The sequence below is a fragment of the Aquabacterium sp. CECT 9606 genome (genome assembly GCF_918741295.1).
Lineage (GTDB): Bacteria > Pseudomonadota > Gammaproteobacteria > Burkholderiales > Burkholderiaceae_C > Aquabacterium.
In genome coordinates this window covers 1-57,671 of the sequence record NZ_CAKKNB010000001.1, presented here as the reverse complement: position 1 = coordinate 57,671, position 57,671 = coordinate 1, and the positions used below count along the sequence as shown (strand labels likewise).

Genomic DNA, 57,671 nt, shown 5'->3' with positions numbered 1-57,671 from the left:
GGGAACAACAAGCCCAGCGGCCACATCCAGATCAAAGCCAGGCCAAACCCGGCCTGGGGGATGAACCAACGCTCGCGCAAGCGGTGCCACACGTCCACCAGGCCCAGGGCATTGAGGGTGACGGCGGCCAGCGCGCCCCACGCCATGCCCAGGGTGTTGAGCGCCCAGTCAGAGATGGACGGCACCCGGTTGGGCACGGTGAACTGGGCCAATTCCAGCACGTATGACAAAGCCGAGCCCGACAGCAAAGCCAGCACCGCCGACACGAAAGCGCCCCGCCCGCTGCGCAGGTGGGCCACCGTCAGGATCAGACCCAAGGGCAGGTAGCCCAGCAGGTTGGCCACCAGGTCGGAGGGCACCTCGTGGGACTGCTTGGGCAGCTCCCAGGTGAAGACGTGCCGGTCGGGCCAATGCCAACCTGTCAAGGGGAACAAGGTGGCATAGGCGATCAGGGCCACCGCCACCCAGGTGAGGGGCCAGGCAGTGCTGCGGTGCAAAGACATCAGCAGGCCTTGTCGAGGCACGGACTCAGAAGGGCTTGACCACCACGAGGATGACGATGAGCGCGAAGACGAGCACCGACACCTCGTTGAACACCCGCAACCACTTGTGCGAACGGCGATTGCTGAGTTGCTCAAACTCGCGCAGGATTTTGCGGCAGACGTGGTGGTAGCCGATGGCGCCGATCACGAGCAGCAGCTTGGCGTGCAGCCAGCCATTGCCGGGGCCTTTGCCAATGCCGTAATACAACCAAAGCACCAGGCCCAAGACCACCGCCGGGATCATCAGCAAGGACATGAAGCGGTAAAGCTTGCGCGCCATGAGCAACAGGCGCTCGCGCTCGGCGTGGCTGTCGCCGGGCACCATGGCCAGGTTGACGAACAAGCGTGGCAGGTAGAACAGGCCTGCAAACCAGCTGGCGACGAAAACGATGTGGAAGGCTTTGATCCAGAGCATGGTCGATTATGGCCAGCACAGTGATCGATTGCGGCGGCGCAACATGGCCGGCACAAAAAAAAGAGCCCCGGCATGGCCGGGGCTGTGGAAGCCTTAACGCTGTCATCACGGTAAGGCACCTGCTCAGGGAGGAAAAGCAGGGAATGAAGGCCTTGCGGCGTATCATTCAGGATCGATTATAGAGGGCTTGCGCAGCCATGTCTCTAGCCCATGTCCGCAAACCCGGGATTGCTACCGGTTTTTTTGTTCTCTTTGCATTCCTTCACACTGTTTTCACACTCTGTCTTGCATGAGCTTTTTGCACCATTTCCCGCAACACCGCCCTCGCCGTCTTCGCCGTGATGAGTTCACACGCAACCTGGTCAGAGAGCATGCACTCACTTCCGCCCACCTGATCTACCCTGTCTTCGTGTTGGATCAAGACGACGGCGTGCAGGAGATTGCCTCCATGCCGGGCGTGCAACGCCTGAGCCGCGGCGCCTTGTGGGCCCAGGCCGAGCAGTGCGTGAAACTGGGCATCCCGGTGATGGCCTTGTTCCCGGTGATTGACCTGGCGCTCAAGACACCCGATGGCCAGGAGGCCTTGAATCCCGAAGGCCTGGTGCCGCGCACTGTGCGCGAGTTGAAGCGGCGCTTTCCCGAACTGGGCGTGATGACCGACGTGGCCCTGGACCCCTTCACCACCCATGGCCAGGATGGCCTGCTGGACGAGACCGGCTACATCCTGAACGACGACACCGTGGCCGTGCTGACCCGCCAAGCGCTGGTCCAGGCCGAAGCCGGCGTGGACATCGTGGCGCCCAGCGACATGATGGATGGGCGCATCGGCGCCATCCGCCAGGCGCTGGAGGCGCAAGGCCTGATCCACACCCGGATCATGGCTTACAGCGCCAAATATGCCAGCGCCTTTTACGGCCCCTTCCGCGATGCCGTGGGCTCCAAGGCCAACCTGGGCAAGAGCAACAAGAAGGTCTACCAGATGGACCCGGGCAACAGCGACGAGGCCCTGCGCGAAGTGGCCATGGACATCGCCGAAGGCGCCGACATGGTCATGGTCAAGCCCGGCATGCCTTACCTGGACATCGTGCGCCGGGTAAAGGACGAGTTCCGCGTGCCCACCTTCGCCTACCAGGTCAGCGGCGAGTACGCCATGATCAAGGCGGCCGCCCAGAATGGCTGGCTGGACCACGATGCCGCCATGATGGAAGCCCTGCTCGCCTTCAAGCGCGCGGGCGCCGATGGCGTGCTGACCTACTTCGCGCTGCAGGCCGCCGAACTGTTACGCGACTGAACGCTGGAGTCTGAGTGCGTTTTTTCCTGATCAACGAGAGCTTCCAGGAACTGCCGGACTGGCCGGACACCCCCCCCACCCAAGGCTTCCTGTGGGTGACCACCGCCCGGCGTGAGTTTGAAGTGGGCCTGGGCAAGGTGCAGGCGCAGTTGCAGCACCTGGCCGGCGGCAACCTGGTGGACTTGCACGTCATGGACCTGCTGAACGCCCAATTGCCTTCGCAATACGACTACACGTCCTGGTACGACCTGCTGGTGTTCCGACGCCTGGCCGCCGCCCAGGGCACCGAAAACATGTTCCTGGACGAGTCGCACGGCACGGCCAGCAGCGCGCGCCAAGCCCTGGCCAGCATCGACACCAGCCCCGTGGGCTTCGTGGTGTTCGACCGCGTGCTCTTGACCGTGCACCCGGCCGATTGCTCGGTGCGCGATTTCTTCGAGGCGAGGCTCAACCACATGGTCAACGCCGATCAGCGCCATGAAAACCGCACGGAAGGACGCGGTTCGGTCAGCCGCCTGCCTCCCAGCTCCGCCGACCTGATGGTGCGCATCGTCAACCACATGGTCGACAGCTACCTGGACCTGCGCCGCCTGCTGACCAAGCAATCGGCCTATCTTCAGCAAGAGCTGCTGAGTGACCGCAAGCAGTTCAACCACTGGCAATCGCTGCTGGAGGCACGCAACACCCTGCATCAACTGGAAGACACCTGCGAGGACCAGCGCAGCGCCGTTCAGGAATGGATCGACGCGCTGGACGACTGGCCGATGCCGAGCGAACCGGCGGCCGCGCGCGAGCGTGAAGTGCTGCGCGTGCGTTCGCGCGACGTGCTGGAACACATCGAGCGGGTGCTGGGCCATGTGCGGCGCCTGGAGTCGTCGTCGGAAGGCGCGGTGCAGATGCATTTCTCGCTGCAAGGCAACCGCACCAACGACATCATGCGCACGCTCACGGTGATGACGGCGGTGTTCCTGCCGCTGAACCTGATCACCGGTGTGTTTGGCATGAATTTCGACTTCCTGCCGCTGATCCATACGCGGCTGGGATTCTGGGTGGCGTGTGGGTTGATGGCCGGCATCGTGCTGGCCTTGGTGATGCTGTTCAGGCGCAAACGCTACTTGGATCGGTGAGGCGCTGGGCTTCGGCAGCTCAAGCCGGCCGCTGCATCCAGCAGCTCGCGCACCCGGCACAGGTCATCCCACACCAGGCCCTTGTCGACCGGGTTGCGCAGCAGATACGCCGGGTGGTACGTGACAACCACCGGCGTGCCTTGCACCTCGTGCAGGCGCCCGCGCAGGCGGCCGATGGGCTCGCCGGTCTTGAGCAATGATTGCGCCGCGAAACGCCCCATGGCGATGATGACGCGGGGTTGGACCAGCGCGATCTGACGCATCAGGTAAGGCTCGCACTGCGCGACTTCTGCCGGCAGCGGGTTGCGGTTGCCCGGCGGGCGGCACTTGAGCACATTGGCAATGAAGACCTGGCTGGTGCCCTCGGCCTCGGCTCGGGTCAGGCGGATGGGGCTGAGCATGCGGTCGAGCAGCTGGCCGGCGCGGCCGACGAAGGGCTCGCCCTGCCGGTCTTCCTGCTCACCGGGCGCTTCGCCGATGATCATCACGGTGGCCTGTTCGTGACCCACGCCAAACACGGTCTGCTGGCGACCTTCGCACAGGCCGCAGGCAGTGCAGCCGGCCACGGTCTGGCGCAGGGTGGCCCAGTCCATCTGGTCGATGCCCTCGGGGCGCTCGCGCAGGACGGCTTCCAGGCCAGCGCTTGCCGCTGCGGCGATGGACACCGGGGGCTTGGCTTGGGGGCGGGCCGGCCTGGCCGAGGGTGCGGCTGCGGTGGGCGGAGCATCGGGCGGCCGTGCCAGCACCGGGGCGTGCTCGACCAGCATGGCCGGTCGCACGGCAGGTGCCTGCTCATGGGCGGACACCACCACCGGTGTGTCTTCCACCGGCGCATCAGGCGGTACCGGCCAGAACGCCGGGATGCCCATTTCGCGCAGCATGGCGCGCTGGCGCTCGGACCAGCTCATGCTTGGGCCGCCTTCAAATCCAGGCGCATCACCAGAGCGTCTTCACGGCCGCCGGGCGCGGGGTAATAGCCCTTGCGCACGCCCACCTCGACAAAGCCTTGGCGCCGGTACACCGCCAGCGCGCGTTCGTTGGAGGGTCGTACCTCCAGCCACAACAAGGGCACGCCCGCCTGCCGGCACGACGCGTACAAGGCGCCCAGCAGACCACGCGCCAGACCCGTGCCGTGCCAATCCTTGTCGACCGCGATGTTGAGCAAATGCATTTCGTCGACGCCGTCCATGGCCACGCACACACCGATGATCTGGCCTGTGCCGAGGTGGGTGCGCACCCGCGTCCAATAGCCACTGCGCAAGGAGGATCGGTAGTTGTCTTCAGACCAGGCATGCGCCGGATGCGGACAGGCCAGACGCTCCATGTCGAGCACGGCGGGGATGTCGTCCTCGGTCATGGCCCGGTCGACAAAGGCGGGCGCCTCAGCGGAAAAGACGAGTGGCGAAGATGAGCTTGGATGCGCGGACATGGTGGGATTGTCGCGCTCAGGTGCGCTTGGCCGCCAGGCGCTCGGCGGTGGTTTGCGCCACTTTGTCGCGCACGTACAAAGGCAAGGCCAAAGCGGCGTCCAACAGTTCACCACGCACCCAGGCTTGCTGGGCCAGGGCGGCCAGGGCCGCGCCTCGGGGAGCGGCCTGTGGCCAGGTGGCCTGGGTCAGCCCGTCGAAAGCCGCCGGGTGCGCCAACAGGGCATTGCCGGCCACGCGGTGCAGGCCGGGGGTAACGGCCCAACGGTCACGGGGCACGCCCAGGGCCCACAGGCTCGGCTCGGTCTCGGCTTGCCAACAGGCACCTTGCCAGCGGTAGGCGGCCACGTACAGCTCGCCCATGCGCGCATCCTGGGCCACCCACAGGGTGTCACCCTCTGCCCAAGCGGCGGGATCGGATTGGCGGGCGTCCTCCGCCACGGCCATCAAGGTGTCCAGCGAGATGACCGGGCAAGCGGCGGCCAACGCCAGGCCTTGCGCCAGGGAGCAAGCCGTGCGCAATCCCGTGAAAGCGCCCGGGCCACGGCCAAAAGCGATGGCATCCAGTTGCGACCAGGCCAGGCCCGCGTCAGCCACCAGCTTTTGCAGCGCCGGCAAGGTGGTACTGGAGGCCTGGGCACCGCCGCCCACAGCCAGAGCCTGCACCTGGTCGCCCTGCACCAGGGCCAGGTGCACCACCTCGGTCGCCGTGTCCAGCACCAACATGCGCGGGGTGGCCAGGGCAGAGGCAGCGGCAGGCAAAGGAGAAATCGGATCAACAGGCGACATGGCCGGGAGTGTAGCCAACGCCGCCCTTCTATGATGCAACCATGACGGTCACCTGCCCCCATCCCCCCTCCCCGCCCTGGTTTGGCACCCTTGTCCTGGCGCTGCTTCTGGCGCCCTTGGGCGCGGCCTGCCAGCCCATTTCGAAGCCTGCCTTGGTGGCGAACGAGGCCCCACCTTGGCCGCCGGCCCTGCAGCAGGCCTTGCAAAGCGCCCAATTGCCCGCCGACGCCGTGTCGATGCTGGTGCTGCCGGTCGATGGCGGGCCGGCCCGGCTCAGTGTGGATGCCGCCTCGGCGCGCAACATGGCCTCGGTGATGAAACTCTTCACCACGGGTGTGGCGTTGCAAACCCTGGGACCCGCCTTCACCTGGCACACCCAACTGGCGCTGGGCGGCCGCTTGCGGCCCGATGGCGTGCTGGAAGGGCCGCTGCTGATGCGTGGCGATGGCGATCCCAGCCTGGTGATCGAGCGGGTGGCCCTGATGATGACGCGCCTGCGCGCTGCCGGGCTTCGCGACATCCACGGCGACTGGCTGCTGGACCGGTCCGCCTTTGCGGCCGTGCCCGTGCACGATGCCAGCGCGTTTGACAACCAGCCCTTGAAACCCCACAACGCCGGCCCCGACGCGCTGCTGATCGGCCACCAGGCCCTGACCTTGCGGCTGCGCCCCGATGTGGCCAACCCGGGCTGGGCCACGATCAGCATGGAGCCGGAGTTGCGCGCCGTTCGCCTGGATGCCAAGGTGCCGTTGGATGACAAGGCGATCTGCCGTGACTGGCGCGAGTCCATGAGCTTGCAATTGCGCCCGGATCCACCGCCCGGATCGGGTTGGACCTTCACATTGAAGGGCCGCTACCCCAGCGCCTGTGGCGAACGCGATTGGCCCCTGCACTGGCCCGGCGGCGAAGAGCAAGACCACACCGAGCGCGTGCTGGACACGGCGTGGCGCCGCGCGGGCGGCCTGCTGCAAGGCCAGGTTCAACCGGGGGGGGCGTGGCCCCCGGAGACGCCCGCCTGGTTCACCTGGGAGTCGCCCCCCCTGGCCACGGTGGTGCGCGACATCAACAAGTTCAGCAACAACGTGATGGCCCGGCAGTTGTTCCTGACCTTGGGCCGCGACGCCGCCCCGACTGAATCCAGCCCCATGGGGCCTGCGTCGCTGGAGGCCGCCCGCGCCAGGGTGACGACCCACGTGGTGCAGGCCACGTGGGACCCGACCACGGGCACATCGCCCTGCGGCAACGGGGGGCTGTTGATGGACAACGGCTCGGGCTTGTCGCGCATTGAGCAGGCCTCGGCCGCGTGCGTGGGGCGCTGGCTGCAGGCGCTGTGGGCCAGCCCGGCCATGCCCGACCTGCTGGCCTCTTTGCCCATGGCGGGCGTGGATGGCACGGCGCGCAAGATGATCTCGGCCGCGGGCCGGGCCCACCTGAAAACCGGTTCGCTGGACGGCGTGGCTGCGGTGGCCGGGGTGGCGCTGGGCGACTCCGGGAGGCGCTACGTGGTGGTGGGCGTGGTCAATGACGCCAAGGCCGACGCCGCGCGGCCCCTGCTGAGGGCGCTGGTCGAATGGACGGTGCACGACCAATGAACGCGCTTCAGAACCTGGTGACTTATCTGGATCCCACGTGCGTGGAGACCATTGGCTCGGCCGCGGCCATGCTGACCACCGGCTCGTTCATCCCCCAAGCCCTGCTGACCTTTCGCACGCGCGATGTCAGCGGGATCTCGTTGGGGATGTACAGCGCCTTCACGGTGGGCGTGCTGCTGTGGCTGATTTACGGCCTGGCTTTGGGCTCATGGCCCATGACCGTGGCCAATGTCATCACCCTCAGTCTGGCCGTGGCCATCCTCGGGATGAAGGTGCGCTTCATGCGCAGGGGATGATCAGAGCTGATCGCGGACGCGGGTAATGGCAAGGGCGGCCAGGCCTGAATGACCAACCGGCGACAAATGGCTGTCATCAGCCCAGAGGTAGCTGCCAAAGTAAGCCCGGACCGCTTCGCTTGTTGATGTGGCTGGGGTGTCTATTTTCAGATTATTGGAGGTGCAGTTGAGCAACAAGGCCTTGTCCTTCATGGTTTGCGTCCAGCCTCCAGCGGTAGCCGCATCATCAATCGTTGTGCCATTGGGCAACTTGACCAGTGAAGTATCCGTGACACAAGCCGGCGTGCTGACCACATAATTGCCGCTGGCCGCCACATTGTTGATCTGGGTGAAGCCATCGACCTTCACGATCTTGTGGCCATTGGTGAGCACGCTCAAGACCAAGCCGCCAGCGTTTTCATAGCCTTCGTTGAAGGCTTGCGTCAAAGCCGTGGCCAATGCGGGATTGGCCGCCGTTCTCGGCGCCTTGCCCATGTCAGGCACAGTCAGGTAAGCCACCCGGGCACCGGTCCCCACAATGGTGTTGATGACACGGCCCAGTTGCGCGCCCTTTTGGCTCATGAGCCTCAAGGCGGTCGCCTGATCGCCGCCGGCCTGCACGCTGGTCCAACTGGCCAGGATGTCGTTTTGTCCGGCCAACACGGTGGCCAACACGCCGTCACGCAAGGCCCCAAGGTTGGCATTCACCTGGGCTTCCACGTCATCAACCTTGGCACCCCAACTCGCGTAAGAGCGACCATTGCCCGAATCCTGAGGGCAACCGGCGCTACCGCCCAAGCTCAACCCCCCGCCAAAGTCGTGGGCCAGCAATTGCACCCAATTGCCAACGTTGGCGTCGAAATCCACGGAACAGTAGTAGAAGTGGTCGGTGCTGCGGTAAACCGGACTGGGGGTGGTACCTGAAATCGCGCCCGTGAGATCACCGGTTTCGACTTCCCCGATGACCGGGATTGTGCTGTCCAGGCGGTACTGAATTTCGCTGAGCTGGGGCAGGAACACGGAGGTGGAATTGGGGTACCCCGGGTAATCGGTACTCAACAAGACATCTGGGTCACTGCTAGGAGACGGCTTCACACAACCAGCGCGCGCGGCCTTGTCAGGCTTGCCGATCTTGCACAGGAACTGCGCATTGGCCACCACATTAATGGTGTAACGGGCAGCATAAGGAACATTGGCCGCGCCGAAATCAACCAAACGAGCCGTCGCCACAGACGCGGTCGCGGTGTCATCAAACGCACTGTTCTCATCCCCGAACGCAATGATCTGCTGGGGCACGAAGCTCTTGACCCGATCCCCACCCCCACACCCTGCCACCAACGCAGCCGCGCTCAAACAGGCGGCCAGGGCCACACCGGTGCGGCTTGAATGCTTCAGGAGTTGAGCGGTATCAGGGATGCGGAACATGGACACTCCAAAAGGGATGAGGGGCGATCGAGCAGGGCCGAAGCTTACTAGAGTCGCGCTGTGCGGGTGTTAAGGGGGTGTTAAGCAGCCGCCGCGCGGGCAAGCCGGTCGCGCACGCCGTCCCAGACGGGGTCGACCGGGGGTTTTTCAACCCAGATCAGGTCTACGCCCAGGGCGTCGAGTTCGCGCAGGTCGGAGAACAGGTGGTGCGCGGCGCTGATGGCATCGGCGGGCATGGCGCGCTGCACCACGCCGGGACTGGCCGGGCGGTGCGCCCACAGGCTGCGCGAGTACACGGCGATGCCCGGCGGCGTGGCCGCTTTGTTGGCCAGCGCCTTGGCGGTCAACTCGGGTTCGATCAGGTCCAGGGCAGACGACAGCTGGGTGTCGCTCATCAGGCGCAGCTTGGCGCGCGGCGCGTAGTGGGCGACCAAGGTGCCGGATGCCCGTGGCGCGTCGGCGTCCGGGGCTTCGGGGGTGGACAAGCCCACAGGCTCGCCAGCGGCGGCTTCGATCTCGTCGCGGGTCAGGCGGCCAGGGCGCAGGATGACAGGGTGGGCGCGCGTGCAATCGACGATGGTGGACTCGATGCCGACATCGCACAGGCCGCCTTGCAGCACCCAGACTTCGTCCGGGCCTTCGCCCTGGTCCTTGAACTCGTCCATCACATGCTCGGCACGCGTGGGGCTGATGCGGCCAAAGCGGTTGGCGCTGGGCGCGGCCACGCCCATCACGCCCAGGCGGGCGGCGGCTTGCAGAAGTTTCAAGGCCACGGGATGATCCGGGCAGCGCAGGCCGATGGTGTCCTGCCCGCCCGCCGAAGCGGCGGCCATGCCGGGCGCGCGCGGCACGATCACGGTCAGGGGGCCGGGCCAGAAGCGGTCCATGAGTTGCTGTGCCACCAATGGCACGGCCGAGGCGAACTGCCAGGCGGCTTCGGCATTGGCCACGTGCACGATCAGCGGGTGGTTGGCGGGCCGGCCCTTGGCCTGGAAGATGCGGGCCACGGCGGCGTCGTCGTCAGCGCGGGCACCCAGGCCATAGACAGTTTCTGTGGGCAAGGCCAGCAAGCCGCCATCGGCAAGGCGTTGAGCGGCTTGTTCAATGGCGTCGGGCTGGGTGGCGGGATCGAGCAATCGCATGGAGGGGCAGTTTAGAAAGACTCGATGCCAAGGATGGCCGCCGATTTCAAGGCCACATCACGGGCAAGGTCGGCGGTGGCACCGGTCACCGTCAAATGGCCCATCTTGCGGGCCCGGCGCGCGTCCGTTTTGCCATACAGGTGCAGGTGGGTGCCCGGTAAGGCCAGCACCGCGGCCCAGTCGGGCTCGCGTTGCACGGTGGGGGCCGCGTCGTCAAACCAAAGGTCGCCCAACAGGTTGAGCATGAAGCAAGGGCTGTGCAGTTGCGGCGCCACCAGGGGCAGGCGGGTCATGGCACGCACCTGCATCTCGAATTGCGAAACGTCGCAGGCATCGATGGTGTGGTGGCCTGAGTTGTGCGGGCGCGGCGCCATCTCGTTGGCCACCAGGCTGCCGTCCTGCAAGATAAAAAACTCCACGCAGAGCACGCCGACGTAATTCAACGAGGCGGCCAAGGTTTGCGCGGCGTTGATGACCTGCTTGGACAGGGCTTCGCTGACGCCCGGTGCGGGCACCGTGGTCACGGCCAGGATGCCATCGCGGTGCAGGTTGTGCTGGACGGGAAAGTGCACGATCTGGCCATCACGGCCACGCGCCACGATGACGCTGACTTCGAAGTCCAGGGGCAGCATTTTTTCCAGCAAGCAGGGCACACGCTTGAGCTCGTCCCACGCCTGGGCCAGTTCGGCCCGGGTCTTGACGCGGACTTGGCCCTTGCCGTCGTAACCCAGGCGGGCCGTTTTGAGGATGCCGGGCAGCAGGTCATCGCTGATGGCGGCCAGTTGCTCGGGCGTTTCGATCAGGGCGTGGGGCGCGCAGGGCACGCCGCTGGCCACGAAGTGGGCTTTCTCAAGGGCGCGGTCCTGGCAGACCAGCACGGCTGCGCCGGCGGGGGCCACCGGGCGCGTTATCGCCAGGGCATCCAAAGCCTGGGCGGGCACGTTCTCGAACTCGGTGGTGAAGGCCGCGCACAGCTTGGCCAGTTCGGCCAGCGCAGCGGCGTCCAGATAGTCGGCTTTCAGGTGGTGGTGCGACACCAGGCCGGCCGGGCTGGCGGGATCGGGGTCAAGCACCGCCGTGGCATAACCCATGGACTGGGCAGCGTGTACAAACATGCGGCCCAATTGGCCGCCGCCCAGCACGCCCAAAGTAGCGCCGGGCAAGATCACGTCACGCGTCGTCATTGGGGATCCAGGCTCAGGTCTTGGGTCATGTTGCGGGCGACCTCGGTCTGGCGGGCGCGGAACGCCTCCAGGGCATCGCGCAAACCGGCATCGTTCTGGGCCAGCATGGCCACCGCGAACAGGGCCGCGTTGCCAGCACCAGCCGTGCCGATGGCAAAGGTGGCCACGGGGATGCCCTTGGGCATCTGCACGATGGAATGCAGGGAATCGACGCCCTGCAGGTGGCGCGAAGGCACGGGCACACCCAGCACAGGCACCGTGGTCTTGGCCGCCAGCATGCCGGGCAGGTGGGCCGCGCCGCCCGCCCCCGCGATGATGGCCACCAAACCACGCTGGCGCGCCGCCTCGGCATAGGCGAACATGTCGTCGGGCATGCGGTGGGCTGAAACCACCTTCGCCTCGAAGGGGACACCGAACTCGGTGAGAATGTCGGCTGCATGGCGCATCACGTCCCAGTCACTGCTGGAACCCATCACCACGCCAATCAAGGGAGTCGCGTTGTTCACGGCTCGCTCCTCGCTGTAAAACCTGCAATTTTAGGCGCTTGCTGCCACCATGATCGATATCACCCTCGAGAACTTTGAAACCGACCTGCTGGCCGGCTCCACCCAACAGCCCATCTTGCTGGACATCTGGGCCCCTTGGTGCGGCCCGTGCAAGGCGCTGGGCCCGGTGCTGGAAAAGCTTGAGGTCGACTACGCGGGGCGCTTTCAGCTGGCCAAACTGAACGCCGACGAGCAGCAAGAGATCGCCGGCCAGTTGTCCCAGATGTTCGGCGTGCGCTCCATTCCCTTTTGCGTGATGTTCGTGGGCGGCCAGCCGGTGGACGGCTTCGTGGGCGCCTTGCCCGAGGCGCAGATCCGCGAGTTCCTGGACAAGCACGTGCCCAGCGAGGGCGCCCTCACCTCCGAGGCCGAGACCGTGCAAGCCGAGCAACTGGTCGCCGAGGGCGACACCGCCTCCGCGCTTGATCTGCTGGAAGACGCCGTGGCCCGCGACCCCGGCAACGACGAAGCCCGCTACGACCTGATCAAGCTGCTGCTGGCCCAAGGCAACCCTGCTGCAGCGGCCAGCGTGTTCGAGCCGATTGGCGCGCGCGCCACCGGCCTGCTGGCCGAACCCCGCGTGACCGCCTTTGGCCGCTACATCAACGCGGCGCAAACCGCGCCCGACTTGCGGCCGGCCTCGGTGCTGACCGACGCCATTGCCGCCAACAAACGCGACTTCGCCGCCCGCTTCGAGCTGGCGCAACAGCACTTCGCCGTCGGCCTGTTCACCCAGGCCATGGACGAGCTGCTGGAGATCATCATGCGTGACAAGACCTGGTCGGACGAGTTGGCCCGCAAGACCTACGTGGCCATCCTGGAAGTGATGACCAAACCCATTCCCAAGGCCCCCGCCAAACAGGCTGCAGCGGCCCCCACTGACACCAAGGGCAAGCTGGAGATCGCCGGCAAGCACGAGGTCGCCAGCGCCGACCCCGTCATCGACCAGTACCGCCGCAAGCTGAGCATGGCGCTGTTCTGACGCCTTCACGAAAGCCCCGCATGGACATCACCAGCCGCCGCATCACCCTGCCCTCGCTTGACGCGACCCAGCCGCAGGCGTGGCTGGATTGCCGCATGGCCGGCCCGGAGGACGCGCCACTGCTGGTGTTCCTGCATGGGTTTCCGGAAGCCGCCTTTGCCTGGGATGAACTGCTGGCGCACTTTGGCGAGCACTACCGCTGCGTGGCACCCAATCTGCGCGGCTACCCGGGCTCTTACGCGCCCCCCGACGCGAAGGACTACCGCGCGCAATTGGTTGGAGCCGATGTGCTGGGCTTGATCCGGACCCTGGGCGCCCCGGCGACCGCCTTGATCGCGCACGACTGGGGTGGTGCCATCGCCTGGGGCCTGGCCGCCATGGCCCCGCAGATGATGGAGCGCCTGGTGATCCTGAACGCGCCCCACCCGGCCTTGTTCATGAAGGCGCTGCGCCACGACCCCGCGCAACAAGCCGCCAGCGAGTACATGAACCTGCTGCGCCGCCCGGGTGTTGAAGCTTATTTGCAGGCCGATGATTTCGCCAAGATGTGGTCATTCTTCGAGCGCTTTGGCCGCGCCGACTGGCTGACGCCCGAGCTGCGTGAGCAGTACCGCCAGGCCTGGTCAGCCGGCTTGAGCGGACCACTGAACTATTACCGCGCCTCGCCCCTGCACCCGCCCACGGCCCCCACCGACGCGGTCATGCACTTGACGCTGCCCGAGGCGATGCTGCACGTGAACATCCCCACCACCGTGATCTGGGGCGAGGCCGACATGGCCCTGCCGCCCAGTCTGCTGGATGGCCTGGAGGCCTACGTGCCCGACCTGCACATCACGCGCGTGCCGCAGGCCACGCACTGGATCGTGCACGAAGAACCCGCCGCGGTGATCCACGCCCTCCAAGCCGCCTTGAACCGATCCGCATGAACCTCCTTCATCAACACACTTTGATCTCGGCCGCTGAGCTGGTGGCCTTGCTGAAGCAACCGAACAGCGATGTGCTGGTGCTGGATTGCCGCTTCAGCCTCGCTGCACCGCAAGCGGGTCAGCAGGCCTATGCGCAGGGCCATGTGCCGGGCGCCGTGTACGCGAACCTGGACAGCGATCTGTCGGGCCCCAAGACCGGGCTGAACGGCCGCCACCCGCTGCCCCACCCCGATGCGTGGCTGGCCACCTTGCGCGGTTGGGGTTTGCAGCCAGGCACCGAGGTCATTGCCTATGACGACGCTGGGGGCATGTTTGCCGCACGGGCCTGGTGGATGTTGCGCTGGATGGGGCACCCCTTGGTGCGCGTGCTCGATGGCGGCTGGGCCGCCTGGCTGGCACACGGCGGCGCCGTCAGCGCCGAGGCGCCTTCCCGCTCGCCCTCCCAGATCCAGCTGACACCGCACGATGAGCACCTGACCCGCATCGACTTTGTGCAGACCCACCTGGGTAACCGTGGCGCAATGCAGCTGGTCGATGCCCGCGCGCCAGACCGGTTTCGCGGCGAGAACGAAACGCTGGACCCGGTGGGTGGGCACATCCCGGGGGCCATCAACCGTTTTTTTCAGTTGAACCTGGGGGCTGATGGGCGGTTTAAACCGGCGCAGGTGCTGCGCGATGAGTTCACCGCGTTGCTGGGATCACAGCCTGTGGACACCGTGGTGCACCAGTGCGGCTCGGGCGTCACGGCCTGCCACAACCTGCTGGCGATGACGCACGCGGGGCTGGAAGGGTCAAGGCTGTATGCGGGGTCGTGGAGTGAGTGGTGTGCGGATCAGGGAAGGCTTTGATTAGCCTTGCGCCAGGTTGTCAAAATCCACCTCGACCCGGATCAATGATTTGACGATGCGGCCTTTCACCTGGCCGGGCGTGAAGCGGGCATTTTCAAATGTGCTCCGCGCGGCGCGTGCCAGCAGATCGGGCAGTGGCACGCCTTCGAACTCGATGCGGCCCACGCGTCCATCGGCTTCGATGTACAGGTTCAGCACCACGGTGTAATGGGCGTTGTCATTGAAGTCCGACGGGAACGGCAGCAGCACCGGGGCAGTGGGCCTTGGCGCCACCGTCAGCCAGCGGCGCGGCACGTAGCCGTCCAGGTCGATGGCGCTGTCAACATCCTGGGCGGGGGTGTCGGCCGCACCGCCCAATGACGCATCGGAAGTGGCCAGTGCGTTGGCAGTCACATCCCGGCTTGATGACGGAGGCACGGACGCCGCCGACAGCATCCGGACCTGTACCGCATGACCCGACTGGGCCATTGCTTGGGCCGTGCCATCGGCAGGCCGATTGGCCCACGCCAGCACGGCGCCATGCAATGCCACCACCATGACCACACAGGTGCTCAAGCGCTGGTTCATGGCCAAACTCGCCTTGCCATCGCGTCAATTGGTGATCAGCTCTCGCCAGGAGGCGCGCTTGAAGCCACCGCTGCCGGCTTCATCCGGGGCTTTCCCAATGTCTTCATAGGTGATGCTGCCGTCGCGGTACTTGCGCACGCGGATGAGCCGTCCGTTGACCACGATGATGGACTCCCCCACCACGCCCTTGCCAGGCCCAGGACTGATCACCCCGTCGGCGGTCAGCGCAGACCCGGTCAGCATATTGAAGGAGTAGGGGGCCCCGGTTTCACCTGCGGCAGCGCACGTGGCGGTTCCTGGGATGGTCGAACTCGCCGTCAGAACGCCGTATTCAACTTTCATGTCAACCGCGATCCGCTCCTTGCTGTCGGGCAAATCGACGCGCCACCCTCCCACGCCCGCAGCCGACAGGTTGACGGCGTTGTTAGAGACCTTGCGCCGGTTCAAGGCATCGATGGTCACGGTCTGCTGAACCAAGGAACCATTGGCCCGCACATCGCCCCAGTCGGAGGCGGTCAGCGGATCCTTGATGCCGTAGATGGACTGTTGCGTGGCATCCGACTGGTCGGGCGTGCCCAGGTAGCGGCCCGTGCCCACGAACACCATCGGGTACTTGGTCGTCCCGTACTTGGCATAAGACAACCTGGGTTTGGTCGTGATGGGCTGGGGCGTGCTGGCGCTCTGCCCGATCAGGAAAGAGGCCAATCGCTGCGCCTTGCCATTGGGTGCCACCAGGTTGTCGATGTCGAAGCGCCACAAGTTGCCCAGCAGGTCGCCACCGTAAAAGCGGCTGGCCGAGTTGTTGCTGGGGGAGTCGATCCAGGCGTTGAGCTTGGCCAGGCCACTCGGTGTGCCGACCGTGCCCGCTGGCGTGGTACCCGAGGTGTAGGTAGGGATCTTGGAGAGTTGCACGCCTGTGTTGGCATCAAGCACGTACAGGTAGCCATTGCCTGTGTTGTTGTAGCCGGACGCGAACACCACGACCCAAGTGCCATCGGCGCGCTTGGTGATGATGGGATCACCATAGGTCAGGCCCAGGTCCGGGTCCTTGGAGTCCGTGGCGGCGTTGCTGAGCGTGCCCATCGTGAACTCCCACAACAGCGTGGGTGAGGCGGGGTTGGTCACATCCAGCGCGTAGTAGCCCCTGCCGCCCGCGTTCAATCCACCGACCAGGATGGACTTCCAGTTGCCACCCGTTTTGATGTCACCATAAATGGGCGAGCCATCCACGTAGTACTGGTGGTAATTGCCGTAGTAGGTGTTGGCCTGGCGGCCCAGCTTGGGCATGACCGCCGTGGGGATGAAGGCCCACAACTCCGTGCCCAGGTCGGCCCGAGCGCCCGAGAATGCATGCAACATGCCGTCATTGCCGCCCACATAGACCACGGCACGGCGTGCGTCATTGGTGGTTTTGAAGGAAGCGTAGCCCGAGTCGGTGTAGCTGAAGGGCGGCTTGGACACGTACACCGGCTCGCTGTTGATGATGTCGCCCAAAGCGCTGACGCGGCCGCGGAACAAGGGCGTGCTCTTGCTTTCCTCGAAGGTGTCTTCGCCCCGCAACCAGTTCACCAGGTAGCTGCCATTGTTGGCGTAACCCAGTTGCGTGGCTGACAAGCCCGCGCATTGCTGCGGGTAGACGGTGGCGGTGTCCGACACCGTCTTGCCGCAAAAACCGGTGAAGTGGCCCGTCAAGGTATCGTTGGTGAGGTTGCTGAAGTTGAAGGCCACCAGCGACGTCGTGCCCGGCTTGCGGTAGTAGATGTTGCGGCGGTCCGTGGCATTGGCGCCTCGCAGGGCCAGGTTATCAACACCGGCCTGCGCCGTGCCCGACAAAGGCGTGGTGGAGATGGTGCCATCGGCGGCGATCTCGTAGGCGAGCATGTCGCCGGTCCAGTCCACCGTGGTGTAAGCGGTCGAGAACGCCAGGTTGTCGGTGCCCGATGGCCTGGCGCTGCTCAAGGCCAGGGCCGCGCCAGAGCCTGGTGTCTTGCCCATGCCAGCCAGGGCATTGGTCAAGGCCGTCGTCAGGTCGGTGGCGTTGTTGGCGCCGAAGTACTGTCCGCGACCGTTGACGGCCGCATGCCACAGGTCATCCACGGTGGTAACGGAGCCCGAGACAGGTGCCGGCCACGTCAAGTCACCGGAGATCAGCTTGTAGTACGACGAGGTGGCCTGCGTGGCATGGTCCAGGTAGTAGCGGTCGTAGGGCAGCGCGCCGTTGACGCCCAGGCCCAGCGTGAAGGTGGTCATGTGCTGCCAGGTCGCCGTGTCCCGGCCCGAGGCGGTCAACAAGCTGTTGTCGCACACATCGGTGTTCAGGGAGCCGATGCAGTTGCCCAGCACGCTCGTGCGCAGGTCTGTCTGAAAGTAATACTCGGCCACGTCGGCCAGGGTGTTGGAGACGCCGCCAGAGGCACCCACGATTGTTGTCGTGGGGCCGGCAGCCGTGGTTGACAGCGTGACCGCGACCGCAGCACCAGTTGGCGAGGTGACAACGCTGCCCGATGGGAAGATGCCACTCGGGGTCGTCTTCTTGGAGCCGCAGCCACTGCTGAAAGGTGTGCCACTGACCCAGGCCGAGCCCGTCGTCGCGACAGGGGGCGTGGGGCCACTCGTGGACACGGGCGTGGCGACCGGTCCGGTCACGACCGTGGATGTGGACAGCACGCCGTTGGTGTACACGTCCGCAGTGGTGGTGGTGGTGACGTAGTCGGTGGTCACCACTTGCGTTCCACTGGCGGAGGTCGTCACCGTCTGGGTGGTTGTGGTCTCGGGGTAGCCAAAGCAACTGAAGGAATACGCTCCATAGGTGTACAGGTTGCGGGTGTACAGCTGGGACACGGTCACCGGCGTGGTGGTTTCACGGCGTTCCGTGCTGGTACTGACCGTTTGGCGCGTGGCCGATCCGCCGTCGTTGAAGGGCCGCACATCCGCCCCGTCTTGCTGGCCAATGTCGGTGCTCCCATCCAATTGTTTGGGATTGCTGCCATCGTTCCAGTAACCGTCTGTGGAGAGGAAGGCATAGCTGCGCTGACAGGCGTACTGCATGGGGTCGTAGGTCTGCCCTGCCACCTTCTTGGCGAAGTAACGGCCCGCTTTGGACAATGCCGTGCGCAAGGGCGTACCGCCACTTGGCGTGGCGTTGTAGAGCCGCTCCATGAACAAGCCACGCTGGGTGCTGTCGTAGTCTCGAACATTCAAGAAGGCATTGCCTGCCGAGATGGTGGACAGGGTGGTGCTTTCCGTGATGCCCGTGTTATTGATGGTTGAAAAGCCCACGCGGTAACGGCTGGTCAGCGGCTGGAACGCGCGGCCCGCGGCGGTGCGCGTCATCAGCATGCGCGTGCGGTAGTACTGGTACCAGTTGGCGTAGTTTTGCGCCTCGGACGAACCTGCGGTCACCACCACGCCGGTGAACTTGCCATCACCAGTTTCGCCCGAGGGCAGCCCTGGGTGGCTGATGCACTCGTTCTTGAAGGTGGTGTTGCTCACACCGGCAGCGGTGTAAGTCCAACCCATCTTGGTTTCGGCGCCTGTGTACTTGTAGTAGGTGCTGTTGGCCAGGTTGTCCACCTGCAGTTCATTGACCTTCCAGTCGGCCGCCGCATCGGTACCGTTGTAGCTGGTCACGGTGATGGTGATGGTCCGGGTGCACGAGAACAGGCAGATGCCGGCGTTGGCAACGTTGGTGACGGTGCCGATGACCCAATGGTTTTCGTCATTGGCGTCCACGGCGGTGATCACATCGCCCACCGACCAGGGGGGCAAGCCGCCCAGGAAGTTGAAGCCATTGAAGAACCCTGCCAGAAAGCCACTGGTGAACACAAACGATTTGCTGCCCGTGCCCGTGGTGACATTGCTGTCGCTGTAGTACGCCGTGCCGCCGCTCAGCGTGGGGCCAAACCCGTTGGGGTTGGCCGCCGAGAAGTTGGCGTTGGGATAACTGGTGCCATCAGCCTTCAAGGGCGGTGAGTAGGTGAACGTGGGGTCATACGCCACGCCGTTGCACTGGGCGGACTTGTAGCCGTACGTGGTGGTGTAGCTGGAGGCGGCGGTGTTGACATCGTCGGGCATGTAATCCCAACCCATGCTGCCGGAGTTGTCCAGCACGAACAGGATGTTGGGCTTGGTGTTGGAGGACGACAAAGTGGCCAGCGGCTCATTGGCGATGCTGGTGGTGGCCGCCACGGCCTGGGAGTGTGCGCCCAGCATCAGGCTGGACACGGCCAACCAGGCCGCCATCAACCAGGTTCTGGCTTGCATTGAGGTGGGCTTGTTCATGGTGGTCGACCTGTCCTTTCAGACCTTAGTACTGCACGATCGTTTCGGTGAAGCTGGTGGTATCGCGCGAGCCCGTGACCCGCACCACGATTCGAAAATACTGACCCGAGATGCTGCCTGTGCCCGCGCAATTGCCGCCACCCCCCGAGCAGGATCCGTTGTGGGAGGGGTCACCAGAGGACGAGGTCAGTGGTTGCGCGCAGTTGCTGGTGCCAATGGCACCGGCGCTTTGGCACAAGCGGAAGATCACATATTGGGCGGTGTTGCCCGTGCTGACGGCGCCGGAGTTGTGGGGCGTCAAACAGGCGGCCGAGGAGCCCCCGCAGTTGTTGTTGCCCCAGTTGACCAAGGTGCGGGTCGCGGGTGATCCCAATTGCCCGGTCACGTCAAGGTTGACCGGGGCTGTCGCAAAAAAACCATCGCCACTTGCCGAGTTCGCGGTCAGATCGCGGTTCGCCGCGGTCAACCACGTGGTGGCCTCGCGCGTGGCCCGCTCGGCAGCCGCCGTGGCGTCTTGCTGAAAGCCGATGTTGCCCAGGATGCGCGAACCCGAATCCACCGAACGCACCAGGGCGATGGCCGCCAGCATCATGGAGACCAGGGTGATCATGGCAAAAATCAGGGATGCGCCTTTCTGACGGCCCTGGCTGGCGCATGGAGGGTGCTTCATCATCACTGATTCCACACGGTGTTGCGCAGCGGAACCACCGTCTCGAAAACCTTGTAGCGGTAGTAGCGCCAGTTGGTGGTGTCGGAAGGGCTGACGTCCAGCGTCACGCATTTGCTGGAACCATTGCAGGCCACGCTGCCAGTGACGGCTGCCAATGGACCCACATCCCAGACCAAGGCATTGGGCGTGACGGGGTCCTTCTTCAGGTCCTCTCTTTGCGCGCTGCGCGCCACAATCAGCAAGCGGATGTTCTGCACCAGCCGCCAATCGGCGCTGTTGAGGGGGGCCACGGTGTCGTACCTCACCACCGGACCGTTGGCCACCGCCGCCTTGCCATACAGCGCTTTGAGCAACACGATCTGCGAAAACAGGTCACGGGCATTGGTTGCCCCCAGCTCCCGGCCCTGCAAGGTCCAGGTCCCCGGGTTGACCGAGTACACCCGCCGCACTGGCGCGCTGCCCAGGTTGAGCAAGGCACTGCCCGCCGGGTAGCCGATCGCGGGCATGATGAAGGACAGCGCTTGATTCCAGACGCTGGTGTTGGCGTTCTGGATTTGCGTGCTGCTGTCCGACGCCGAACTGGTGGCCTGGAACAACGTGCATTCATTGCTGCCTGCGACCCACGTGGCGGGCACGGCCACCAGCATGTCGCCATTGGCCACGCCCCAGGTCGAGGGCACGGTGAACGACACGTCCGTCTTGGCATGGTCCACCGAGACCTTGATGGGCACCGAGTAGTCGCTGCCCTGGCTGTACAACACGGTCAAGGTGTCCGAAGCCCCACTGGCCCCAAACGTGATGCTCACCGGCACCAGTGGCGCGCTGCTGAGCACGGCGGTGCCATTGTTCTGGGCGGTGGTGGGGCACCCCACGGCGGCCGGCATGGCCGACAAACCATAGCCAGCCATCTGGATGTCTCGCTGCAGTGCGTACAAGGCCAATGCGCCGTTCACCTGGGCATCGCTGCCGCTGGTGCTGGTGCGCTTGTTGCCTTCGGATTGCAGGAACACCTGGGCGATCACCAAGGTGGTCAGCAAGCCCAGGGCCACGGCCACCATCAGCTCGATCAGGGTGAAACCACGCGCGCGCTTCATGATTTGATGCTCGTGGACATCACGTAGCGGTGAGTATCCCCACCAGGGGATTGCCAAGTGATGGTGATGGACACATCGCCCAGCGTGGCCGAAGAAGCGCCCGTGTCCACAGTCACGACCGGCGCAGTGTTGTTGGTGGGCAAGGTTTGCTGCACTTTGGCCAGCCACATATTGCATTGCGTGTTGCTGGCGCAGTTGGCGGTGGTGTAGGCGCTCAAGTTGTTCACATCGCTCCACATCAAGCCCACCAACTCGGTCGCCAGGTAGCTGGCGTCTGTCCTGGCCTTGGCCTCGGTCTGCGCGCGCGTCATGGCCGCCTGCAAGGCAACCAGGGCCACCACGCCCACCGAGAAGATCAGCACGCTGATCAACACCTCGATCAGCATGAAACCGGTTTGCCGAGGTCTGCGCATGGCTTTCAGTTGATGAGCGCGTTGTTGCAGGCGCGGGTGTCGCCGGTGTTGGCGGGGATGGAGGTATCGATGGTGGGATCGCAAAGGCGTCCAATGCCACCGAGGGAAACCTCAACCCGACGTCGGTAAGTGCCATCAGCACTGTTCACCGCGATGATGCGAATGGCTGTGGCGGCGGAGGCGTTGGCGATCTGCCCGAAGCCATTGAAGGTGATGGAGGTGGCCGCGGTGTTGGAGGCATTGATGGCCGAGACGGTCGCGCCGCCCCCCCCGTCGGCCACGGCACCTTTGGCCACCACCATCGGAGACGTGGTGCTCGTTGGGTTGTCATGGCAATGGTTGGTGGGCGCTTCCTGGCTCACCACCCACGAGCCGCTGCTGGAGGACAGCGCGCAGCTGCTGGTCAGGTTTGACACCAGGGAGAAGGTGACCGGCCGGTTCAGGCGCACTGCCTCCATGCGCGCGGTCTGCAAGCCGTTCTGGATGGACTCGGCTGTGTTGCGCACACGGGAATTGCGGATCCAGTCGCCCACGCTGGGCATGGCCGCCGCCATCAGGATGCCCATGATGGCGATGGTGACCACCACCTCGATCATGGAAATGCCACGTTGCGTTTTCATGATCAGCACTCGTCGCCCTTGGACAACCAACATGCCTTGCCGGACACGGTTGCCCCTTTGAAAGTGGTCGTGGCCTTGCCACCTGATTGATCCACCGTGTAGACATGCCCGCTCGCGGCCGTGCCAGTGTTGCCTGTCGCTATGACGGTATACCCGGTGGCCGACGCTGAATCGCACACGAATGTGAAGTACTTATTGGTGGGCATGGGGTTCATGCCGCCACAGGTGGTGCCGCTCCCGTAGTTGCGGTTGTCCTGGTAAAACTGCTCCTGCTTAACTTGTGCACTGGACAGTACCGTGAAGGCTTCTGGCAACGCCCCACGCCGGATGTAGTCCGTGTAAGCCGGATAAGCCACCGACGCCAGAATCCCAATGATCGCCACCACGATCATCAATTCGATCAAGGTGAAACCCCGTGCCACACGGCGAGAAACAGACCAGTTTTTCATCACAAACCCCTCAACTCAGATTGCAGACGCCACCCACGGCTTCCGACTTCTATCGGCATCGGCAGGCGTTACTAAATGTGCGGATGCCTGTCAAAGCGCCAAACGCACCGAGCCGGACCGCCAAACCGGACTTAATTCACGGTTCGCGGACCACCGCACGGCGAATGCCGACCATCACCGTCCTGCGTCAATCGTCGCGCAGGCAGGTTCACCGCGCTGGGGCGAACAAAGCCCCCGGCGGCGGTCTATTTCAAGGTTTGAAAAAAGGCGGGGCGAATGCCCAGCCTGCCGGCTCAGCCCGTCAAGGCCTCATCCAGCAACTCCACCCAGTGCTTGACCGGCGTGGCGGTGCCGCCCTGCAGGTGCGAGATGCACCCGATGTTGGCGCTGGCGATCACCTGGGCGCCCGCGGCCTCCAGGGCTTGCACCTTCTGGTCGCGCAACTGCATCGACATCTCGGGCTGCAAGACGCTGTAAGCACCGCCCGCCCCGCAGCACTGGTGGCTGTCTCGGGCGGCCAAACGCACGTCAAAACCCAACTGGCGCAGCCCGGTTTCGATCGGACCGGGCTTGGCCGCGCTGCTCAGCTTCAGGCTGTGGCTGAGGCTGCACGGGGGGTGAAAGGTGACCGAGCCCAGCGAGCCGATCGGCCGGCGCGCCATGCGCCTCGACAGCATCGGCACCCAGTCGGGCAGCAGCTGGCCCGGGTCGCGCACCAGGTCGCTGACGCGGCGGGCGCGGTCGGCGTACACCGGGTCGTCGGCCAGCAGCTTGCCGTAGTCGCGCGTCCAGGCGCCGCAGCCGGAGGCGTTGACCACGATGGCCTCGATGGGTGTCTGCCCTTCGATCAGCGGCCACCAGGCGTCGATGTTGGTGCGGGCGCGGTTCTTCGCGCCTTCCACGTCGCCCAGGTGCCCCTGGATGGCGCCACAGCAACCCGAGGCCGGCGCCACCACGGCGCGCACGCCCACGGCGTCCATCACCCGGGCGGTTGAAGCATCGATGTGGGGCCGCAAGGCCGGTTGCACGCAACCCTTGAGCATCAGCATCTGGCGGGTGTGCAGGCTCTTCTTCGGATCGGGCCATGCGGCCGGGGGCAACACCGCGCGCTGGGGCACCTTGGCTTGCAGCTTGGCCGGCAACAAGGGCCGCACGGCCTGGCCGAGGCGCAAAGCCGGCGCGAACCAGCGCGAGGGCATCACGGTGCGCAGGGCCCAGCGCATCAGGCGCTCTTGGCGGGGGCGCTCCACGCGCGCGTCCACCGCCGCCTGGCCCACGGCCAGCAGCTCGTGGTACGGCACGCCCGACGGGCAGGTGCTCTCGCAATGGTTGCAGCCAATGCAGCGGTCCAGGTGCGTTTGCGTGGTGCGCGTGGGGGCCTGGCCTTCGAACACCTGCTTCATCAGGTAGATGCGGCCGCGCGGGCCGTCCAGCTCGTTGCCAGTCAGCTTGTAGGTCGGGCAGGTGGCGTTGCAAAAACCGCAGTGCACGCACTGGCGCAGCACCGCCTGGGCCTGCTGGCCTTCGGTGGTGGATTCGAATTCAGGAGACAGCTGGGTTTGCATGAAGGCGACCGGTGTTGAACACCCCGTGGGGGTCGAAGGACTGCTGCACGCGCTGGTGCAACTGGCGCAGCACGGGCGACAGAGCGGCCTCGTGAACCAGGGGCTGAACTTGGTGGCAGACAAAGGGCTGGGCATGGCCACCCGCGCGCGCGGCGGCCTCGAACACCACCGCCGCCGGGGCCGATGTGCACACCCAGCGTTGGGCACCAAACCACTCGGTGAGCTGTTCGCCGGGCAAGCCCAGCGGCGCGGCCGTGGGGGGCACCGACAAGCGCCACAAGCTCACGCCTTGGTGGCCGGATTGGGCCACTGCCTCGCGGGCCCGTTGAAAGAACTCGTCACTGTGATCGCGCAGGCCTTGCCAGAAAGGCTCGGCCGACGGCGCTGCAATCAACTCGCCTTCGCGCTCCAGGCACAGGCGTTGCGCGGCCGACTCCACCGCGGCGCGCGCACCGCGCAGGCGCAGCACCAGCAAGCCATCCCACCAGGCCGAGGCATCCAAAGGCAAGGGCTGCGCCGCCCACTGGTTAACCTGGGCCAAAGCATCCTTCTCGGCCATGTCGATGCGGAGGGTGGCCGTGGCCACGGGTTGGGGCATCACCTTCAAGGTCACGTCCAGGATCACGCCCAGCGTGCCCATGGAGCCGGCCATCAGGCGCGAGAGATCAAAGCCGGCCACGTTCTTCATCACCGAGCCGCCAAAGCGCAGCACTTCGCCTCGGCCATTGAGCACGCCAGCGCCCAGCACGTGGTCGCGCACCGCACCGCGGCTGACGCGGCCGGGGCCACTGAAGCCGCTGGCCACCACGCCGCCAATGGTCGGCCCCAAGCCCTGCGCACCGGGCTGGAAAGACCAGCGCGGTGGCTCAAAGGCCAGGTACTGGCCCCGCTCCATCAACACCGCTTCAATCTCTGACAAAGGCGTGCCGGCGCGGGCCCTGATCACCAGCTCGCTGGGCTCGTACTGTTCGATGCCTTGCCATCCCCGGGTGTCCAGCACCTCGCCCCGCGAGGCATCGCCCAGGAAGTCCTTGCTGCCATGGCCGCGCACGCGCAACACGGCCCCGCGCTGGGCGGCATCGTTCACCTGGTCCACCAGGGTCGTCAATTCAATCGGGGCATGGGCGGCATCGAGCATGATGGGCACAAGGATAACCGTGACAATGGCCCTGCCCCGCCACTACCATCGTGATCATGAAAGTTGCAGCCCTTCAAATGGTGTCCACCCCCCGTGTGGACGAGAACCTGGCCCAGGCGCAAACCCTGATCGCACAAGCCGCGCAAGCCGGCGCCGAGCTGGTGGCCCTGCCCGAATACTTCTGCCTGATGGGCCTGCACGATGCCGACAAGCTGGCCATCGCCGAGCCCCTGGCCGATGCGCTGGCGCCTGACCGCGCGCTCAGCCCCATGCAGGCCACGCTGGCCCAGGCCGCCAAAGCCCATGGCGTGTGGGTGATCGGCGGCACGCTGCCTTTGCAAAGCCACGATGCGCAGCATGTGTTCAACAGCGTGCTGGTGTTCAACCCGCAAGGCGAGCGCGTGGCGCGCTACGACAAGATCCACCTGTTCTGCTTTGACGATGGCCAGCGCCGCTATGACGAATCGGCCACCTTGCTGCCCGGCTCACAGCCCGTGGCCTTCAACGTGACCGACCGGGCAGGTGGCACTTGGCGCGTGGGCTTGTCGGTCTGCTACGACCTGCGCTTTCCCGAGCTGTTCCGCGCCCTGAGCCAAGACCAGCCCTGCGACCTGTTCGTGCTGCCAGCCGCTTTCACGCACACCACAGGCCAAGCCCATTGGGAGCTGCTGCTGCGCGCCCGCGCGGTTGAAAACCTGTGCCATGTGCTGGCCCCCGCGCAAGGCGGTGAGCACGAGAACGGGCGCCGCACCTTCGGCCACTCGATGCTGATCGGGCCCTGGGGCGAGGTGACGGCCGTGCAGCCCGAAGGCCCGGGCGTGGTGCTGGGCGCGCTGGACCGCGCGCGCCAAGCCACGGTGCGCCAGCAGCTGCCGGCGCTCACCCACCGCATGCTGGGTTGATCGCGCAAGCTGGTTAAAAGGCTTTGCTGACCTGCACGCTGAACAAGGCGCTGCGGCCCGGCGATGGTTCGTAGTAACGCCGGTTGCCTTCATTGACGATGACCGAGCCCACCACATGCTGGTCGGTCACGTTGTCGATGCGCAGCAAGGTGTTCACGCGCCAATCGCCAAACGTCTTGACCCAACCGGCACGCAGAGCCCACAGGATGTAGCTGGCCGCCGCTTCGGTGTTGGGGTCATTGGCCCAGATGCGGCCAGTGTGGCGGGCCTCGACGGCCGCGTGCCATGCGGCGCTTGGGCGCCACAGCAGCTCGGCAAAGGTGGTCCGGTCAGGCACACCCGGCAGATCATTGCCCCCAGGGACGGTGGTGGTCGTGCCCATCGCCGTGCTCTGGAATGGATCCCGGTAACGCGCCTGCGTCCAGGCCGCCGATGAATACAAGGACCAGCCCGGCGCCAGTTGCCACTGCAGGGCCGCCTCGGCACCCAATCGCCGCGTCCGGCCCACGTTCTTGTAGGTGGCACGCCCTCCCGCGTTCACGTTCACGGCGATCTCATCATCGGTACGGGTGTTGAACACCGACACGTTCAACAGCCCCTTGCCCGCCAGAGCCTGCTTGAGGCCCAGCTCCAGGTGCTCACCGCGGCTGGCCTTCAAGCCGGTGTTCCAGCCGGTGGCCGTGCCGGAGGTGTCCTGGTAGGCCACCTCGTTGAGGGTGGGGGTTTCAAAGCTGCGACCACCGGTGATGTACAGGTGGGTGCCCTTCACGGGCTTCCACATCAGCGAGGCCACCGGCGTGGTGGCAGAAAACGCCATGCCCCCGCTGTCATCGCCATTGCCGGCCACCACGTAGTGATCCTCAGAGTTGAAGCTCACCCGGCTGTGGCGCACGCCTGCGGCGGCCACCCATTGTTCGCTCAGGTCCCACTGGGCTTGCAAATACTGGTCGAGGTTGCGGGCGCGGTTGTCTTCATCGCGTTTGAGCTCGCCGCGCACGCCCAGCACCGTGCCAACAAAGTTCTCAAAGCCCTGGCGGTGCTCGTCCATCTGGTCAACGTTCACCCCGCCGGTCAGCGAGAAAGGCCGTGATGCCAACTGGGTGCGCCAGGTCAGGCGGGCATCAAGGCCGGCAAATGAGCGCGCCAGGTCGATGATGCCGCCGGGATGGGCCACCGCGTTCTGCGTGCTGTTGGCCGGGATCGCCTGGAACTGCAACGCCTGCCGGGTGCCGGTGTACCCCAGCCAACGCAACTCGCCAAAGCTCAATGGCTTTTCATAGACCACGCCCAGCTGGCTGTTGGCGATGTCCTTGCGGGTGTTGTACAGGTGGGCATTGTCCGTGGCTTGCTGGCGGTTGGCCGCCAACTCTTCCTTGGTCAAACCCAAGGGGTCTTGCACCTCAGGCATGTTCAGGTAACTGCCCACCACCGTCAGCGTCGACCGGTCCTGCAACGACCACTTGAGCTTGGCGTTGACCTGGTCGCGCTGTGCCCCGCTGTGATCGCGAAAGCCCTTGGTTTCAAAGTGGCTGGCATTGATCAGGTAGTTGACCTGCCCGGCCTCTCCGCCCAGCTTGAGGGACTCTCGGTGGAAGCCATCGCGGCTCACGGCATAGCCCATGGTGACTTCAGGTGTGGGCGGGCCGTCTTCGGTGAACACCTGGATCACGCCGCCCGCAGCGTTGCCATACAGGGCTGACATGGGACCACGCAACACCTCGATGCGCTGGGCCGAACCCAGGTCGATCGACGACGCCTGGCCTTGGCCATCGGGCATGGTCAGGGGGATGCCATCGGCATACAGACGCACACCCCGCACACCAAAGGTGGCGCGCGCGCCAAAGCCCCGGCTGGAGATCTGCAGGTCTTGTGCGTAGTTTTGGCGGTTCAGCACCGACAAGCCGGGGACGCGCGTCAGGGCCTCGGACAGGTTGACCAAGGGGCCGGCGCTGCGCAGCGTCTGGCCACTGATGGCATCCACCGAGGCACCGACGTCAAACGTGGCCTGGGGTGTGCGCGTGGCCGTGACCACCACATCGGGCAAGGCCTGCGCGTGCGTGTGGTGCGCCAGGGTGGTCAGCACCGTGCCCAGGGCCAGCGTCATCACAGAGAAGCGGGGTTTGAAGCAAGGGATGTTCAGGGCGGCCATCGCCACCGATCTTACACAGGCGCCTGTTGATCAGGCCAGGGCGCTTACAGGCTGTCGCCAAAATCGGTGTGCACGACCTCGTCCACCTTGGGTCCCAGGGGCTCGCTGCCGAACAGTTGCAGCGAGTAGTTCTTCATCTGGTCGCGCACGTTCTTGCGGTTGAACAGTTTTTGCTGCGCCTCAATGGGCAAGTCCGTGACCATGAGCACATTGCGCTGGATCAGCGCATCGATCAGGTCTTCCAGCACCCGCACCAGGTCGGCGTCCAGGCTGGCAAATTGCCGGGCTGGCTCGTCGCGGTGGTCACCCAGGAAGGCGCGCACCCGGGGATCGTCAGGCGCCACAAAATCAGCGCCGGGTTGCGGTTCGCGGTGCAAGCTGCTGATCTGGCCGTCGGGGGTGAGCAGGACGTAGGGCATGGTGAAACCATTATCGGCACAATGTCAGGCAACTGAAAGCCTGCGAGGTTCTCCACCCATGTCCCCCCCCACAGCATCACCCCTCATCAAGGCCTTTGGCCTGGCCGCGGTCCTTGGTGGGATGCTGTATGTGGGCCATGCCTGGTTGAGTCCAAGGCCGGATGCGGCCACACCAGAGGCCTCATCGGCGCCTGACCGCAGCGCGGTGGCTGAGCCGACCGTGCCCACGCCCGCCAGCACGCCCCCACCTGGGCACCTGAACGCCAAAGAGGTTGCCCAGGCCTATGCCAGCGACCGCGAGGCCGCCAATGCCCGCTTCAAGGGCCAGCGGATGCAGGTCCATGGCGTGGTCAACCAGATCGAGGCCGGCCAAGGGCAGGTGCTGCTGGTCACGCTGGGGGCGGGCGAGTCACACGGCGGGCTGCGCGCCGTGATCGATGGCGGTGCCCAGCCCCTCGCCAGGCAAGCCGTGGTCGGCCAGTCCCTGAATCTGGACTGCCTCAATCAGGGCCTGCTCATGGCCGAGCCTGTGCTGAGCGACTGCCGCCTCCGGCCTTGACCAGCCACGCCCCTTCATGAAAAAAAGGCCGCCGGCTGTGACGCCGACGGCCAAAGATGTCCCGTAGACATCCCAGGAGGAACTCAGGAAATCATGCCGCTCACAGCGTCAGCAGGTACTGAACCAGGTTGCTCACCTCACCGCCCCACTTGGCGCACCAAGGGTGCGGCGACGCAGGCAGGCCGATGGGGCCAGGCGCACCGATCTCGGGGCCGAACTCGCGGCGCAGCTTCTGGTAGTCCCAGTAGTAGTGGCCTTCATCGCCGGGCATGCTCACGAAGTACTTGTGGCGCTCGACGAAGGTGTTGCGCGCATCGGCCGTGGTGTCGAAGATGTTCTTCTTCTTGGCCTTGTACACGCGGAAAACATCGCCCTTGCGGTTCAGGTCAGGGAAGACCGCAGGCTGGTCCGCCGAGCCCAGGGCGGGCCGCGCCGGGGCATGCAGCGTGTAGTACTGCTTGTAAAGGGGCGAGTTCTCGTTGCAGCGGTCGGGGCTGACCAGGTCTTCCAGGTTGCGCACGTGGCCATCGGTGAGCAGGCCACGCGATTGCACCCAGTACAGGTTGCGCAAGAAGGTCACGCGGATGGATTGCTGCTTGTACTGGAAATCCGACGGCGCGAAGAAGCGGCCCACTTCTTTCAAGGGGATCATCTTCTCGTTGGTGTTGGCACCCAGCTTGTCCGAGTGGCACGAAGCACAGGCCTGGTCAAACGCCGCCTTGCCCTGCGCCACATTGGCCACCACACCCGGGTACTTCTGCCAGGTGTTTTGCACGAAAGCGCCTTCGGTGGTGGCGGTGCTGCCCGTCTGTGCCAGCTTGCCGTTGGACTTGAGCCAGCGGAACATGCCGATGTTGCGCAGGTCGTCGTCGTTCTCGTCCAGCACCGACATGTAGGCGGTCAGGGCCTTGAGCGACTTCTGGTCCATCGAGCCCATTGCGCCCTCAGGCTCCTGGGCGTGGATGTAGGAGCCCTCGAACCCGACGTAAGACTCGGTGTGCGACAGCGAGCGGCGGATCGGCAGGTGGTTGGTCACGTTGGGGATGACCATCGGCGAGAACAGGTAGTCGTTGTCGTACTCCGTGCCTTCGCCCGCCTTGCGCGTCATCGTCGATTCGGTGGCGCCGCCGGGCATCAGGTACAGCATCGGTGTCTTGTCCACCTTTTTGGTGCCGGTGGACCACGAAGGACCGGGCTCGTTGTCCACGATGTAGGCGAAGGTGGCGGTGGTGTCCGTGGTCTTGTCGCCCAGCACGGTCCAGCGCTGCGTCCACAGCGGGTTGGGCAGGCCTGGGAAGACCTTGGTCAGGTTGCCATTGCCCTTGCTGTAGCTGATCTTGTAGCCGTGGCACGAAGCGCAGTTGAAGCCGATCCACTTGCCTTTGCCCAGCAGGGGGTGCGAGGATTCGGCGTAACGGTAGCCGACCCAGCCACTGTTGCTGGTGTTGCCGGCCGTGAGCTGCGGCTCCACCAGCAGGAAGCCGGGGATGGGGCTTTCTTGCGGATAGGGATTGAAGTAGACATCGGCGATGGCTTCTTCAGGTACCTGTCCGGCCACCGTCTTGTGGGCGCCAAACAGCAAGGCTGGGTCGGCCACTTTGCGCGTGTAGGGGTCAATGGCTTTGCCACCAAAGATCTTGTCCCACTCCAGGCTCTTGAACTTGTGCGCCACGCCCAGGCCATAGTCGTAAGACCAGAAAACCTGGCGGCCCAGCTTGACCAGCTCCGCGAAGCTGGCGTTGCTCACGTTCACGTCGATGGGCACGATGGCCTTGGTCTCGTCCGTCAAGGTCGAGACAATGTCGCAGTTGGGATTGGCCGGGGCCTCCAGGCGTGTCAGCTGCGCGTCGATCACGTTGTGGGGCTGGCCGGGTTTTCTGATCGACAGGTTGTAGCCCGTGCGCTTTTGCACCTGCAGCTTCAAAGGGCCCTTGCTGACATGGGACGGCACGCGGAACTCGACCCGGGTGTCCGACCAGCTCTGCACATCCTTGGGCCAGCTGCTGCGAACCTTGCCGGTTTCGTAGTTGGCGCTGGCCAGGATGTCAAGCTTTTGCTCATACATCACCAGATCGGTCTCCAGCACACGGCTGTTGCCGATCATGATCTTGCTGAAATCGATGTCGGTGCCGGCACCAAAGCCACTGCCGATCAGCGTGACGGTGTCACCCGGCTTGAGCGCTGGGGCGGCACTGCTGCCCGCCGTCCACACCAGGGCACCGTTGACCAGCATCTGCTGGACCACCGGCTGCGCGAAGTTCTGGGCCGAGGCGGCGCGTTGTTGCTCACGCGCAGCGTTGAAGGCGCACACCAGCTCCTGGTCCGGGAAGTTGGGGACCGCCTGGCTGAGAGGTGCGCACAAGGCCAGGGACAGCAGCCCCAGCCTGGGCATCACCTTGTGCGATTGGTTGACCATGACATACCCCCGATCCAGCGTTCAACATTGAAGATGAGCGCATGGTCGGGGGTGGTGCCATTCGACGTTGTCGCCTGAACGACAAACGAGGGATAGACCTAAGCAGGGTCTGCCCTGATCAGGCCGCTTGGGCGCGGCGACGGGTCATCAAGCCAGCCACCAGCAGGCCAGCGCCAAGCAGCGCATAGCTTGAAGGCTCAGGCACGGACGTCACGCTGAACGAGGCCGAGCCCCAATTGGCTTCGCGCCACAGCATCGGCAAGGGATCCGTGCCGGTGGACAAGCCCAGGCCGGCCAGCATGATGTTCACGGTGTCGGCATTGATGCGCAATGCACCTGCCAGGCTGCCACTGGCGCGCAACACGGGCTGGCCCTGGTCATTAACACCATCCACCACAAAGTTGCCTTGCGTGCCGCCCACGATGCCAGGAATGGTGGCCGTGAAGATGGCCAACTTGCCAAAGGTGACGAGGTCACCGGTGGTGCGGTTGTGCGAATACAGGTTGGCGTAGATTGTGGAGTTGCTCAGGTTCCAGTCCAAGTTCGTCAGGTAGATCGAACGCGAGGTGAGGGTGTCATCGTCGTTGACGATGGTGCGACGGATGTCAACGAAAGATCGGGCAGACTGCAGGGAAGCCACCGAGTCACCGCTGTTGGTCAAGGACGAGAAGCCCATGCCCAGCACGCCAGTGGGCCGGTTGTAAGTGGCAGCGTTGACGAGGCCCGCTCCAGGCAGCACGCCGGGCACATTGGGCGTGGTGAACGGCGTGCGCAGGGTAGACCCTGAAGCGGCCAGCGCCGACAGCGCATCGTTCGAAAAAATCAAGTTACCCGAACCGGAGAGCAAAATCTGCGGGAAGCCCACATTGCCCTGCGCATTGGACGCACCGACGGCCACAAAAGCGGCAACCGCCACCAAACTCTTGAACGTAAACTTCATGGGAAGTTCCTCCACTGACATGTTGATTTGAAGCCCCTTGGGGACTCACAAAGTGTAGTGGAGCGGGTGGCATCGCACCCCCTTTGATCACCCCGCAGATGAGCGTATCGCGGGCCCGATCTGCCCCAACAAGGCCTTGTCCGCGGTGGACAGCCCCGCCACCGCCACCAGCTGCGCCAGGTCCAGCACCTCGATGCGCCCATAGGCGATCTGCACCACCCCTTGGTCCTGCAGGCTTTGCAGGATCTGGTTGGTGGTCTGGCGCGACAGGCCCAGCATCATGCCCAGCTGCGATTGACTGATGGGCAGCACGCAGGCGTCTCCCTTGCCCGAAGCATGGGCCAGCATCACCAGGCGGCGCGTGAGGCGCAAGTCGGCCGGCAGCAAGGCCAGGTCTTCCATGCCGATGAAGGCAAAGCGCACCTTCAGGGACATGAGCACGCCAAAGTCGCGCCAATACACGGGGCAGCGCGACAGCAGTTCGTTCAGCGGTGCCATGGGCACGAACAGCAAGCGCGTGGCGGCATCGGCCACGGCGTTGTGGGTGCGGGGCAGGTGGTCGAACAAGGCGATCTCGCCCAGCCACATGGGCGGCTCCACGAGGGACAAGATGGCCTCCTTGCCCGCCTCGGTCACGCCCGAGATGCGCAAGCTGCCTTCCAGCACGGCGTAGATGCCATCTGCCGCGTCGCCGCGAAAGAACAAGTGCTCGCCGGCCTTCAGGCGGCGCGGCGTGGCCAACGCCAGCAGGTCGTTTTCAAGGCCGGACGACAGGCTGCCAAACCAGGCGTCGGTGCGCAATTGCGCCCGCAACTCGGGCGTCACCCACGAAGCGCCGCTCACAGCTGGCCGTAAGAATGCAGGCCGGACAAGAACATGTTCACGCCCAGGAATGCAAACGAGGTCACCAGCAGGCCACCCAGGGCCCACCAGGCCGCGAAGGTGCCTCGCAAGCCCTTCATCAGGCGCATGTGCAGCCAGGCCGCGTAGTTCAGCCACACGATCAGGGCCCAGGTTTCCTTGGGGTCCCAGCTCCAGTAACCGCCCCAGGCCTCGGCCGCCCAGAAGGCACCCAGGATGGTGGCGATGGTGAAAAAGGCAAAGCCCACGGCGATGGCCTTGTACATGACGTCATCGAGCACCGCGAAGTCGGGCAACTGCGCGGCCAGCTTGCGGCGCGCGCCCAGGATGGCGGCCACGACCACGGCGGCGATGCCGAAGTAAACGGCCCAATAGCTGCTCATGGCCTGCTCGGCGCCGGGCTTGCTGCGGAACACCAGGGGCTCGAAGCACAGGGCCACGCCAATCAGCCACAAGGGCGCGAGCTTGTACCAGCGGGTCTCGGTGGCGTGGGTCTTGATCAGGTAGGCAAAGGCCACCATGGCCGACATGGAGAAGGTGCCATAGCCAATGAAGTTGGCTGGCACATGCAGCTTCATCCACCAGCTTTGCAGGGCAGGCACCAGGGGCTGGATTTCGCTGGCACCACGCTCCAGGGCGTACCACAGCAGGAAGCCCACGGCCGCGCTGACCACCAGCATCACAAAGGCACCCAGGGCCATCAACGACTGGCCGGCCTTGGCGAAACGGTCTTCGTAGTACAGCCAGAACAGCGTGGTCATCCACGAAAACAACACGAACACTTCGTACAGGTTGCTGACGGGGATGTGGCCGATGTCGGGCGCGATCTGGTGGCTCTCGAACCAGCGCACGAAGGTGCCGACCAGGGCCATGAAGACGCCCGCCCAGGCGATGCGCGAGCCCAGTCGTGCGCCCGTGACGCCTTTGCTGAACACGCCGATCCAATAGAAGATGGTGCTCATGAAGAACAGCACGCTCATCCACAGGATGGCGCTCTGGCTGGACAGGAAGTACTTGAGCCAGAACACTTTGTCGGCCTGCGCCAGGTCGGCGCCATAGTCGTCGGTGGCGCGCAGGTACAAAGTCATCGCGCCCCAGGTGGCCAGGCCAGACAACAACAGCAGCACGCGGATGGGGCCCCAGAACCACGCCAAAGCGATGACGCTGGGCACCGCCGCGGCCAGGATGCCGCGCTCGTAGATGTCCATCGACGCGCCGTGGGCATGGAAGGCCCAGCCCCCCAAGGCCACCACGAGGGCCGCGAAAGCCCAGTCGAACAGCGAACGGCGCCAGCCGCCAGGCGCGGGCAAGGGGTGTGCAGAAGTCGTCATGGTGGGCTCACTCACTACTCTTTCAATTCAGACGCGCGCAGCGGGCGTCAGCACAGCGGTTTTGAGCCGCTCGAATTCGGCGTCGGTGTCCAGGGTGTGTCGGGTGGCCGACAAAGCCATCCTGACCTGCGTGCCGCCACCGGCATCGCCGCTGTGCAGCCAGATCCACAGACGCCGCTCGCGAATGTAGAGCATGGCGAAAACGCCGACAATCAGCAAGACGCATCCCAGGTAGACCACATTGCGGCCTGGGGTGCGCGTGACCTGGAAGACGCTGGCCTGGCGCTGCTCGAAGCCATCCAGCATCAACACCACGGGCACCGGGTACAAAAACGCGTCCGAGATGGACAGCACCGACTGCGTCATGAAGGCGCGGGCCGATTCGGCTTCCATCGACAAGGGCGACAGCCCCGCCTTTTCACGGCTCAGGTTCATCAGCTCGGCCAGGGCCCCGTTGAGGATGCGCACCAGGGTCTCGGAAGTGCGTTCGCGCTCGGGCGCGGGCACCACTTGCTCGATGAAATCCGACAGGGCCTGAAGGCCGCCTGGCGGCTGCGTGGATGCAGGCTCCCCTGGCGCCCGCGGTGCGACGATGGCGCCCGCAAACAAGTCCAAAGCACGCTGGGCCGACACCGCCAGTTGGGCCGCCAGCTCGGGCCGCTCTGGTGGTGCGCCATGCACGGCAAAGCGTCGCACAGCCTCGCGGCGCATGGTCTCGTCACCCAGGGCCCGGCGCAGGCGCAACCAGCCATCCAGGCTGTTGTTCTCGTCGGCCGGCACGCGCAAGAATCGGAAGTTGTCGGACGGCGTGTCGCGCACACCCAGCAAGAACATGGCCTGGCCATTCAGGTTCACCGGCACCATGTAGTTCTGGTATTCGCGGGCCTGGCCGGCGGCGTCGCGCAGCTTGTAGGTCACTGAAGGGCCCACGTTGACCAGCTTCTTGTCGCCCGGCGGCTTGGCGCCCGAGCCCAGGTGCTTGCTCAGGTCGGCCAGGTTCACGCCGCGCACATCGGTCTTGTCCTCGCCCCCACTGGCGTCGGACAGGTTTTCGACGTTGATCACGCGCAGGCCGGTGATCTCGATCTTGACCTGGCCTTGGGCATCGGTGGCCAGTGGCAGGGCGTCGCCATTGACCACGCCATGGATCAACTCAGGCTGCGTGCCCAGGCCCTCGCCGCGCAAAAACACCGGCTTGAGGCTGACCTGCGAGCCGCCATCTTCAAAGCTGGACTGGAAGATGGTGACGCCGTCGTAGACCACCGGGTGGTTGACCTCGACCGTGGCCGCTTTGGTGGTGTTGGTGCGCGGATCATGGATCACGATGTCGCTGGCAAAGCGCTTGGGCATGCCCGTGGCGTAGTAATCCACATTGAATTTTTTCAGCTCGACCTCGAAGGGCAAGGGTTGCAGCAGCATGCCCTTGTCCAGGTTCAACACCGCCGAGTTGGAGCGCTGGCCCTCGGCCACGAACAGCTGAGCCCGGTATGCCGGGTTGCCCACGCTCAAGCGACTTTGCTCGGTCACAGCCCCGCCCCTGAAGGGCTGCAGATTCTGCGCCCAGGCCTGCACCTTGACGATCAGGTCGCCATCGAACAGGCCTCCCACGCACACCAGCACGATGGCCGAGTGCGCGGCGATGTACCCCAGCTTGTTCACCGCCCCCAGACGCGCCGCGATCATCACGCCCGCCGCCTTGCCCGCGCCGCCCGTGCGCACCTGGCTCTTGATGGACCAGCCCGTGCTGGACAACAACTGCTGCACCCGGGCCTGCGACTCGGCCAAGGGCGTGGCCAGGGTGCCTTCGGCCCGGTGGTGGAAGGCGTTCAAGGCCTGCTCGCGGATGCCCTCCTTGTGGTTGCGGAAATCCACCAGGATGCGGGGCGCATTACGGGCGATGCACAAGCTGGTCGAGGTGACCAGGAACGCCAGGATCAGCAAGAACCAGGGCGAGCTGTAAATGCGGTACAGGCCCAGGGCGCCGTACACCTCGGCCCAGAAGGGCCCGAACTGCTCGACGTAATTGGTGGCCGGCTCGCCCTGGCGCACCACCGTGCCAATGGCCGAGGCCACGCAGATCACGGTGAGCAGGGAGATCGCAAAGCGCATGGACGAGAGCAGCTCCAGCAAATCGCCTCGCAAGGAGCGCGCTGGGGGAGGTGTCATCGGGGAATCTGCAAGAGAGCTCATGTGTCTGCCAAATTCACGCGCACAAAAAAAGGCGGCAGCCTGGTGGCCCCGCCTGGATGATTGCCTTGTCGGGGCCGCGCGGGTTTCAGCGCAGACCCGCGATGTAGTCAGACAAGGCGTCGATTTCCTTGTCGCTCAAGTTGGCCGCGATGGATGACATGGACGCATTGTTGGTGCGATCGCCCTGGCGGAAGGCAGTCAACTGGGCCTTGACGTAGTCGGCATGCTGACCGCCCAGGCGTGGGTATTGCGACGGGATGCCCGAGCCGCTGGGGCCATGGCAGGCCGCGCAGGCCGGCACGGTTTTCTTGGCGATGCCGCCACGGTAGATCTTCTCGCCCAGGGCGACGGTGTCCTTGTTCTTGGCAAAGCCATCCTTGGCCTTCTTGCTGGCGTAGAACGCCGACAGGTTGCGGATGTCCTCAGGCGTCAGCGGGGCGGCCATGCCGTTCATGACCGCGTTCTTGCGCACGCCTTGCTTGAACTCGGTCAACTGTTTGGCCAGGTACTCGGGGTGCTGACCTTGCAGGATCGGGTAGGTGGCTGCGCCACGCGAGCCATCGGCCGTGTGGCAGGCGGCGCACACCGCGGTGGCTTTGGCTTCACCCGCGGCCAGATCAGGCTTGGCGGGGGCTTTGGCTTCAGAACCATGGGCCACACCCGACAGGGTCAAGACCATCGAGGCAAGGGCAATCAGACTGGAAAGACGCTTCATGACGGTGTGTGGGTTTGGACTGTGAAACTCATTGATTTTACAATGCCTGATGACCGAACCTACGATTTCCCCGAAAGACGCCCTCGCCTGGACCCACACGGCTCGGTTTTTAACCACAGCGGCCAAGCTGGAACAACTCCCACCCTCGGAGTTACCCGAGGTCGCTTTCGTGGGCCGGTCCAACGCGGGCAAGTCCACCGCGATCAACACGCTGGCCCAGCAACGCCAGTTGGCGTTTGCCTCCAAGACGCCCGGCCGCACCCAGCACATCAACCTGTTCCAGGTGGGCCCCAAGGCCGCACCCAACCTGCACTGGGCTGACTTGCCTGGCTACGGTTATGCCGCCGTGGACCGCACTGCCAAGCTGCGCTGGCAAGAAGTGATGGCCCAGTACCTGGCCGTGCGCCGCAACCTGACCGGTGTGGTGCACATGGTGGATTCGCGCCATGGCTTCACCGAGCTGGACCGCAATCTGCTGGAATTCGTGGGCCCGCGCGTGCGCATGGGCGAGGTCAAGCTGCTGGTGCTGCTGACGAAGGCCGACAAGCTCAACCGCAAGGAGGCCGACGCCGCCCTGCGCGAGGCCAAGGAGGTGCTGAGCGCCCTGGAGACTGAAGCCTCCGACATGCGCATCATGCTGTTCTCGTCGGTCAAGAAAACCGGCGTGGGCGAAGCGGCGGTGATGCTGCGCGGCTGGGCGTCGACCGAAGAAGTGGCCCTGCGTGAGGCCGAGCTGACCGCCATCCGGGCGGCTGAGAAGGCCGAGCAGGATGCGCTGCTGGGCTTGGACACCAAGCCGCCCCGTCGTCGCTGAGCCGAGCTCAGGCGCCGGTCAGGCGCGTCAAGGCTTCGCGGTATTTGGCGGCCGTGTGTTCGATCACCTCGATCGGCAGCGCGGGCGACGGAGCGGTCTTGTCCCAAGGCTGGCCATTGACCTGGGCCTGCTCCAGCCAATCGCGCAGAAACTGCTTGTCGTAGCTGGGCGGATTGGCCCCGGCCTTGAACGCCGCTTCATAGCCTTCCGAAGGCCAGAAGCGCGATGAATCGGGCGTGAGCACCTCGTCCATCAAGGTCAACGTGCCCTGCTCGTCCAGGCCGAACTCGAACTTGGTGTCGGCGATGATGATGCCCTTGGTCAGGGCGTAGTCGGCCGCGGCCTTGTACAGCTGGATGGACACATCGCGCACGCGCTCGGCCAGATCGCGGCCAATGATGGCCACCATTTTGTCGAAGCTGATGTTCTCGTCGTGGTCGCCCATTTCCGCCTTGGTGGCGGGCGTGAAAATGGGCTCGGGCAGCTTGCTGGCGTTCTTCAGTCCGGCGGGGAGCTTCACACCGCAGACTTCGCCGTTGTGCTGGTATTCCTTCCAACCGCTGCCGGCCAGGTAACCGCGCACCACGGCCTCCACAGGCAAGGGCTTGAGCTTCTTGACCAGCATGGAACGGCCTTCGACCTGCGCGCGCTCGGCGGCTGACACGACGCTGACCGGATCGTCGCCCGTCAGGTGGTTGGGCACGATGTCCTTGAGCAGATCGAACCAGAACAAGGCCATCTGCGTGAGCAGGGCGCCTTTGCCGGGGATGGGCTCGCCCATGATGACGTCGAAAGCGCTGATCCGGTCGGACGCGACCATGAGGATGCGGCCTTCGCCCACCGAGTAGTTGTCGCGCACCTTGCCACGGGCAAGCAGGGGCAGGGATTGCAGGGCAGAGGTGTGCAGGGCGGAAGTCATCAAAGGTCGGCTTTCATCTTCATCAACAACGGCTGGCGCCGCTCGCGGCCCCAGCCCGCCATTGTGCCTCGCCTCGTCAGTCCAGGGTCAATTGCACGCCGGTCACCACCAGGGTGTCGGTCTTCTTGACGCCAACGCCGGGGTCGCCGTTGTAGCGCATGCTGGCGTTGACGGACAGCTTGAGCTTGGCGGTCATGGCCACCGCCAGACCAGCCTTCCACTCGGCGCGCAAGCCGCTGCCATCCAACGCCGGGGACAAGGCCAGTTGCTGCTTGAAGGTGGTGTTGTCGGTCAGGCGGTGGCTGGAGTTCTCACCCAGCAGCATCTCGACCCGGTCCAGGGTTTCGCGGTTCTGGTCGTTCACCACCTTGGGCTGGGTGTAGCGGTCGCGCGCATAGCCCAGGCCCATGGTCACGTCGAAGATGGTCTGCGGCGTTTCGATGACGTGGTAACCCGCGCCGCCCCCTGCGGTGACGCGCAGGTCAAGGTTGGCCGGCCGGTCACGCAAGCCGCCCACTTGGCCAAACAAAAAGACCAACGGGGTCACGTTGTGGTCATAGCGGCTGTCGGCAGCCACCTGCTCTGCCGTGGTGCCTTTGGCATCCTTGGCGTAGAGCAGCCGGCCATTCAGTGTCCACTTGCCATGGGCGCTGAGGCGCGCACCGTCGGCGTTGAAAGTGGCGCTGGAGGCCTCTGTGTTGCCCGAGGACACACTGGCCCCCAGCCCCAACTCCCAGCGCCAATGGTCCAGCTTCACATTGGGCGGCGGGGGCACACCGGGCGCCACAGGCGGCAAGGCGGATTGGGCCAAGGCGGCTTGACCACTCAAGGCCAGGCTTGTGAGTGCAAACAGATACAGATACCGCAACTTCATGTGATCAACCTCCTGCTGCAGCCGCCTTGGTGACTGCGGTGGCGCGCGCCTGATCCGCCTTGCGGTCGGCCGCCACCTTCTGGGCCGTGGGGCGTTGCTCGATCAGCTTGACATAGGTCTTCCAGTCGATGCCGGCCGCCACGACCAGGTCTTCGCCATAGACGATCTTGGTGGCCAAGCCCGCCAGCGGCAGGTGCACATAGGCGGCGCAGTCCGCAGCCGAGAAGGTGTCGCCAGCCACATAGGGCCCGAACACCGCCAAAGGCTTGAACGCCGCCAGGTTCTTGACCAGGTCGCCCTTGACGCGCGCCAGGAACTTGTCGGGCAAGGTGCCTCCAAAAAACGCTTGCGCGTACAGCTGGCGCGCGCACAACTCGACGTGCAGCTCCAGGAAGGTGATGATCTCGCGGTGCTTGGCGGCCCGCCAGGGATCGGTGGGCAGCAAGGCTGGCGTGGGGTAGCGTGCCTCGATGTAATCCAGGATCACCTGGCTCTCGCACAGGCTGCCGTGCTCGGTCTCCAGGTAGGGCACCTTGCCCAGTGGCGACATCCCCCGGTCCACCGGGCAGCCCGCCGTCGGCACCAACACCTCTTCAAAGGGCACGCCCTTTTCAAGCAGGGCCAGCTTGACCTTGTTGTAGTAGTTGGACAAGGAAAAGCCGTGGAGCTTGAGCATGGGTTGGTTCTCCAAAGAAAAAAGCCGACCCCAAGCTTAACGCTGGTGTCGGCTTCTTGTGGCAGCCGCGCTGTAAAGCGCCGCGTGGGGGCGGGGTATCAGGCCACCACTTGGGCCAGCTTGCCGTTGGCGTATTGGGCAGCGATGTCCACCAGGGACACGGGCTTGATCTTGCTGCCCTGGCCTTCGCAACCAAACTCCATGTAGCGCTGCTTGCAGATCTGCTTGGCGGCTTCACGGGCGGGCTTGAGCCATTCGCGGGCGTCGAACTTGTCTGGGTTCTCGAACAGGAACTTGCGCACGGCGGCGGTCATGGCCAGGCGGATGTCGGTGTCGATGTTGATCTTGCGCACGCCGAACTTGATGGCTTCTTGAATCTCTTCCACCGGCACGCCGTAGGTTTCCTTCATCTTGCCGCCGTACTGGTTGATGATGGCCAGCAACTCGGAGGGCACCGACGAGGAGCCGTGCATCACCAGGTGGGTGTTGGGGATGCGCTTGTGGATCTCTTTGACACGCGAGATGGCCAGGATGTCGCCCGTGGGCTTGCGCGAGAACTTGTAGGCGCCGTGGCTGGTGCCGATGGCAATCGCCAACGCATCGAGCTGTGTTTCGCGCACGAAGATGGCGGCCTCTTCAGGGTCGGTCAGCATCTGGCTGTGGTCCAGCTTGCCTTCGGCGCCAATGCCGTCTTCTTCGCCAGCTTCACCGGTTTCCAGGTTGCCCAGGCAGCCCAGTTCGCCTTCAACGGTCACGCCAACCTTGTGGGCCAGTTGCACCACGCGGCGGGTCACATCGACGTTGTAGGCGAAGTCGGCGGGGGTCTTGCCATCTTCCTTGAGCGAGCCGTCCATCATCACCGAGCCAAAGCCCAGGTCGATTGCGCCTTGGCAGATCGCTGGTGACTGGCCGTGGTCTTGGTGCATGACCAAGGGGACGTGGGGATAGGTTTCCACCGCGGCCTGGATCAGGTGCTTGATGAAGGATTCACCGGCGTACTTGCGGGCACCCGCACTGGCTTGCAGGATGACCGGCGCGCCGACTTCGTCGGCGGCAGACATCACGGCCTGCACTTGTTCCAGGTTGTTGACGTTGAACGCCGGAATGCCATAGCCATTTTCGGCGGCATGGTCCAGCAGTTGGCGCATGGAAACGAGTGGCATGTGAACCCCCAATGAGTCGAATGGATGATGGAAAAAATGCAAAGCACGGCAGACCGCAGGCCGCCGCACGACTGGGGTGGATTCTACTGATCTGCCGGGATAAACGTGCCCCCCAGGTGAAGGTGCTGAACCACCCGCACGCGAGATGTTTGACGCCAAGTGAAAGGCGGCTCAAAATGGAGCGGGGTTTTTTTACTCGGCGCGACAATTGTCACGAATACTTGTCAGAATGGATCTCTGAATGCGCGGCTGTGGGCCGCTTTTCATATATTCCATTGTTCGTGGTGAGCTGTAACGCTATGAACCGCAAGTCCATGCCCAAATCTTTCCTGGAATTGGATCCGGAACTCCGCCAGAAAATCAAGGCGGAACAGTTCCGAATGATGATGGCGATGGCGACGCCAGCCACGGTGGCGGCGACGCTGTTCGCGGTGCTGACCACGCTGTTCTTCCACCACCAGGTGGCCAATTCATTGGTGCATTGGTGGCTGGGCCTGAAAATAGGCATCGCGGTTCCCCGGATCATCCAGCAAGAGTGGCACAAATACCGGGGCGCCCCCGTGACCCGGTACTGGCAAAGGGCCACCCTGGGGCTGATGTTCCTGGACGGTTGCGTGTGGGGTCTGGCCGGAATCTGGCTGACGCCGGCCAATGATTTGCTGACCTCCACCCTGATTGGCGTGGGTCTGGCGGGCGTGGCCACCCTGGCCACCTTCACGCTGCATTCCAACTGGATCAATAACGTCGCATATTGCGCGCCCATGGTCCTGCCGGCTGCTTTTGTGTTTTTGAACCGGCACGATCCGCTGAGTTTGTACACGGGCGCGGGCTTGCTGGTTTTTTTGAGTTGCCTGCTGTGCGTGGCCTGGCGAGGACAAAAACACATTGTGGAATTGATTCGCCTGCGTTTCGTCACCGACCGAATTGCCCATGAACGTGAAGCGGCCCTGCAATTGGCCGAACGTCAAAATGCGATGAAAAGCCAGTTTGTGGCCACCATGAGCCATGAACTGCGCACCCCATTGCATGGCATCTTGGGCCTGACGCGCATGATCCAGTCGGCCGACCTGGACCTTGAAAACCGCAAGCGCCTGGGCCTGGTCGAGCGTTCAGGCGAGCACCTGCTGTCCATCATCAACGACATCCTTGATTTTTCGCGCATCGAGGCCGGGCACCTGTCCGTCGAAAACCAGCCTTTTGATCTGAGCGATGTGCTGGATGACCTGGTGGCGCTGACCTCGGTCACCGCCTCGGGCAAGGGTCTGACGCTGATCACCCAGGTGCAATTGCCGCGCCCCTGCCATGTGGTGGGCGACGCGGCACGGGTTCGCCAGATCCTGCTGAACCTGATCGGCAACGCGGTGAAGTTCACCGAGCGGGGCCAGATCCGCCTGAGCGCCCACCGCATGGTGGACCAGGACGGCCAACCGGGGGCCATGGTGATGCGGGTGTCCGACTCAGGCATCGGCATCGCACCACAAGACCTGTCGACCATTTTCGACCCCTTCCACCAGGTGGACAACTCGCTGGGCCGGCGTTTTGGCGGCACAGGGCTGGGCTTGACCATCTCGCGCGAGATCTGCCGGGCCATGCAGGGCGAGATCACCTGCTCCAGCGTGCAGGGCCAGGGGTCGAGTTTCGAGGTCATCCTGCCTTTGCCGGCCTACACCGCTTCGCAGGCGCTGGCCCCCAAACGTTACGACACCGGCGCGCCTGTGCCGGCGGACGTGGGCCGCACACCAGTGGCCCTGCAAGGCCATGTGCTCCTGGCCGAAGACAACGAGGTCAATGCGATGGTGGTGGAGGCCCTGCTGCGCCGCCACGGCCTGACCGTGGAACACGTGCCCGATGGCCTGGAGGTGGTGAACCGCATGTGTGGCAACAACCCGCGTCCTGATCTGGTGTTGATGGATTGCCAGATGCCGGCCATGGATGGCTTCGAGGCCACTCGCCAGATCCGGGCAGACGAACAGTCACGCGGACTGGCCCGCACCCCGGTGGTGGCGCTGACCGCCAGCGCACTGGCCGAGGACAGCGAACGCTGCCTGGGCGCGGGCATGGACGCCCACCTGCCCAAGCCCTTCCGCGAAGACCAGTTGCTGTCGGTGCTGCTGGCTCACCTGCCCTTGGCCGCGCCGTCCATGTCCCTGATGCCGACGGCCTGATCGGCCCTGCGCGGCCGGGCCCACCCGGAACTCACCGCTGAAAACACCTGGATATCAGGGTGGTGCGTTTTAAACATGAAGCCATACAGCGGGTGCTGGTTGGCGTGCCATTTTCTCTCAGCCCCGTAGACGTCGAATTTCAACACCCGGTGCTCAATACCGCCAGCGTGCTTCAAAGGGACCTTGCGGCCATCGCCAAAGATATCCACATACCCCAGCGATTCATAAATCCGATCCAGCGGACGGCGGGCCCCGATCAAAATGTAGGGCAACTGCATGGCGCAGCAGTACAGATAACAGGCCTTGATTAACGCCTGCCGAGTGGTGAACTGGTTATACCCAGGCCTGACCGAAAACCTGGTGATTTCCGTCAAGGCTTGGTTCTTCAAATCATCCGGAATATCGACACTGCCTTCCAACAGCAGTGGCTGGTGCGAATTGCTCTGCAGTCGCGCTGTGCCAATCGCCTCACCCGTGATTTTGTCTTCCGCCAGGAAAATCACCGTGCCAGGTGATTTGTCCAGGGCGTCGGGAATCAACATGTTTTCGGCCATGTGGGGCAAATGGTGTCCATAGGCTACCGACCTCAATTCACACACTTTCAGCAATTGCTCTTCAGTGCGAACGAGTTTCATCACGAAGGGCAGGCTGTTATTCAGGCCGCTCTGTTCGCCTAATTCATCATCCTTGGGAATCCGTGACGGTGACGCGATGGAATACTGCATGTGTGCCTCTTGCGATTTAAAACACTTGGTCGGTCTTCCAAGGATCTGGCACAAACCCCGAACCGTTTGAAAAATTTTGTCACACCTTGTCTCAACTTGAAATACCAAACCACTTGATTGAGGGGATTCAAACGGGGGGTAAAGCCACACTGCCCACGGCTTTTTCGGTGATCGCCTGATCACCAAACGTTGAATGATCCGGCTTTGTTTTCGTCACAAGGAAGCCGACGGTGTCCTCCCGCCCGCCTTTGGCCCCCGTCAACCCGGTTTTGCTGGCCGAGTTGGCCGCCTGCAGCAGCGCCCGAGAAGGCGCTTTGCTGCTGCTGTCCACCCTGGCCACGCAAGTGGGCGCCAGGCGCGCCTGCCTGGCCTGGTGGCACCAAGGGCATGCGGTGACCGACGCCCAATGGACCAGCACCGACGCGCCCGACACCGCGGCCTTGCTGCCCACGCAACTGGGCGCGGCGCTGGACGAGGCCATCGACCAGGGCATGACCTTGAGCTGGCCGCCCGTGCTGACCGACCACGACCAATGGGTGACGCTGGCGCACCGCACCTTGGCGCAGCGCCTGGACTGTGCGGTGTTGAGCGTGCCTTTGCCTGCAGGCCCCACACCCACTGGCGCAGTGTGTCTGGAATGGTCGCGGGGCCAGCCGCCGCTCACACCCGCCCTGCAGCAGTTCATCGAAGCCACCGTGGCGCAGTGCGCGCCTTTGCTGGCCTTGCAACGCCGAGCCCACCGCCCCTGGCATTGGCATTTGCGTCAAGCCGGCCGGCACCGCTGGCGCGACCTGACCAACCCGGAGCACCCCTGGCGGCGGCGCGGCCTGGCACTGGCCGCCCTCGCGCTGGCGGTGGCCGCCCTGCTCCCCTTGCCCGACCGCATTGGCGGGCGTGGCCGCATCGAGGGCGCGGAGCAGCGCGTTCTGGTGGCCCCCAGCGATGGCTTCATCAAAGCCACGCATGTTCACCCAGGCGACCGGGTCAAGGCCGGCCAGGTGCTCGCCGATCTGGCCGAGCAGGACCTCAAGCTGGAGCATGACAAATGGGCCAGCCAGATGGCCCAGCATGAGAACAGCTACGCCGGTGCCATGACCCGCGCAGACCGCGCCGACGCCGCCATGAGCCCGGCCAAGGTGCAGGAGGCGCAGGCGCAACTCGCCTTGGTCGACCAACAACTGCAGCGCTCACAGCTGAGCGCGCCTTTTGATGGCGTGGTGATCCAGGGCGACCTGAGCCAATCGATCGGGGCGCCCGTGCGGCAAGGCGATGCCCTGCTGACCGTGGCCAGCACGCGGCAGTATCGGGTGATCATCGAGGTGGACGAAACCGAGGTGGGCAAGCTTCAGCCCGGTCAAACCGGGGTGCTGGCCTTGTCGGCCCTGCCCTGGGACACGCTGGCGCTGCGCGTGGTGCGCATCACGCCTCTGGCCCAGGCCCGAGAAGGCCGCAATGTGTTCGAGGTGCAGGCCGAGTTCACTGGGACGGTGCCGCCTGAGGTGCGTCCCGGCCTGATGGGGCAGGCCAAAGTGGTGGTGGGCCAGCGCCCCTGGTTGTGGACGCTGGTGCGCCCCCTGCTGGAACGGGCCCGGCTGGGCCTGTGGTCCTGGTGGGGCTGACGCCCATGTTGGCGCACAGCCCCTTGTCCAGCCCGGACTGGCACCGGGTGGCGGCCTTGCGCCCCAAGCTACGCCCCCGCGTGAGCGTGGAAGGCCAATGGGTGCGCGGCCAGCGTTGGCAGGTGCTGCGCGATGACGACACGGGCCAGGCCTGCAGGCTCAATCCCTCGGCCTACCGCATTGCCGCGCGCTTTGACGGCCAGCACGCCTTGCAAGACCTGTGGCCCTTGCTGGACAGCCACGCCGACGCGCCCACGCAAGACGACATCGTGGCCGTGCTGCGGCAACTGCAAAAGCAACACTTGGTCGAGTTCGATGGCACGCCGGACTTCGGCGCGCGGGCCTCGCTCTCATCCCCTCCGGCGCAGGCGCCTGAGGTCAACGACCAAGCCCTCAGCCGCCCCTCAACGCTGATGGCCTGGCGCATCCCGCTGGGCAACCCCAGCCGCTGGTTGGACCGGGCTGAGCCCTTGGCCCGCGCGGTGTTTTCGGTGCCCGGGCTGGTGGCATGGTGTGCGCTGATGCTGGCCTTGCTGACCGGATTGTTCATGCACGGCTCAGCACTGCAAGCCCACGCCACCGCGTGGATGCACACGCCGCGGCACCTGGCCTTGTCGCTGCTGCTCTACCCCGCCATCAAGGCGATCCACGAGGCCGCGCACGCGCTGGCCGTGCGGCGCTGGGGCGGACAAGTGCGCGAGGCCGGCATCACGCTGTTGATGCTTCTGCCCGTGCCTTATGTGGACGCCTCGGCGGCCAACGCCTTCCGCCACGCCTGGCAGCGCATGCTGGTCAGTGCCGCCGGCATCATGGCCGAGCTGGCCATGGCCGCGCTGGGCCTGTGGCTGTGGCAAAGCACCACCGAAGGCTTGTTGCATGACGCAGGCTTCGTGGTGTGGTTCATCGCCTGCGTGTCCACGCTGCTGTTCAACGCCAACCCCTTGCAAAGGCTGGATGGCTACCACGTGATGACGGATGCACTGCACCTGCCCAACCTGGGCCCGCGCAGCAAGCAGTGGTGGCAGGCCCATGGCCAGCGCTGGTTGACGCAACAACACGATGACATGGGGCAAGGTCAAGGCCCCCAACCCGCGCCCGGTGAGCGGCCCTGGCTCGTCGCCTACGCCCCGTTGGCCTGGGGCTACCAATTGCTGCTGTGGGGTGCGTTGGTGGCTTGGGCCGGCAGCGTGTCCAGCCTGCTGGGCTGGCTGGGCGGGGCCTTGGCGCTGCTGTTCGGCTTGGCCAAGCCAGCCTGGTCCTGGGCCCGCATGGCTTGGCAAGCGGTGCTGTGGCGCCCGCGTGAGCAAAGGGCCTCGGCCCTGCGGCGCGCGGCCTGGCTGTTGCTACCCCTGTTGGCCATGCTGCTGCCATGGCCCGATCGCCTGGTGGTGCGGGGCGTGGTCTGGGCGCCCGACCAGGCCCTGGTGCGCACCGAGGTCGATGGCCTGATCCAGGCGGTGCACCATGCTGATGGCGACGCCGTGAAACCGGGCGATGTGCTGGTCACCCTGGGCAACCCGAAACTGCTGGCTCAGCGCGAGCGCCTGGCCGCGCAGATCACCCAGGCCGAGCAGGACCAGTTCACCGGCATGGGCATGAACCAGGACGCGGCCCAATCGGGCAAGGCCCAGGATGAACTGCAACGCCTGCAAGCCGAGGTGGCCCGGCTGGACGAACAGATCGCCCACCTCCAGGTGCGCGCCTTGAGCGCGGGCCGCCTGGTGCTGCCGAATGAACAAGACCTGCCCGGCCGCTATCTGCACCGGGGCGACCTGCTGGGCCACTTGCTCACCGCCCAGCCCACCACCGTGCGCGTGGCCGTGCGCGAGGCCGATGCCGTTCAACTGCGCCAACACCTGGGTGGCGTGTCGGTGCGCCTGAGCAGCCAGGGGCAACGCGCCGAGCCGGGCACCTTGGTGCGCGATGCCGTGGGCGCCACCCGCCAACTGCCCAGCGCCGCCCTGAGCGAGCAACAAGGCGGCGACATCCAGACCGACCCTGAAGACGAACACCACCTGAACACGGTGCGCCCCATCGTGTTGATGGACGTGCGCCTGGACCACGCCGCCCGGGCAGAACGCCTGGGTGAGCGCGCCTGGGTGCGTTTCGACCAAGGCTGGGCGCCCCCGGTGGCCCAGTGGTGGCGCTGGGCTCGCCAACGCGCAGACGCCAGCTTCAACCCGGACCATTGAGGTGATCACCCGGCTCGCCTGTTTCATGGCCACCCCGGCGCGCGGCGGGCTGCTGGCGCGCCCGGGACCCCGCTGGGGCGCCTACCCTGAACGGCCCGACCACGCCGAACCGCGCCGGCGTGTCACCCTGCCGCTGCCATGGCTGCCCACCTGGTTGCCGGACCCCTGGCGTCTGGCCTTGTGCAGGCCCTGGCTGAACCGCGCGCGGCAACTGTCGTCCGAGACCACGCTGGACCTGCCCGCCTGCCGCCAGCGTTTGCGCCGTGAAGGCTTCACCGCCGACACCGTGGCCCTCGCACTGGCCCACGTGCTGCAGGTCACCCAGCGCACACTGGGCCTGCGCCTGCACGACACGCAGTTGCTGGCCGCCACCCTGATGCTGGACCAGCAACTGGTGGAGATGGCCACGGGCGAAGGCAAGACCCTCGCCATGGCCGCGGCCGCGGCCATGGCTGCGTTGGCAGGCATCCCCGTTCACGTGGTCACCGCCAACAATTACCTGGCCGAACGCGATGCCCAGACACTGGCCCCACTGTTCCACGCCCTGGGCTTGACGGTCGCCCACATCGCGCCCGCGATGTCCCCTGAACAGCGCCGCCCTGTTTATGCGCAAGACGTGGTCTACGCCACCGCCAAGGAGGTCGCTTTTGACTACCTGCGCGATGGCCTGTCCACCCCGCAGGGCGCCCCACCGCTGCTGCGCGGCCTGAGCCTGGCCCTGATCGACGAGGCCGACAGCATCCTGCTGGACGAGGCCAGCGTGCCGCTGATCATCTCGCAGGCGCAATCAGGCCAGGCTGCTCAGCAAGCGCATCGGCGCGCCGTGTGGTGGCAAGCTCTTCACCTGGCACGGCGCCTGCGCAACCACGGCGACTACACCATCGACACCGGCCGCCACAGCGCTGCCCTGACCCCAACGGGCGAGCAACACATCGTCGGTGCTGCCGAAGCCCTGGGCGGTGTCTGGCGCCGCCCTCGCTTGCGCCACGAACTGCTGGGCCTGGCCGTCACCGCCTTGCACGCGCTTCAGCGCGACCAGCACTACCTGGTCCGCGAAGGCAAGGTGGAACTGCTGGACACCCTCACCGGCCGCGTCGCCGTGGGCCGCGTCTGGTCGCAAGGCCTTCACACCCTGATCGAATTGAAGGAAGGGTGCACCCCCAGCGCGCCCACCGAAACCCTGGCGCAGATCACCTTCCAGCGCTTCTTCAAACGCTACTGGCGGCTGGGTGGCTTGAGTGGCACGCTGATGGAAGCGCAGGCTGAATTGCGCAGCCTGTATGACGTCGATGTGGTGAGGGTGCCCGAGCGCCTGCCCAGCCAGCGGCAGGCCGGGCCCACCCTTGTCTTTGCCACGGCCGATGAGCGCTGGCGCGCCGTCGCCGAGCGTGCTCAGGAGATGCAGGCCCAAGGCCGCCCCCTGCTGATCGGCACCGACTCGGTGCACGACTCCGAGCAGTTGTCACGACACCTGCAACAGGCCGGCATTGCCCACACCGTGCTCAACGCACGGCAAGACCAGCACGAAGCCGACATCGTGGCCCAAGCCGGGCAAGCGGGGCGGGTGACGGTGGCAACGCGCATGGCCGGCCGGGGCACTGACATCAGCCTGGATGAACGGGCCTTGGCCGCGGGTGGATTGCACGTCATCCACTGCCAGCGCAACGAGTCGCGGCGCATGGACCGGCAGCTGGCGGGGCGCTGCGCGCGGCAAGGGCAAGCAGGCAGCACAGAAGCGTGGATTTGTGCCGCCATTTCGAATGACCCTCCCACCCCGACTGAAACTAAGCTAACGCGATGTATTCAATCCGCCATCGTGCACCGTTCAACCCTGTCACCATGGTGCTGGTGGCACCTGCGCCTGCCCCAGTGGCTGGAGGAGCGGCGGCAAGCGGCTTTGCGGCGGCAACTGCTCGACCAAGACCGGCAATGGGCCCAACAACACCAACTCGCCCGGCAAAGCCGTGGGCCTTCTGCCTAGGCGCGCTGCTGGGCTCCGTGGGCGCGACCGCGCACGCCGCGCCGCCCAAGCCCGCCGGTTGCCTGATCGAGCCCGACCAGGTGGCCGATGTGGGCTCTGCCGTCACCGGGATCATTGAAAAGCTGAACGTCGCCCTGGGCGATCGCGTGGAAGCCGGCCAGTCCGTGGTCGTGCTGCGTGCGGATGTGGAACGCGCCAACGCCAACGCCGCCACCCTGCGAACGCAGATGGATGCCGAGGTCAAGGCCGCCGCCGCCAACCTGGAGCTGGCGCGGCAAAAAGTGGTGCGCACCCAGCAACTCGTGGCCAAGGATTTCGTCTCGCAACAAGCGCTGGACCAAGCCCAGGCCGAGCAGGAAGTGGCCGTGCAGAAGCACACCCTGGCGCGCAGCCAGCAGCGCATCTATGGCCAGGAACAAGCCATGGCACAGGCGCAACTGGGCTTGCGCACCTTGCGCAGCCCCATCAACGGCATCGTGGTCGAGCGCTACAGCAACATCGGCGAGCGCGTGGAAGACCGCCCCGTGCTGCGCGTGGCCAACATCGATCCGCTGCGCGTGTCCCTGATGGTACCCATCACCCAATACGGCCAGGTCAACCTGGGGGATCGCCTGTCGATCCACCCGGACTTGCCGGGCGTCGGCGTGGTCAGCGCCAAGGTGGAATACGTCGACAAAGTCGTGGACGCCGCCAGCAACACCTTCCGCGTGCGCCTGAGCCTGCCCAACCCCGACCATCGCCTGCCCGCCGGCCTGCGGTGCAAAGCCGACTGGCCCGTGGCGGCCAATGGCACTCCGCCCGCGCGGCCTGCGCCCAGCGTCGCCCCGGCACCGCCCGCGCCAACGCGGCCCCAGGCCGTGGCCCACCCCACCTTGCCGGTGCACCTGCCCATGGCCACCGCCCCCGCGTCGACCTGGCTGAAGATGTCACTGGCCTTGGCCCGCGTGCCGGTGCAGCCCGTGCCGTCCCGCGGCCTGTCGTTCGCCGTGAACAAGGCCAGTCAGCCGATCAGCCTGAGATTCAGCATCGCGCTGGCCGACGCTCGCTGAGCCGGCCGCGCACCGAACAGGCCCGGCATGCGTTCACTGCCACCCTCACCCGTTCAAAGGCCCATCGCCGAAGCGATGGAGCCGCGCTTGCTGTACGCCGCCGACTTCGCGCCAGCCGCCTTCATGGGCAGCGCTGTCACGGCCGCGGACACAAGTCAGCAGCGCCTGATCGACACCACGGCCAGCGATGTGCGGCAAGCCACGCCGGGGACCGAACTGGTCTTCGTCGATGCCCGCGTGCCCGACCAGGCCGTGCTCTTGGCCGACCTGAATGCGCAGGCCCAAGCCGGCCGCGCCATCGAGGTCGTGACGATCGCGGCCGATGAAGATGGCATCGCCCGCATCACGCAGACCCTGGCCGACCGGCAGGGCGTGTCGGCCGTGCACCTGATCTCGCACGGCGACAGCGGCTCGGCGCAGCTGGGCAACACGGTGCTGGACGACTCGACCCTGGCCACGCGCGCGCACGACGTCGCCTCGTGGGGACAGGCCTTGACCCAAGACGCCGACCTGTTGATCTATGGTTGCGACGTGGGTGCGCAAGCCGGTGGCCAAGCCCTGGTGCAAGGCCTGGCCGCCCTCACCGGTGCTGATGTGGCCGCCAGCGATGACCTCACCGGCGCCGCCCTGCAAGGCGGTGACTGGCAACTTGAAGTACAAAGCGGCCACATCGAGGCCATGCTGGCCCCCAGCGCCCAGGCGCAGACAGCGTTCAATGGCGTGCTCGCCGCCGCCGTGCCCATTGGCAAGGCCAACGTGGTCTGGGCCGACTCGGGCGCCACCTCACCCCGGCTCAGTCAGTACGACGGTGCCAATTACAGCAACGGTGCGGCCACCGCCAACGCTGGCCAATGGACCGTGGTGACCTCGGCCTCGGCCTCCACCCGCGACGAGGTCATCGCCGTGGGGGTGGACACCAACGGCACCATCACCGGCGAAGTGATCAAGGGCGGCACCGCCACCCTGATCCCCTTGACGCTGGGCAGCGGCACCCCGACTGATCGGCAGGGCTTTGGCGTGGCCTACGAACAGACCAGTGGCGACGCCATGCTGGTCTGGAACGACGGCAGCAACCTGAACTACAGCGTCTACAACGGCAGCACCTGGACCACGCCCAGCACCATCGCGGGCTACACCGGCGCGGCGCCGCAGCACATGCAGCTGGTGTCGCAACCCGGCGGCGACGGCATGGCCCTGATCATCAGCGATGCCAACGCCGACGACCACGCCATGGTCTGGAACGGCAGCAGCTGGGGCCATGCGATCACCTTGGACACGACGGGCACCTCGGCCGCGGACCAAACCGCCATCGCCGTGGCGTTCGAGGCCCAAAGCGGGCACGCCATGGTCGCGTACGCCAAGGCCGCCGACGCCAATGTCTATTTCCGCGTCTTCGATGGCAACGTGTGGGGCTCTGAAGCCGCCGCCGGCAACTACCTGGAAGCGGCCTCGCCACGTTGGCTGACCCTGGCCTCGGACCCCACCAGCAACCGCATCGCCATGGGGCTGATCAGCAGCTCGGCCACGCAAAGCTTCACGTCGTTTTCGGTGTGGAATGAAGGCGGCTCGTCCAGCTGGGGCAACCGCACGGCCGTGGCCATCCAGAACACCACCACCAACGCCCCCACCGTGGGCGTGGCCTATGAAAGCAAGAGCGGTGACCTGCTTGCGGTCTACGGCAGCACCACCGCCAACACCGTCAGCTACCGGACCCTTGGCAGCACGGGGGTCTGGTCGGCCACGCAAACCGGGCCCAGCGCGGGCGGCGTGGTGGGCGCGCAGCGCTTGAACAGCGACCCCACCTCCGACAACATCATGATGGGCATGCAGACCACCTCAGGCCGCCTGTCGTTCTCGGACTGGAGCGGCAGCGCGTGGCAAAGCTCGCCGGTGCTGGCCTCCACCAACACCGGCAGTTCGCTCACACCGGCGTTCTCATGGACCTTCCAGAACCACATTGCCGGCAACACCACCAACACCTTGTGGTTGGGCTCCAACCAGGCCAACTCGGCCGGCTGGGCGGGCGTCAACTCGACCACCAGCACCGAAGTGCTGGCCCTGGAGAACCCCAATCTTCACTACGGCACGGGCAGCACCGACGGCACGTTCTCGCACGTTTTCGACCTGTCGGCGTTTGGCGCCACGGGCCTGGACGACATCGCCTGGGTCTCGCGCGATGTGGTGTTGTCGGGCAGCTTGACGGTGCACCGGGGCGATGTGCTGTTCTCGGTACCCAGTACCACCACGCTGAGCAGCGTCAACACCTTGTCGGTGACCCGCAGCGATGTCGTGCTGTTCACGCCCACCGTGGCCGGCGACTACTCATCGGGCACCTTCACCAAGGTGTTCACCGTCAGCAACAGCTTGCTGAGCGGGCTGGGCCTGGGCAGCGGGGCCAGTGTCCGGGGCCTGGCCCTGGTGGAAAGCCCCGTCACTATCGGCTCCATCAATGGCATCACCTTGACGGCCGGCACCTTCTTGTTCTCGTACGGCAATGGCAACACCAGCGCCAACGACATCCTGTACTACAAGGTGGGCGACCTGGCGGTGACCAAACTGCTTGAGGGAGACGACATCAACCTGGACAGCTCCATCACCGGCCTGGAGGTGATCACCGGCACCACACCGATGGGCGACACCACCTTGTCCGCCGGCACTTTGCTGGTCAGCCTCGCGCAGACCGACACGCAGGTGGCCAACAACTACGCCAGTGTCTCGGCCAGTGACGTCGTCCGCCTGAACATCGTGCGTCCCACCGGCAGCAACACCGCCGTTGCTACCGCGACCACCTTGGTGGAAGGCAGCAGCATTGGCATTTCGTCCGGTCACATCGACAGCCTGGCGCTGACCCTGGACGCGGCCCCCATCATCGACAGCCATGGCGGCGGCGCCACGGCCAGCATCTCGGTCAACGAGAACACCACGGCCGTGACCACCGTGGCGGCCCACGACATCGATCCCTACGCCGCCCTCACCTACAGCATCACTGGCGGTGCCGATGCCGCGCGCTTCACCATCGACAGCCACACCGGCGCCTTGCGCTTTGTCAGCGCGCCTGACCACGAGAACCTGCAAGACAGCGACAAGAACGGCAGCTACGTGGTCACCGTGTCGGCCAGCGATGGCACCTTGCGCGACAACCAGACCTTGACGGTGACGGTGCTCAACGTCAACGAGGCCCCGGTGATCGTGAGTGGCGGCGGGGGCAGCATGGCCAACCTGTTCGTGCTCGACAACAATCCCGTGGCCGCGACCGTCAAGGCCACCGACCCGGATGTCCCCGAGACCCTGGTCTACTCGATCATTGGCGGGGCGGACAGCGCGCTGTTCACCATCGATGGCGGCACGGGCGAGCTGAAGTTCGCAACGCCCGTGAACCATCAGACTCCGCAAGACGCCGACCTGGACAACGTCTACCAGGTGACCGTGCGCGTGGTGGATGGCCATGGCGCCTTGGATGAGCAGACCTTGAACATCGCCGTGCAGGCGTCCAACTTGGCCCCGGTCATCACCAGCAATGGGGGCCCCGGCAACGCCACCGTGTTGATCAACGAGTTCCACACCGAGGTCACCACCGTGCAGGCCACGGACGACCAGACGGACAGCTCGCAACTCACCTATGGCATTGTCGGTGGCCCTGACAGCGCCCTGTTCAGCATCGATGCGCAGACCGGTGCACTTGGCTTCATCACACCGCCCGACACGCAGGCCCCTGGCGACGCAGGCGGCATCAACCGCTATGAGGTGCAGGTCAGCGCCACCGACGGGCAGTTGACCAGCACCCAGACGCTGACCATCGAGGTCCAGCCTTACACGCGCCCGGTCAACACCCTGCCCGCCAGCCTGGCCACCACCGAAGACACCGCCAGCGCCTTGACCGGCCTGAGCATCACCGACCCTGATGCGGGCGGATCGCCCATCACCGTCACGCTCCAGGTTCAGCATGGCAGCTTGAGCGTGCGTGATGACGTGAGCGCCGGCTTGACCGCCAGCGGCATCCAATACGATGCCGAGCGCCGCCTGGTCACCCTGACCGGCAACGTCAGCGCCATCAATGCCACCCTGGCCGATGCGTCGGGCCTGGTTTACCTGTCCGATGCCAATTACGTGGGCGCCGACACCCTGGACATGACCACCATCGACGGTGTGAACACCGGCACCGCCCCGCCTCTGACCGTCAGCAGCACCGCCACCATCAACGTGGCCGCTGTCAACGACGCGCCCACGGCCATCATCGGCCAAAGCACCTACGTGGCCACGGAGCAAACCAACCTGGCGCTGCACAACACCGGCCTGCGGGTGGGCGACGTGGACGCCGCCACAGGCAACGTCCAGGTCAGGCTGACGGCGGTGGAAGGCCTGATCACGGTGGACCCAGGCGCAACCGGCGTGACCGTGACCAACTCGGGCACGCACAGCGCCATCCTGTCCGGCACCGTTGACCAGGTCAACGCCTTGCTGGATGGCCTGGGCGACAGCACCCTCGTCTACCGCGCGGACAGCGACACGCCACCGGCCACCGACACCCTCACGATGATCATCAATGACCTGGGCCACAGCGGCGTGGGCGGCAACCTGAGCGCGCAGTCCTCGGTCACGATCAGCTTGGTGGCGGTCAACGATGTGCCTGCGGCTGTGGATGACAGCGCTTCGGTCAACGAAGACGACGTGCTCAATGGCAGCACCGTGTTGGCCAATGACACCGACGCCGACAATGACGCCTTGACCGCCACGCTGCTACAAAGCGCGGCCAACGGCACCCTGGCCTTCAACACCGATGGCAGCTACACCTACACGCCCAATGCGAATTTCAGCGGCAGCGACTCGTTCACCTACGTGGCCAACGATGGCACGGCTGACTCGGTGGCGGTCACCGTCACCATCACCGTCAACCCACTCAGCGACGCGCCTGTGGCCGTGGACGACAGCGCCTCGGTCAACGAAGACGGCGTGCTCAACGGCAGCACCGTGCTGGCCAATGACAGCGATGCCGACAACGACGCCCTGACCGCCACCCTGGTCGCCGGCCCCAGCCACGGCACCCTGGTGCTCAACACCGATGGCAGCTACACCTACACGCCGGCCACCAACTTCAACGGCACCGACGCCTTCACCTACAAGGCCAACGATGGCACGGCCAACTCCAACTTGGCCACCGTCACCATCACCGTCAACGCCATCAACGACGCGCCCGTGGCCGTGAACGACAGTGCCTCGGTCAACGAAGACGGCGTGCTCAACGGCAGCACCGTGCTGGCCAATGACACCGATGCCGACAACGAGGCCCTGAGCGCCACCCTGGTCGCCGGCCCCAGCCACGGTACCCTGGTGCTCAACACCGATGGCAGCTACACCTACACGCCAGCCACCAACTTCAATGGCACCGACGCCTTCACCTACAAGGCCAACGATGGCACGGCCAACTCCGCCCTGGCCACCGTCACCATCACCGTCAACGCCATCAACGACGTGCCCATGGCCGTGAACGACAGTGCCTCGGTCAACGAAGACGGCGTGCTCAACGGCAGCACCGTGCTGGCCAATGACACCGATGCCGACAACGAGGCCCTGAGCGCCGCCCTGGTCGCCGGCCCCAGCCACGGTACCCTGGTGCTCAACACCGATGGCAGCTACACCTACACGCCAGCCACCAACTTCAATGGCACCGACGCCTTCACCTACAAGGCCAACGATGGCACGGCCAA

The 57,671-nt window shown here is 65.3% G+C and carries 47 protein-coding genes (1 of these 47 running past the window's edge); 16 read left to right on the top strand and 31 right to left on the bottom strand.

Translation table 11 applies throughout. The annotated features are described in order from the left end of the window. A protein-coding gene (locus LQ232_RS00235) for a VanZ family protein (protein ID WP_230177239.1) crosses the window boundary here: on the bottom strand, positions 1-503 show its 5' portion. Its footprint begins 655 nt before the window's first position; only the first 503 of its 1,158 coding nucleotides appear in the window; its start codon is at positions 501-503; its stop codon lies beyond the left edge, outside the window. A gap of 25 nt (positions 504-528) precedes the next feature. Then, complete coding sequence (locus tag LQ232_RS00230) at positions 529-957, bottom strand: CopD family protein (RefSeq protein WP_230177237.1); 429 nt, start codon at positions 955-957, stop codon at positions 529-531. A 289-nt stretch (positions 958-1,246) separates the two neighbouring features. On the opposite strand from LQ232_RS00230, the gene hemB reads away from it, so the two are divergent. Next, entirely contained in the window at positions 1,247-2,248 is a 1,002-nt protein-coding gene (hemB, locus tag LQ232_RS00225) for a porphobilinogen synthase (protein ID WP_230177233.1), read from the top strand. Positions 2,249-2,262: 14 nt separating this feature from the next. Continuing rightward, entirely contained in the window at positions 2,263-3,375 is a 1,113-nt protein-coding gene (locus LQ232_RS00220) for a magnesium transporter CorA family protein (RefSeq protein WP_230177225.1), read from the top strand. Here LQ232_RS00220 and LQ232_RS00215 read toward each other — a convergent pair. The 3 genes from LQ232_RS00215 to tsaB all read right to left on the bottom strand — a co-directional run bounded on the left by LQ232_RS00215 (position 3,360) and on the right by tsaB (position 5,609). Further along, positions 3,360-4,283 carry a uracil-DNA glycosylase family protein gene (locus tag LQ232_RS00215; RefSeq protein WP_230177223.1) on the bottom strand — a complete coding sequence of 308 codons (924 nt, stop codon included), beginning with the start codon at positions 4,281-4,283 and terminating at the stop codon, positions 3,360-3,362. The two genes, LQ232_RS00220 and LQ232_RS00215, sit on opposite strands and share 16 nt — an antisense overlap. Beyond that, positions 4,280-4,732, bottom strand: coding sequence for a ribosomal protein S18-alanine N-acetyltransferase (rimI, locus tag LQ232_RS00210; RefSeq protein WP_256450017.1), 453 nt, complete (start codon positions 4,730-4,732; stop codon positions 4,280-4,282). The genes LQ232_RS00215 and rimI overlap by 4 nt, the downstream gene beginning before the upstream one ends. 88 nt (positions 4,733-4,820) lie before the next feature. Beyond that, positions 4,821-5,609, bottom strand: coding sequence for a tRNA (adenosine(37)-N6)-threonylcarbamoyltransferase complex dimerization subunit type 1 TsaB (gene tsaB, locus LQ232_RS00205; RefSeq protein ID WP_230177221.1), 789 nt, complete (start codon positions 5,607-5,609; stop codon positions 4,821-4,823). 23 nt (positions 5,610-5,632) lie between these two features. Here tsaB and dacB point away from each other — a divergent pair, with 23 nt between their 5' ends. Both dacB and LQ232_RS00195 read left to right on the top strand, forming a co-directional pair. Then, positions 5,633-7,183, top strand: coding sequence for a D-alanyl-D-alanine carboxypeptidase/D-alanyl-D-alanine-endopeptidase (gene dacB, locus LQ232_RS00200; RefSeq protein ID WP_230177219.1), 1,551 nt, complete (start codon positions 5,633-5,635; stop codon positions 7,181-7,183). Beyond that, entirely contained in the window at positions 7,180-7,479 is a 300-nt protein-coding gene (locus LQ232_RS00195; RefSeq protein ID WP_230177202.1) for a SemiSWEET transporter, read from the top strand. The genes dacB and LQ232_RS00195 overlap by 4 nt, the downstream gene beginning before the upstream one ends. Here the strand turns inward: LQ232_RS00195 and LQ232_RS00190 are convergent, their stop codons facing one another. The 4 genes from LQ232_RS00190 to purE form a co-directional block, all read right to left on the bottom strand. Further along, entirely contained in the window at positions 7,480-8,883 is a 1,404-nt protein-coding gene (locus LQ232_RS00190) for a hypothetical protein (RefSeq protein ID WP_230177194.1), read from the bottom strand. It abuts the gene before it with no gap. Positions 8,884-8,963: 80 nt separating this feature from the next. Then, complete coding sequence (locus LQ232_RS00185) at positions 8,964-10,025, bottom strand: L-threonylcarbamoyladenylate synthase (RefSeq protein ID WP_230177192.1); 1,062 nt, start codon at positions 10,023-10,025, stop codon at positions 8,964-8,966. An 11-nt stretch (positions 10,026-10,036) separates the two neighbouring features. Further along, positions 10,037-11,209, bottom strand: coding sequence for a 5-(carboxyamino)imidazole ribonucleotide synthase (locus tag LQ232_RS00180; protein WP_230177174.1), 1,173 nt, complete (start codon positions 11,207-11,209; stop codon positions 10,037-10,039). After that, complete coding sequence (purE, locus tag LQ232_RS00175) at positions 11,206-11,682, bottom strand: 5-(carboxyamino)imidazole ribonucleotide mutase (protein ID WP_230179688.1); 477 nt, start codon at positions 11,680-11,682, stop codon at positions 11,206-11,208. The genes LQ232_RS00180 and purE overlap by 4 nt, the downstream gene beginning before the upstream one ends. Before the next feature lie 82 nt (positions 11,683-11,764). Here purE and LQ232_RS00170 point away from each other — a divergent pair, with 82 nt between their 5' ends. From LQ232_RS00170 to LQ232_RS00160, 3 genes are read left to right on the top strand one after another with little or no spacing between them, the layout of a single operon-like run. Beyond that, positions 11,765-12,736: a tetratricopeptide repeat protein gene (locus tag LQ232_RS00170; protein ID WP_230177166.1), complete on the top strand. Its 972-nt coding sequence runs from the start codon at positions 11,765-11,767 to the stop codon at positions 12,734-12,736. Positions 12,737-12,756: 20 nt separating this feature from the next. Next, a complete protein-coding gene (locus LQ232_RS00165) occupies positions 12,757-13,662 on the top strand; it encodes an alpha/beta fold hydrolase (protein WP_230177157.1) in 906 nt (301 codons plus the stop codon). Further along, positions 13,659-14,510: a sulfurtransferase gene (locus tag LQ232_RS00160; RefSeq protein WP_230177155.1), complete on the top strand. Its 852-nt coding sequence runs from the start codon at positions 13,659-13,661 to the stop codon at positions 14,508-14,510. The genes LQ232_RS00165 and LQ232_RS00160 overlap by 4 nt, the downstream gene beginning before the upstream one ends. On the opposite strand, the gene LQ232_RS00155 is transcribed toward LQ232_RS00160, so the two are convergent. The 9 genes from LQ232_RS00155 to glcE form a co-directional block, all read right to left on the bottom strand. Then, the gene (locus LQ232_RS00155; protein ID WP_230177153.1) at positions 14,511-15,077 is read right to left on the bottom strand and encodes an energy transducer TonB; all 567 of its coding nucleotides are present in this window, start codon (positions 15,075-15,077) and stop codon (positions 14,511-14,513) included. 24 nt (positions 15,078-15,101) lie between these two features. Further along, a complete protein-coding gene (locus LQ232_RS00150) occupies positions 15,102-19,358 on the bottom strand; it encodes a pilus assembly protein (RefSeq protein ID WP_230177150.1) in 4,257 nt (1,418 codons plus the stop codon). A gap of 25 nt (positions 19,359-19,383) precedes the next feature. Then, the gene (locus LQ232_RS00145) at positions 19,384-19,968 is read right to left on the bottom strand and encodes a hypothetical protein (RefSeq protein WP_230177148.1); all 585 of its coding nucleotides are present in this window, start codon (positions 19,966-19,968) and stop codon (positions 19,384-19,386) included. Positions 19,969-20,030: 62 nt separating this feature from the next. Next, on the bottom strand, positions 20,031-21,122 hold the full coding sequence (locus LQ232_RS00140) for a PilW family protein (protein ID WP_230177146.1): 1,092 nt from the start codon (positions 21,120-21,122) through the stop codon (positions 20,031-20,033). Next, positions 21,119-21,535, bottom strand: coding sequence for a pilus assembly protein PilV (locus LQ232_RS00135; protein WP_230177144.1), 417 nt, complete (start codon positions 21,533-21,535; stop codon positions 21,119-21,121). Before LQ232_RS00135 ends, LQ232_RS00140 begins: the two co-directional genes overlap by 4 nt. Positions 21,536-21,540: 5 nt before the next feature. Further along, positions 21,541-22,155: a GspH/FimT family pseudopilin gene (locus LQ232_RS00130; protein ID WP_230177141.1), complete on the bottom strand. Its 615-nt coding sequence runs from the start codon at positions 22,153-22,155 to the stop codon at positions 21,541-21,543. Positions 22,156-22,157: 2 nt separating this feature from the next. Further along, the gene (locus tag LQ232_RS23515) at positions 22,158-22,604 is read right to left on the bottom strand and encodes a type IV pilin protein (protein ID WP_305878252.1); all 447 of its coding nucleotides are present in this window, start codon (positions 22,602-22,604) and stop codon (positions 22,158-22,160) included. A 293-nt stretch (positions 22,605-22,897) separates the two neighbouring features. Then, the gene (gene glcF, locus LQ232_RS00120) at positions 22,898-24,169 is read right to left on the bottom strand and encodes a glycolate oxidase subunit GlcF (protein WP_230177133.1); all 1,272 of its coding nucleotides are present in this window, start codon (positions 24,167-24,169) and stop codon (positions 22,898-22,900) included. Continuing rightward, positions 24,147-25,307 carry a glycolate oxidase subunit GlcE gene (gene glcE / locus LQ232_RS00115; protein WP_230177131.1) on the bottom strand — a complete coding sequence of 387 codons (1,161 nt, stop codon included), beginning with the start codon at positions 25,305-25,307 and terminating at the stop codon, positions 24,147-24,149. Before glcE ends, glcF begins: the two co-directional genes overlap by 23 nt. A gap of 56 nt (positions 25,308-25,363) precedes the next feature. Between glcE and LQ232_RS00110 the strand changes: the two genes are divergently transcribed. Then, complete coding sequence (locus LQ232_RS00110) at positions 25,364-26,209, top strand: carbon-nitrogen hydrolase family protein (RefSeq protein WP_230177129.1); 846 nt, start codon at positions 25,364-25,366, stop codon at positions 26,207-26,209. A 13-nt stretch (positions 26,210-26,222) separates the two neighbouring features. Here the strand turns inward: LQ232_RS00110 and LQ232_RS00105 are convergent, their stop codons facing one another. Next, complete coding sequence (locus tag LQ232_RS00105) at positions 26,223-28,358, bottom strand: TonB-dependent receptor (protein WP_230177127.1); 2,136 nt, start codon at positions 28,356-28,358, stop codon at positions 26,223-26,225. A gap of 44 nt (positions 28,359-28,402) precedes the next feature. Next, positions 28,403-28,777 (bottom strand): hypothetical protein, encoded by a 375-nt coding sequence (locus LQ232_RS00100; RefSeq protein WP_230177125.1) that lies wholly within the window; start codon positions 28,775-28,777, stop codon positions 28,403-28,405. Between the two features lie 58 nt (positions 28,778-28,835). Here LQ232_RS00100 and LQ232_RS00095 point away from each other — a divergent pair, with 58 nt between their 5' ends. Continuing rightward, complete coding sequence (locus LQ232_RS00095; RefSeq protein ID WP_230177123.1) at positions 28,836-29,336, top strand: OB-fold putative lipoprotein; 501 nt, start codon at positions 28,836-28,838, stop codon at positions 29,334-29,336. A gap of 100 nt (positions 29,337-29,436) precedes the next feature. On the opposite strand, the gene LQ232_RS00090 is transcribed toward LQ232_RS00095, so the two are convergent. From LQ232_RS00090 to LQ232_RS00065, 6 genes are all read right to left on the bottom strand, one after another. Further along, positions 29,437-31,752 (bottom strand): IPT/TIG domain-containing protein, encoded by a 2,316-nt coding sequence (locus LQ232_RS00090; RefSeq protein ID WP_230177121.1) that lies wholly within the window; start codon positions 31,750-31,752, stop codon positions 29,437-29,439. A gap of 118 nt (positions 31,753-31,870) precedes the next feature. Continuing rightward, complete coding sequence (locus tag LQ232_RS00085) at positions 31,871-32,692, bottom strand: PEP-CTERM sorting domain-containing protein (protein ID WP_230177119.1); 822 nt, start codon at positions 32,690-32,692, stop codon at positions 31,871-31,873. 87 nt (positions 32,693-32,779) lie between these two features. Beyond that, positions 32,780-33,535: a Crp/Fnr family transcriptional regulator gene (locus tag LQ232_RS00080; RefSeq protein WP_230177112.1), complete on the bottom strand. Its 756-nt coding sequence runs from the start codon at positions 33,533-33,535 to the stop codon at positions 32,780-32,782. Continuing rightward, the gene (ccsB, locus tag LQ232_RS00075) at positions 33,532-34,884 is read right to left on the bottom strand and encodes a c-type cytochrome biogenesis protein CcsB (RefSeq protein ID WP_230177110.1); all 1,353 of its coding nucleotides are present in this window, start codon (positions 34,882-34,884) and stop codon (positions 33,532-33,534) included. The genes LQ232_RS00080 and ccsB overlap by 4 nt, the downstream gene beginning before the upstream one ends. Before the next feature lie 27 nt (positions 34,885-34,911). Continuing rightward, the gene (locus tag LQ232_RS00070) at positions 34,912-37,050 is read right to left on the bottom strand and encodes a cytochrome c biogenesis protein ResB (RefSeq protein WP_230177109.1); all 2,139 of its coding nucleotides are present in this window, start codon (positions 37,048-37,050) and stop codon (positions 34,912-34,914) included. Positions 37,051-37,159: 109 nt separating this feature from the next. Next, a complete protein-coding gene (locus LQ232_RS00065) occupies positions 37,160-37,789 on the bottom strand; it encodes a cytochrome c (protein WP_230177108.1) in 630 nt (209 codons plus the stop codon). A gap of 49 nt (positions 37,790-37,838) precedes the next feature. On the opposite strand from LQ232_RS00065, the gene yihA reads away from it, so the two are divergent. Further along, positions 37,839-38,603 (top strand): ribosome biogenesis GTP-binding protein YihA/YsxC, encoded by a 765-nt coding sequence (gene yihA / locus LQ232_RS00060; RefSeq protein WP_230177107.1) that lies wholly within the window; start codon positions 37,839-37,841, stop codon positions 38,601-38,603. Between the two features lie 7 nt (positions 38,604-38,610). On the opposite strand, the gene LQ232_RS00055 is transcribed toward yihA, so the two are convergent. The 4 genes from LQ232_RS00055 to fba all read right to left on the bottom strand — a co-directional run bounded on the left by LQ232_RS00055 (position 38,611) and on the right by fba (position 42,235). Further along, positions 38,611-39,522: a phosphoribosylaminoimidazolesuccinocarboxamide synthase gene (locus LQ232_RS00055; RefSeq protein ID WP_230177106.1), complete on the bottom strand. Its 912-nt coding sequence runs from the start codon at positions 39,520-39,522 to the stop codon at positions 38,611-38,613. Between the two features lie 76 nt (positions 39,523-39,598). Then, entirely contained in the window at positions 39,599-40,396 is a 798-nt protein-coding gene (locus tag LQ232_RS00050) for a YdiY family protein (protein WP_230177105.1), read from the bottom strand. A gap of 4 nt (positions 40,397-40,400) precedes the next feature. Then, a complete protein-coding gene (locus tag LQ232_RS00045) occupies positions 40,401-41,072 on the bottom strand; it encodes a glutathione S-transferase family protein (protein WP_230177104.1) in 672 nt (223 codons plus the stop codon). Between the two features lie 98 nt (positions 41,073-41,170). Continuing rightward, positions 41,171-42,235 (bottom strand): class II fructose-bisphosphate aldolase, encoded by a 1,065-nt coding sequence (gene fba / locus LQ232_RS00040; protein WP_230177102.1) that lies wholly within the window; start codon positions 42,233-42,235, stop codon positions 41,171-41,173. Between the two features lie 314 nt (positions 42,236-42,549). Here fba and LQ232_RS00035 point away from each other — a divergent pair, with 314 nt between their 5' ends. Next, positions 42,550-44,400 (top strand): ATP-binding protein, encoded by a 1,851-nt coding sequence (locus LQ232_RS00035; protein ID WP_230177100.1) that lies wholly within the window; start codon positions 42,550-42,552, stop codon positions 44,398-44,400. On the opposite strand, the gene LQ232_RS00030 is transcribed toward LQ232_RS00035, so the two are convergent. After that, entirely contained in the window at positions 44,352-45,125 is a 774-nt protein-coding gene (locus tag LQ232_RS00030; protein ID WP_230177098.1) for a hypothetical protein, read from the bottom strand. The two genes, LQ232_RS00035 and LQ232_RS00030, sit on opposite strands and share 49 nt — an antisense overlap. Before the next feature lie 230 nt (positions 45,126-45,355). Here LQ232_RS00030 and LQ232_RS00025 point away from each other — a divergent pair, with 230 nt between their 5' ends. From LQ232_RS00025 to LQ232_RS00005, 5 genes are all read left to right on the top strand, one after another. Continuing rightward, positions 45,356-46,744: an efflux RND transporter periplasmic adaptor subunit gene (locus LQ232_RS00025; protein WP_230177089.1), complete on the top strand. Its 1,389-nt coding sequence runs from the start codon at positions 45,356-45,358 to the stop codon at positions 46,742-46,744. Between the two features lie 5 nt (positions 46,745-46,749). Further along, complete coding sequence (locus tag LQ232_RS00020; RefSeq protein WP_230177086.1) at positions 46,750-48,936, top strand: biotin/lipoyl-binding protein; 2,187 nt, start codon at positions 46,750-46,752, stop codon at positions 48,934-48,936. 25 nt (positions 48,937-48,961) lie between these two features. Beyond that, a complete protein-coding gene (locus tag LQ232_RS00015; protein ID WP_230177084.1) occupies positions 48,962-50,917 on the top strand; it encodes a DEAD/DEAH box helicase in 1,956 nt (651 codons plus the stop codon). Between the two features lie 17 nt (positions 50,918-50,934). Further along, positions 50,935-51,966 (top strand): efflux RND transporter periplasmic adaptor subunit, encoded by a 1,032-nt coding sequence (locus LQ232_RS00010; protein WP_230177082.1) that lies wholly within the window; start codon positions 50,935-50,937, stop codon positions 51,964-51,966. Positions 51,967-51,993: 27 nt separating this feature from the next. Then, a partial coding sequence (locus tag LQ232_RS00005) for a tandem-95 repeat protein (protein ID WP_230177080.1) occupies positions 51,994-57,671 on the top strand: 5,678 nt, incomplete at its 3' end.

Bases quoted from the DNA above. Each gene is read 5' to 3' on its own strand.
- LQ232_RS00130 (WP_230177141.1), bottom strand. From the start codon at position 22,155: ATGAAAACGCAACGTGGCATTTCCATGATCGAGGTGGTGGTCACCATC.
- LQ232_RS00030 (WP_230177098.1), bottom strand. From the start codon at position 45,125: ATGCAGTATTCCATCGCGTCACCGTCACGGATTCCCAAGGATGATGAA.
- LQ232_RS00145 (WP_230177148.1), bottom strand. From the start codon at position 19,968: ATGATCACCCTGGTCTCCATGATGCTGGCGGCCATCGCCCTGGTGCGT.
- LQ232_RS00155 (WP_230177153.1), bottom strand. From the start codon at position 15,077: ATGAACCAGCGCTTGAGCACCTGTGTGGTCATGGTGGTGGCATTGCAT.
- LQ232_RS00100 (WP_230177125.1), bottom strand. From the start codon at position 28,777: ATGCCCTACGTCCTGCTCACCCCCGACGGCCAGATCAGCAGCTTGCAC.
- rimI (WP_256450017.1), bottom strand. From the start codon at position 4,732: ATGACCGAGGACGACATCCCCGCCGTGCTCGACATGGAGCGTCTGGCC.
- hemB (WP_230177233.1), top strand. From the start codon at position 1,247: ATGAGCTTTTTGCACCATTTCCCGCAACACCGCCCTCGCCGTCTTCGC.
- LQ232_RS00105 (WP_230177127.1), bottom strand. From the start codon at position 28,358: ATGGCCGCCCTGAACATCCCTTGCTTCAAACCCCGCTTCTCTGTGATG.
- LQ232_RS00035 (WP_230177100.1), top strand. From the start codon at position 42,550: ATGCCCAAATCTTTCCTGGAATTGGATCCGGAACTCCGCCAGAAAATC.
- LQ232_RS00090 (WP_230177121.1), bottom strand. From the start codon at position 31,752: ATGGTCAACCAATCGCACAAGGTGATGCCCAGGCTGGGGCTGCTGTCC.
- LQ232_RS00160 (WP_230177155.1), top strand. From the start codon at position 13,659: ATGAACCTCCTTCATCAACACACTTTGATCTCGGCCGCTGAGCTGGTG.
- LQ232_RS23515 (WP_305878252.1), bottom strand. From the start codon at position 22,604: ATGAAAAACTGGTCTGTTTCTCGCCGTGTGGCACGGGGTTTCACCTTG.
- LQ232_RS00070 (WP_230177109.1), bottom strand. From the start codon at position 37,050: ATGACACCTCCCCCAGCGCGCTCCTTGCGAGGCGATTTGCTGGAGCTG.
- fba (WP_230177102.1), bottom strand. From the start codon at position 42,235: ATGCCACTCGTTTCCATGCGCCAACTGCTGGACCATGCCGCCGAAAAT.
- LQ232_RS00015 (WP_230177084.1), top strand. From the start codon at position 48,962: ATGGCCACCCCGGCGCGCGGCGGGCTGCTGGCGCGCCCGGGACCCCGC.
- dacB (WP_230177219.1), top strand. From the start codon at position 5,633: ATGACGGTCACCTGCCCCCATCCCCCCTCCCCGCCCTGGTTTGGCACC.
- LQ232_RS00185 (WP_230177192.1), bottom strand. From the start codon at position 10,025: ATGCGATTGCTCGATCCCGCCACCCAGCCCGACGCCATTGAACAAGCC.
- yihA (WP_230177107.1), top strand. From the start codon at position 37,839: ATGACCGAACCTACGATTTCCCCGAAAGACGCCCTCGCCTGGACCCAC.
- LQ232_RS00055 (WP_230177106.1), bottom strand. From the start codon at position 39,522: ATGACTTCCGCCCTGCACACCTCTGCCCTGCAATCCCTGCCCCTGCTT.
- LQ232_RS00195 (WP_230177202.1), top strand. From the start codon at position 7,180: ATGAACGCGCTTCAGAACCTGGTGACTTATCTGGATCCCACGTGCGTG.
- LQ232_RS00095 (WP_230177123.1), top strand. From the start codon at position 28,836: ATGTCCCCCCCCACAGCATCACCCCTCATCAAGGCCTTTGGCCTGGCC.
- LQ232_RS00020 (WP_230177086.1), top strand. From the start codon at position 46,750: ATGTTGGCGCACAGCCCCTTGTCCAGCCCGGACTGGCACCGGGTGGCG.
- LQ232_RS00110 (WP_230177129.1), top strand. From the start codon at position 25,364: ATGAAAGTTGCAGCCCTTCAAATGGTGTCCACCCCCCGTGTGGACGAG.
- purE (WP_230179688.1), bottom strand. From the start codon at position 11,682: ATGGGTTCCAGCAGTGACTGGGACGTGATGCGCCATGCAGCCGACATT.
- LQ232_RS00230 (WP_230177237.1), bottom strand. From the start codon at position 957: ATGCTCTGGATCAAAGCCTTCCACATCGTTTTCGTCGCCAGCTGGTTT.
- LQ232_RS00180 (WP_230177174.1), bottom strand. From the start codon at position 11,209: ATGACGACGCGTGACGTGATCTTGCCCGGCGCTACTTTGGGCGTGCTG.
- LQ232_RS00045 (WP_230177104.1), bottom strand. From the start codon at position 41,072: ATGCTCAAGCTCCACGGCTTTTCCTTGTCCAACTACTACAACAAGGTC.
- ccsB (WP_230177110.1), bottom strand. From the start codon at position 34,884: ATGACGACTTCTGCACACCCCTTGCCCGCGCCTGGCGGCTGGCGCCGT.
- LQ232_RS00140 (WP_230177146.1), bottom strand. From the start codon at position 21,122: ATGAAGCGCGCGCGTGGTTTCACCCTGATCGAGCTGATGGTGGCCGTG.
- LQ232_RS00065 (WP_230177108.1), bottom strand. From the start codon at position 37,789: ATGAAGCGTCTTTCCAGTCTGATTGCCCTTGCCTCGATGGTCTTGACC.
- LQ232_RS00150 (WP_230177150.1), bottom strand. From the start codon at position 19,358: ATGAACAAGCCCACCTCAATGCAAGCCAGAACCTGGTTGATGGCGGCC.
- LQ232_RS00085 (WP_230177119.1), bottom strand. From the start codon at position 32,692: ATGAAGTTTACGTTCAAGAGTTTGGTGGCGGTTGCCGCTTTTGTGGCC.
- LQ232_RS00135 (WP_230177144.1), bottom strand. From the start codon at position 21,535: ATGCGCAGACCTCGGCAAACCGGTTTCATGCTGATCGAGGTGTTGATC.
- LQ232_RS00165 (WP_230177157.1), top strand. From the start codon at position 12,757: ATGGACATCACCAGCCGCCGCATCACCCTGCCCTCGCTTGACGCGACC.
- LQ232_RS00190 (WP_230177194.1), bottom strand. From the start codon at position 8,883: ATGTTCCGCATCCCTGATACCGCTCAACTCCTGAAGCATTCAAGCCGC.
- glcE (WP_230177131.1), bottom strand. From the start codon at position 25,307: ATGCTCGATGCCGCCCATGCCCCGATTGAATTGACGACCCTGGTGGAC.
- LQ232_RS00050 (WP_230177105.1), bottom strand. From the start codon at position 40,396: ATGAAGTTGCGGTATCTGTATCTGTTTGCACTCACAAGCCTGGCCTTG.
- glcF (WP_230177133.1), bottom strand. From the start codon at position 24,169: ATGCAAACCCAGCTGTCTCCTGAATTCGAATCCACCACCGAAGGCCAG.
- LQ232_RS00170 (WP_230177166.1), top strand. From the start codon at position 11,765: ATGATCGATATCACCCTCGAGAACTTTGAAACCGACCTGCTGGCCGGC.
- LQ232_RS00215 (WP_230177223.1), bottom strand. From the start codon at position 4,283: ATGAGCTGGTCCGAGCGCCAGCGCGCCATGCTGCGCGAAATGGGCATC.